General features: G+C 69.2%; 51 protein-coding genes. 18 read left to right on the top strand and 33 right to left on the bottom strand.

The window, feature by feature from the left end:
* Positions 1–35 precede the first annotated feature (35 nt).
* The 3 genes from FBZ83_RS17015 to FBZ83_RS17005 form a co-directional block, all read right to left on the bottom strand.
* Positions 36–1,382, bottom strand: a complete 1,347-nt coding sequence (locus tag FBZ83_RS17015; RefSeq protein WP_145685799.1) for a multidrug effflux MFS transporter — start codon at positions 1,380–1,382, stop codon at positions 36–38.
* Complete coding sequence (locus tag FBZ83_RS17010) at positions 1,379–1,846, bottom strand: MarR family winged helix-turn-helix transcriptional regulator (protein ID WP_247888335.1); 468 nt, start codon at positions 1,844–1,846, stop codon at positions 1,379–1,381. Before FBZ83_RS17010 ends, FBZ83_RS17015 begins: the two co-directional genes overlap by 4 nt.
* 359 nt (positions 1,847–2,205) lie before the next feature.
* A complete protein-coding gene (locus FBZ83_RS17005) occupies positions 2,206–2,571 on the bottom strand; it encodes a hypothetical protein (RefSeq protein WP_145685772.1) in 366 nt (121 codons plus the stop codon).
* A gap of 233 nt (positions 2,572–2,804) precedes the next feature.
* Here FBZ83_RS17005 and FBZ83_RS17000 point away from each other — a divergent pair, with 233 nt between their 5' ends.
* Positions 2,805–4,604 (top strand): PHA/PHB synthase family protein, encoded by a 1,800-nt coding sequence (locus tag FBZ83_RS17000; RefSeq protein ID WP_145685758.1) that lies wholly within the window; start codon positions 2,805–2,807, stop codon positions 4,602–4,604.
* A 196-nt stretch (positions 4,605–4,800) separates the two neighbouring features.
* Here the strand turns inward: FBZ83_RS17000 and FBZ83_RS16995 are convergent, their stop codons facing one another.
* The 6 genes from FBZ83_RS16995 to FBZ83_RS16970 form a co-directional block, all read right to left on the bottom strand.
* Entirely contained in the window at positions 4,801–5,388 is a 588-nt protein-coding gene (locus FBZ83_RS16995) for an OmpA family protein (protein WP_145685738.1), read from the bottom strand.
* A gap of 213 nt (positions 5,389–5,601) precedes the next feature.
* Complete coding sequence (locus tag FBZ83_RS16990) at positions 5,602–6,120, bottom strand: gamma carbonic anhydrase family protein (RefSeq protein WP_094306453.1); 519 nt, start codon at positions 6,118–6,120, stop codon at positions 5,602–5,604.
* A gap of 35 nt (positions 6,121–6,155) precedes the next feature.
* On the bottom strand, positions 6,156–7,208 hold the full coding sequence (gene argC, locus FBZ83_RS16985; RefSeq protein ID WP_145685723.1) for an N-acetyl-gamma-glutamyl-phosphate reductase: 1,053 nt from the start codon (positions 7,206–7,208) through the stop codon (positions 6,156–6,158).
* A 134-nt stretch (positions 7,209–7,342) separates the two neighbouring features.
* Complete coding sequence (rpsI, locus tag FBZ83_RS16980; protein WP_014240248.1) at positions 7,343–7,825, bottom strand: 30S ribosomal protein S9; 483 nt, start codon at positions 7,823–7,825, stop codon at positions 7,343–7,345.
* Between the two features lie 4 nt (positions 7,826–7,829).
* Positions 7,830–8,294, bottom strand: a complete 465-nt coding sequence (gene rplM, locus FBZ83_RS16975) for a 50S ribosomal protein L13 (protein WP_014240247.1) — start codon at positions 8,292–8,294, stop codon at positions 7,830–7,832.
* A 196-nt stretch (positions 8,295–8,490) separates the two neighbouring features.
* A complete protein-coding gene (locus FBZ83_RS16970; protein WP_035673266.1) occupies positions 8,491–8,961 on the bottom strand; it encodes a PaaI family thioesterase in 471 nt (156 codons plus the stop codon).
* Between the two features lie 259 nt (positions 8,962–9,220).
* Here FBZ83_RS16970 and FBZ83_RS16965 point away from each other — a divergent pair, with 259 nt between their 5' ends.
* The 4 genes from FBZ83_RS16965 to FBZ83_RS16955 all read left to right on the top strand — a co-directional run bounded on the left by FBZ83_RS16965 (position 9,221) and on the right by FBZ83_RS16955 (position 12,730).
* Positions 9,221–10,039 (top strand): enoyl-CoA hydratase, encoded by an 819-nt coding sequence (locus tag FBZ83_RS16965; RefSeq protein ID WP_145685707.1) that lies wholly within the window; start codon positions 9,221–9,223, stop codon positions 10,037–10,039.
* On the top strand, positions 10,036–10,554 hold the full coding sequence (locus FBZ83_RS31980; protein ID WP_247888334.1) for a CoA-binding protein: 519 nt from the start codon (positions 10,036–10,038) through the stop codon (positions 10,552–10,554). The genes FBZ83_RS16965 and FBZ83_RS31980 overlap by 4 nt, the downstream gene beginning before the upstream one ends.
* Positions 10,555–10,572: 18 nt before the next feature.
* Positions 10,573–11,862 carry an O-acetylhomoserine aminocarboxypropyltransferase gene (locus FBZ83_RS16960; protein ID WP_247888333.1) on the top strand — a complete coding sequence of 430 codons (1,290 nt, stop codon included), beginning with the start codon at positions 10,573–10,575 and terminating at the stop codon, positions 11,860–11,862.
* Between the two features lie 190 nt (positions 11,863–12,052).
* The gene (locus FBZ83_RS16955) at positions 12,053–12,730 is read left to right on the top strand and encodes an SPOR domain-containing protein (RefSeq protein WP_145685694.1); all 678 of its coding nucleotides are present in this window, start codon (positions 12,053–12,055) and stop codon (positions 12,728–12,730) included.
* A gap of 4 nt (positions 12,731–12,734) precedes the next feature.
* Here the strand turns inward: FBZ83_RS16955 and FBZ83_RS16950 are convergent, their stop codons facing one another.
* The gene (locus tag FBZ83_RS16950) at positions 12,735–13,949 is read right to left on the bottom strand and encodes an MFS transporter (protein WP_145685681.1); all 1,215 of its coding nucleotides are present in this window, start codon (positions 13,947–13,949) and stop codon (positions 12,735–12,737) included.
* A 121-nt stretch (positions 13,950–14,070) separates the two neighbouring features.
* The gene (gene cutA / locus FBZ83_RS16945) at positions 14,071–14,385 is read right to left on the bottom strand and encodes a divalent-cation tolerance protein CutA (RefSeq protein ID WP_145685667.1); all 315 of its coding nucleotides are present in this window, start codon (positions 14,383–14,385) and stop codon (positions 14,071–14,073) included.
* 78 nt (positions 14,386–14,463) lie between these two features.
* Here cutA and FBZ83_RS16940 point away from each other — a divergent pair, with 78 nt between their 5' ends.
* Positions 14,464–14,748 carry a hypothetical protein gene (locus FBZ83_RS16940; protein WP_145685655.1) on the top strand — a complete coding sequence of 95 codons (285 nt, stop codon included), beginning with the start codon at positions 14,464–14,466 and terminating at the stop codon, positions 14,746–14,748.
* Between the two features lie 119 nt (positions 14,749–14,867).
* Positions 14,868–15,395, top strand: coding sequence for an isopentenyl transferase family protein (locus FBZ83_RS16935; RefSeq protein WP_145685642.1), 528 nt, complete (start codon positions 14,868–14,870; stop codon positions 15,393–15,395).
* Between the two features lie 16 nt (positions 15,396–15,411).
* On the opposite strand, the gene FBZ83_RS16930 is transcribed toward FBZ83_RS16935, so the two are convergent.
* On the bottom strand, positions 15,412–18,774 hold the full coding sequence (locus tag FBZ83_RS16930; RefSeq protein WP_186466112.1) for a PAS domain-containing protein: 3,363 nt from the start codon (positions 18,772–18,774) through the stop codon (positions 15,412–15,414).
* 58 nt (positions 18,775–18,832) lie between these two features.
* On the bottom strand, positions 18,833–19,120 hold the full coding sequence (locus FBZ83_RS16925) for a hypothetical protein (protein ID WP_145685614.1): 288 nt from the start codon (positions 19,118–19,120) through the stop codon (positions 18,833–18,835).
* Between the two features lie 219 nt (positions 19,121–19,339).
* Here FBZ83_RS16925 and FBZ83_RS16920 point away from each other — a divergent pair, with 219 nt between their 5' ends.
* Positions 19,340–20,806, top strand: a complete 1,467-nt coding sequence (locus FBZ83_RS16920; protein WP_145685601.1) for an FAD/NAD(P)-binding protein — start codon at positions 19,340–19,342, stop codon at positions 20,804–20,806.
* A gap of 19 nt (positions 20,807–20,825) precedes the next feature.
* Here the strand turns inward: FBZ83_RS16920 and FBZ83_RS16915 are convergent, their stop codons facing one another.
* Positions 20,826–21,329 carry a cupin domain-containing protein gene (locus FBZ83_RS16915; protein WP_211101673.1) on the bottom strand — a complete coding sequence of 168 codons (504 nt, stop codon included), beginning with the start codon at positions 21,327–21,329 and terminating at the stop codon, positions 20,826–20,828.
* A gap of 155 nt (positions 21,330–21,484) precedes the next feature.
* Here FBZ83_RS16915 and FBZ83_RS16910 point away from each other — a divergent pair, with 155 nt between their 5' ends.
* Positions 21,485–22,129 carry a dienelactone hydrolase family protein gene (locus tag FBZ83_RS16910; RefSeq protein ID WP_145685586.1) on the top strand — a complete coding sequence of 215 codons (645 nt, stop codon included), beginning with the start codon at positions 21,485–21,487 and terminating at the stop codon, positions 22,127–22,129.
* A 76-nt stretch (positions 22,130–22,205) separates the two neighbouring features.
* On the top strand, positions 22,206–23,084 hold the full coding sequence (locus FBZ83_RS16905; RefSeq protein WP_145685573.1) for an alpha/beta hydrolase: 879 nt from the start codon (positions 22,206–22,208) through the stop codon (positions 23,082–23,084).
* Between the two features lie 19 nt (positions 23,085–23,103).
* Here the strand turns inward: FBZ83_RS16905 and FBZ83_RS16900 are convergent, their stop codons facing one another.
* The 10 genes from FBZ83_RS16900 to FBZ83_RS16855 form a co-directional block, all read right to left on the bottom strand.
* Entirely contained in the window at positions 23,104–24,789 is a 1,686-nt protein-coding gene (locus tag FBZ83_RS16900; protein ID WP_145685559.1) for a methyl-accepting chemotaxis protein, read from the bottom strand.
* Positions 24,790–25,021: 232 nt separating this feature from the next.
* Positions 25,022–26,911 carry a response regulator gene (locus FBZ83_RS16895; protein ID WP_145685545.1) on the bottom strand — a complete coding sequence of 630 codons (1,890 nt, stop codon included), beginning with the start codon at positions 26,909–26,911 and terminating at the stop codon, positions 25,022–25,024.
* A gap of 14 nt (positions 26,912–26,925) precedes the next feature.
* Entirely contained in the window at positions 26,926–29,550 is a 2,625-nt protein-coding gene (locus FBZ83_RS16890) for a hybrid sensor histidine kinase/response regulator (RefSeq protein WP_247888332.1), read from the bottom strand.
* 145 nt (positions 29,551–29,695) lie between these two features.
* Positions 29,696–31,648 (bottom strand): response regulator, encoded by a 1,953-nt coding sequence (locus tag FBZ83_RS16885; protein ID WP_145685529.1) that lies wholly within the window; start codon positions 31,646–31,648, stop codon positions 29,696–29,698.
* A gap of 13 nt (positions 31,649–31,661) precedes the next feature.
* Positions 31,662–33,749, bottom strand: a complete 2,088-nt coding sequence (locus FBZ83_RS16880; protein WP_211101672.1) for a hybrid sensor histidine kinase/response regulator — start codon at positions 33,747–33,749, stop codon at positions 31,662–31,664.
* Between the two features lie 51 nt (positions 33,750–33,800).
* Positions 33,801–34,232, bottom strand: coding sequence for an ArsC/Spx/MgsR family protein (locus FBZ83_RS16875; RefSeq protein WP_145685483.1), 432 nt, complete (start codon positions 34,230–34,232; stop codon positions 33,801–33,803).
* 121 nt (positions 34,233–34,353) lie between these two features.
* Positions 34,354–35,373, bottom strand: coding sequence for an ABC transporter substrate-binding protein (locus FBZ83_RS16870; RefSeq protein ID WP_145685468.1), 1,020 nt, complete (start codon positions 35,371–35,373; stop codon positions 34,354–34,356).
* A 35-nt stretch (positions 35,374–35,408) separates the two neighbouring features.
* A complete protein-coding gene (locus FBZ83_RS16865) occupies positions 35,409–36,218 on the bottom strand; it encodes an ABC transporter permease (RefSeq protein WP_145685457.1) in 810 nt (269 codons plus the stop codon).
* 24 nt (positions 36,219–36,242) lie between these two features.
* The gene (locus FBZ83_RS16860; RefSeq protein ID WP_014240224.1) at positions 36,243–37,097 is read right to left on the bottom strand and encodes an ABC transporter ATP-binding protein; all 855 of its coding nucleotides are present in this window, start codon (positions 37,095–37,097) and stop codon (positions 36,243–36,245) included.
* 102 nt (positions 37,098–37,199) lie between these two features.
* Positions 37,200–37,937 carry an alpha/beta hydrolase family esterase gene (locus tag FBZ83_RS16855; protein WP_186466111.1) on the bottom strand — a complete coding sequence of 246 codons (738 nt, stop codon included), beginning with the start codon at positions 37,935–37,937 and terminating at the stop codon, positions 37,200–37,202.
* A 269-nt stretch (positions 37,938–38,206) separates the two neighbouring features.
* On the opposite strand from FBZ83_RS16855, the gene FBZ83_RS16850 reads away from it, so the two are divergent.
* Positions 38,207–38,872: an ATP-dependent Clp protease proteolytic subunit gene (locus FBZ83_RS16850; protein ID WP_145678168.1), complete on the top strand. Its 666-nt coding sequence runs from the start codon at positions 38,207–38,209 to the stop codon at positions 38,870–38,872.
* 6 nt (positions 38,873–38,878) lie between these two features.
* On the opposite strand, the gene FBZ83_RS16845 is transcribed toward FBZ83_RS16850, so the two are convergent.
* Both FBZ83_RS16845 and FBZ83_RS16840 read right to left on the bottom strand, forming a co-directional pair.
* A complete protein-coding gene (locus FBZ83_RS16845) occupies positions 38,879–40,060 on the bottom strand; it encodes an aminotransferase (protein WP_145685436.1) in 1,182 nt (393 codons plus the stop codon).
* A gap of 102 nt (positions 40,061–40,162) precedes the next feature.
* On the bottom strand, positions 40,163–41,395 hold the full coding sequence (locus FBZ83_RS16840) for a diaminopropionate ammonia-lyase (protein WP_145685423.1): 1,233 nt from the start codon (positions 41,393–41,395) through the stop codon (positions 40,163–40,165).
* 186 nt (positions 41,396–41,581) lie between these two features.
* On the opposite strand from FBZ83_RS16840, the gene FBZ83_RS16835 reads away from it, so the two are divergent.
* On the top strand, positions 41,582–41,863 hold the full coding sequence (locus tag FBZ83_RS16835) for a DUF2312 domain-containing protein (protein ID WP_014240219.1): 282 nt from the start codon (positions 41,582–41,584) through the stop codon (positions 41,861–41,863).
* A gap of 107 nt (positions 41,864–41,970) precedes the next feature.
* Here the strand turns inward: FBZ83_RS16835 and fliN are convergent, their stop codons facing one another.
* A complete protein-coding gene (gene fliN / locus FBZ83_RS16830; RefSeq protein ID WP_014240218.1) occupies positions 41,971–42,273 on the bottom strand; it encodes a flagellar motor switch protein FliN in 303 nt (100 codons plus the stop codon).
* 197 nt (positions 42,274–42,470) lie between these two features.
* Between fliN and FBZ83_RS16825 the strand changes: the two genes are divergently transcribed.
* On the top strand, positions 42,471–43,313 hold the full coding sequence (locus tag FBZ83_RS16825) for a sulfurtransferase (RefSeq protein WP_145685410.1): 843 nt from the start codon (positions 42,471–42,473) through the stop codon (positions 43,311–43,313).
* Between the two features lie 3 nt (positions 43,314–43,316).
* Here the strand turns inward: FBZ83_RS16825 and murJ are convergent, their stop codons facing one another.
* The gene (gene murJ / locus FBZ83_RS16820; protein WP_145685396.1) at positions 43,317–44,867 is read right to left on the bottom strand and encodes a murein biosynthesis integral membrane protein MurJ; all 1,551 of its coding nucleotides are present in this window, start codon (positions 44,865–44,867) and stop codon (positions 43,317–43,319) included.
* Positions 44,868–45,037: 170 nt separating this feature from the next.
* Between murJ and FBZ83_RS16815 the strand changes: the two genes are divergently transcribed.
* Positions 45,038–45,817 (top strand): alpha/beta fold hydrolase, encoded by a 780-nt coding sequence (locus tag FBZ83_RS16815; protein WP_145685385.1) that lies wholly within the window; start codon positions 45,038–45,040, stop codon positions 45,815–45,817.
* Positions 45,818–45,890: 73 nt separating this feature from the next.
* Here FBZ83_RS16815 and FBZ83_RS16810 read toward each other — a convergent pair whose 3' ends face one another.
* Positions 45,891–47,288, bottom strand: a complete 1,398-nt coding sequence (locus tag FBZ83_RS16810; protein WP_247888331.1) for a hypothetical protein — start codon at positions 47,286–47,288, stop codon at positions 45,891–45,893.
* 276 nt (positions 47,289–47,564) lie between these two features.
* Between FBZ83_RS16810 and FBZ83_RS16805 the strand changes: the two genes are divergently transcribed.
* The gene (locus FBZ83_RS16805) at positions 47,565–48,302 is read left to right on the top strand and encodes a hypothetical protein (RefSeq protein ID WP_145685358.1); all 738 of its coding nucleotides are present in this window, start codon (positions 47,565–47,567) and stop codon (positions 48,300–48,302) included.
* A 316-nt stretch (positions 48,303–48,618) separates the two neighbouring features.
* The gene (locus tag FBZ83_RS16800) at positions 48,619–48,978 is read left to right on the top strand and encodes a response regulator (RefSeq protein ID WP_247888330.1); all 360 of its coding nucleotides are present in this window, start codon (positions 48,619–48,621) and stop codon (positions 48,976–48,978) included.
* Positions 48,979–49,078: 100 nt separating this feature from the next.
* On the opposite strand, the gene FBZ83_RS16795 is transcribed toward FBZ83_RS16800, so the two are convergent.
* Together FBZ83_RS16795 and FBZ83_RS16790 are read right to left on the bottom strand one after the other, a co-directional pair.
* Positions 49,079–50,440 (bottom strand): HlyD family type I secretion periplasmic adaptor subunit, encoded by a 1,362-nt coding sequence (locus FBZ83_RS16795; RefSeq protein WP_145685331.1) that lies wholly within the window; start codon positions 50,438–50,440, stop codon positions 49,079–49,081.
* Between the two features lie 57 nt (positions 50,441–50,497).
* Positions 50,498–52,195 (bottom strand): type I secretion system permease/ATPase, encoded by a 1,698-nt coding sequence (locus FBZ83_RS16790; protein WP_145685318.1) that lies wholly within the window; start codon positions 52,193–52,195, stop codon positions 50,498–50,500.
* A gap of 264 nt (positions 52,196–52,459) precedes the next feature.
* On the opposite strand from FBZ83_RS16790, the gene hutH reads away from it, so the two are divergent.
* Together hutH and FBZ83_RS16780 are read left to right on the top strand one after the other, a co-directional pair.
* Positions 52,460–53,986, top strand: coding sequence for a histidine ammonia-lyase (gene hutH, locus FBZ83_RS16785; protein WP_145685306.1), 1,527 nt, complete (start codon positions 52,460–52,462; stop codon positions 53,984–53,986).
* Positions 53,987–54,096: 110 nt separating this feature from the next.
* Complete coding sequence (locus FBZ83_RS16780; protein ID WP_145685292.1) at positions 54,097–54,627, top strand: peroxiredoxin; 531 nt, start codon at positions 54,097–54,099, stop codon at positions 54,625–54,627.
* A 155-nt stretch (positions 54,628–54,782) separates the two neighbouring features.
* Here FBZ83_RS16780 and FBZ83_RS16775 read toward each other — a convergent pair whose 3' ends face one another.
* Positions 54,783–55,007, bottom strand: coding sequence for a DUF2061 domain-containing protein (locus FBZ83_RS16775; RefSeq protein WP_145685289.1), 225 nt, complete (start codon positions 55,005–55,007; stop codon positions 54,783–54,785).
* A 104-nt stretch (positions 55,008–55,111) separates the two neighbouring features.
* Positions 55,112–55,906: a rhomboid family intramembrane serine protease gene (locus tag FBZ83_RS16770; RefSeq protein WP_247888328.1), complete on the bottom strand. Its 795-nt coding sequence runs from the start codon at positions 55,904–55,906 to the stop codon at positions 55,112–55,114.
* Positions 55,907–56,084: the final 178 nt, after the last annotated feature.

Raw genomic sequence — 56,084 nt, 5'->3', positions numbered from 1 at the left:
GCTGCCCATGGCATCCCGGACGCCGAAGCCCGTCTTCAGCCTCCCTTGCGGCCGGAGGCCCGGCGCTGGTGCAGCGCCTCCTCGATCTCCTCACCACCGGCGCCGACCAGGGCGGCGGGGTCCACGGCGACCTCCAGATCCTCCGGCCGGGGGGGCTTGGCGTGGTGGACGCGACGGGACGCCGGCACGCGCAGCAGCGCGTAGGAGAGCAGCGACAGCGCGGCGAGGCCCGGCATGATGGCCGTGGTCGCCGTGTAGGGATCAGCGAACAGGGCGGCCACCGCCGTGCCGGCCAGCCCGCCGCCGATCTGCATGAAACCGATCAGCGCCGACGCCGCCCCGGCCATGCGGGGGAAGCCGGCCAGGGCGTCGCTGGTCGCTCCGGGCATGACCAGGGCGATGCCGAAGGCCCAGACGGCGGTCGGCCCCATCACGCTCGCCACGGTCGGCTCGCCGGTCAGGGGCGCCAGGGCGAAGCCGAGTCCGCCCACGGCCACGCAGGCCAGCCCGTAGGGGATCAGCCGCATCGCGTCCACCCGGCGCAGCAGCCGCCCGGCCAGCGTCGCCCCCAGCGTGTAGGAGCCGGTCTGCAGCAGCATGGCGAAGCCGAAGACGGTCGGGCTCAGCCCCACCCGCTCGATCATCACGAAGGGCAGCAGCGCCGCCATGGTGTAGAGGCCGCCCAGCGTCGTGCCGAGCACCAGCCCCGCCCGCATGAAGCGGCGGTCGGTCAACAGGGTCCGGTAGTTGCGGATCACCGGGCCGGGCCGCGCCGCCGAGCGGTCGCGCGTCCGGTTGGTCTCCGCCGTGCCCAGCGCGAAGACCGTCAGCACGGCGAGGCCGTAGAGCGTCATCACCACGAAGATGGCGTGCCAACCCACCGTGCCCAGGATCACCCCGCCCAGCGTCGGCGCCACCGCCGGCACGATGGCCAGCATCAGCCCGATCAGGTTCAGGATGCGCGCCGACCGCTGCCCGGTGAACTGGTCGCGCACGATCGCGCGGGAAATGGCGATGCCCGCCGCCGCCCCGATGCCCTGCAGGGCCCGCCCGACCAGCAGCCATTCGATGCTGCCCGACAGGGCCGCCACGACGCTGCCCAGGACGTAGGTGACGAAGAAGCCCAGAGCGACCGGCCGCCGCCCGTAGGCGTCGGACAGCGGCCCGCAGGCGAGCTGGGAAAAGGCGAAGCCGAAGAAATAGACGGAGAGCGTCAGCTTCAGCGCCGCCGGTGTGGTCTGGAAGGCCTCCACCAGCATCGGCAGGGCCGGCGTGTAGAGCGCGAGGCTGAGCGGTCCCAGCGTGACGATCAGCGTGCCGATGACGGCCGTCCGCGTCTCCGTCATGGCGGGCGCGTCGGTCTGCACGGGAGGATGGCTCATTGGCCGGCCCCGCCGCGGTCGTTGGCGATCATGTCGTCGGCGATCATGCGGTTGCGCAGGCGGCCCAGCATGTCCTTGAGCAGGACGATCTCCTCCGCCGAGAGGTCGGCCATGGCCGACTCGCGCTCGGTGCGGAAGGCCTCCAGGACCTGGAGCGCCAGCGGCTCGGCCTGCGGGGTCGGCCGGACGATCTTGGCGCGGCGGTCCGCCGGGTCCGGCTCGCGGACCACCAGCCCGCGCGCTTCCAGCCGGTCGAGGAAGCCGACCAGGGTCATCGGCTCCACCCACATGTGGGTCGCCAGCACCGACTGGCGCGAGCCGGGGTGGCGGCAGACGTAAACCAGGGCTCGCGCCTCCCCCGCCGTGAGGCCGAGCCGGGCGTCGTCCAGTGCGCGGTCGAACCGCGCGCGCAGGAGCCGCGCGCAGTCGATCAGGATCATTCCGAAGGGGGATTCATCAAGCATCCCTTATTGTAAGGGCGCCTTATAATTTGGGGCAATCGCGGGGCGCGCAGGGCGGTCATGCCGCCGCGCCATGGCCGAGCGGCGCCAATTCACGCGATGTGAAGCGAAGCTGGCGCGCCAAATAGTCGCAGTTTGAAAATCTGTTGCGGAGCCGCCGCCGCAAGACGTAGTTTTTCCGCCTTGGCAGCAGCAATGGGTGCTCCGTGGTCCGCGCCACCGCCTTCGTAACTGCGCATCGACCGGACGAAGACCGGCGCATCCCTTTCCTTCAAAGGGATGCCATCAAAAGCCGAAGGACGCTCCGCATAGGTATACTTACGGATTACTGGCGGCGCCCGCCTTTTGCTAGACCCCTGCCCTCACCCGGGCTTTCCAGGCGTGATGTCCGGCGGCGGGGGAACGTCCATGGGAGACGGCAGCATCTTCCTGGCGGCGGCGCGATCCTGGGCCAGACGGTCCAGATCCTGCTGGCGCTGCGCCTCCGTCCGCAGATCGGTGGGACGCGGCGGAACGGTGCCGAGGTTGGGATACTCCCGGCTCTCGCCCGACATGCCGCGCACCGGCGATTCCTGGCTGGGCACGTCGCGGCCGGTCACGGCGCCGAGCAGGCCGGTGTCGAGCACGTGGTTGCTGCAGGCCGGCAGGGCGAAAACAACCAGGACGGACAGGGCCGGCCCCAGCCGGCCCGCCTTCGCAACCACGCCGCGTCGGATACCCGTTTCCATTCTGCGAACCTCACATCCGAACCCATCCAGCCGCTTGAACGGTGGTGGGCGAAATGAAATCTTCATACGAGAGGTGTATGACGGACCCCGGCTCGAACGGACATGGCATAAGCTGTCCAGGATGCCAGGACCGGACCGCACTCCGACCGAACAGACTTCCGGCAGGCACTGTATAAACCGCACAACGTCCCTCCTGAAGCCTAAAACTCGCCTAAAGAAGAAGGACCGCACCAATGGCCGAAAACCAGGCCCCTGACGTCAAGCTTCCCGACCCGGTGGAGATGTCGCGGGCGATGACCCGCATCGCCGAGCAGAGCCAGCGGCTGGTCACCGAATTCCTGTCCCGTCAGGCCTCGGACGGCGTCGGCGCGAAGAACCCCGACCCGATGGGCGTCGGCCATGCGTTCCTGGAGATGACCACGCGCATGATGGCCGACCCGGCCAAGCTGATGAAGGCGCAGATGACGCTGTGGCAGGACTACCTGACCCTGTGGCAGCGCACCACCCAGCGCTTCTTCGGCCAGGAGGCCCAGCCGGTCATCGCCCCGGCGAAGGACGACCGCCGCTTCAAGGATTCGGCCTGGGACGAGAACACCCTGTTCGACTTCATCAAGCAGTCCTACCTGCTGTCGGCCCGGTGGATGCAGTCCACGGTCAACGAGGTCGATGGGCTGGACGACCACACGGCCAAGAAGGTCGACTTCTACACCCGCCAGTTCGTCGACGCGATGGCGCCCTCCAACTTCGTCATGACGAACCCGGAGGTGCTGCGCACGACCATCGAGACGGGCGGCGAGAATCTCGTCAAGGGGCTTGAGCACCTGCTGAAGGACCTGGAGCGCGGCAAGGGCGAGCTGCGCATCTCCATGACCGACTACGACGCCTTCCAGGTCGGCAAGAACATCGCCGTCACCCCGGGCAAGGTCGTCTTCCAGACCGATCTGATGCAGCTCATCCAGTACACCCCGACCACGCCGGAGGTGAACAAGCGGCCGCTGATGATCGTGCCGCCCTGGATCAACAAGTACTACATCCTCGATCTGCGCGAGAAGAACAGCTTCATCAAGTGGGCGGTCGACCAGGGCCACAGCGTCTTCGTTCTGTCCTGGGTGAACCCGGATGAGAAGCTGGCCCAGAAGGGCTTCGAAGACTACATGTTCGAAGGCGTGCTGGCCGCGCTGGACGCCATCGAGAAGGTGACCGGCGAGAAGGACGTGAACGCCATCGGCTACTGCCTGGGCGGCACGCTGCTGGCCTCCACGCTGTCCTACATGGCGGCCAAGAAGGACGACCGCATCAAGTCGGCCACCTTCTTCACCACCATGCTGGACTTCACAGAAGCCGGCGAGCTGTCGGTCTTCATCGACGAGGAGCAGCTCACCATGATCGAGAGCCAGATGGCCCAGCAGGGCTACCTGGACGGCTCGAAGATGGCGACCACCTTCAACATGCTGCGCGCCAACGACCTGATCTGGTCGTTCGTGGTGAACAACTACCTGCTCGGCAAGGACCCGTTCCCGTTCGACCTGCTCTACTGGAACAGCGATTCGACCCGCATGCCGGCGGCCATGCACAGCTTCTACCTGCGCAACATGTACCAGAAGAACCTGCTGGCGAAGCCGGGCGCGGTGTCGCTGGGCGGCGTTCCGATCGACCTGCGCAACGTCAAGACCCCGTCCTTCTTCCTGTCGGCCCGCGAGGACCACATCGCGCCGTGGAAGTCCACCTACATGGGCGCCCACCTGTTCTCCGGCCCGGTGAAGTTCGTGCTGGCGGCCTCCGGCCACATCGCCGGCGTGGTGAACCCGCCGGCCGCCGGCAAGTACTGCTACTGGACCAACGCCAAGCTGCCGAAGGCCTCGGACGACTGGCTGGCGTCGTCGGAGCAGACGCCCGGCTCCTGGTGGCCGGAATGGAACAAGTGGGTCTCCACCTTCTCCGACGGCAAGGTCCCGGCGCGCGATCCGGCGAAGGGCGGCCTGCCCGTCCTGGAGGACGCCCCCGGCTCCTACGCCAAGGTGCGCATCGTCTGATCTCCCCGCTCCGGAGGGCGGTCCGCCGCCCTTCGGACGTCCGGAGCCATCGACGCGACGAACCACCAGAGACGGCCCATAAGAAAAGGCCCCGGACGATTGTCCGGGGCCTTTTCCTTGATCCGGCGGCTTCCGCCATCAGGCAAAAGCCCCGGACCGAGGTCCGGGGCTCGTGTCCCGAAAGGGAACCTGCGCCTTACGACGACGGGGCGTTCGCACCGCGCGGCAGGATCTGCGCACGACGGTTGGACGGCTCGCGGACGTTCGGGCCGGTCTGCACCAGGAGCTGGCTCTCGCCCTTGCCCTCGGTGGTGATGGCGCCGGCGGCGATGCCCTTGGAGACGAGGGCCTGCTTCACCGCCTCGGCGCGACGCACCGACAGACGCTGGTTGTAGGCCGGCGAACCCGAGGTGTCGGTGTGGCCGACGACATGGACGCGGGCGTTGGCGCCCTTGCCGATGGCGGCGGCCGCATCGCCGATCACGCGATCGGCGGCCGGGGTGACGTTGGCCTTATCCCAGTCGAAGAACACGAGGTATTCGGTCTGGGCGCGGGCGGCCGGGGCCGGAGCCACCACCGGAGCGGCGGCCGGCGGGCACTTGAAGCTGCCCTGGTGGGTGGCGTAGCCGCCATCCGCCGTGCGGACCGGGGTGTCGTTCCAGCCGATGACCGGGTTGCACCACTCGGCGGTGTCGGCGCTCTGGGCCTGAGCCCCGGCGGTCAGGCCGAAAGCGACGACGGCGGCCGGCACGACGGCCATGGTAGCGCGGAAGAAGCTGTTCATTTCTCCACTCCCTTAGAGACACACTCCCTACCGCTTGGTTCGCGGAGGACGAATCGCACAAACGATAGGACTTATCGCGTGCATGTAACGTGACAAAACGCGAAACATGTGGGGTTTGTCCACGTACAAACATACCCTCCGGAAGTCCTACACGTTTCGTGCCGGTGTCACTGTTGCTAGTATGCCACAGTGCTGCGACGCACTAAAGAGGTATTAGCCCTCTCTGTAGATTTGAGCAAGCCGCACGTAGTTCCGGACGTTTACCGGGAAGAAAGATGTGTCCTTTTCCGTAAGTGCACGCACGGGTCTTGCGGGACTTCCGGCCCAAAGTTGCCCGGCGGCAACACGCTTCCCGGGGGTCACCAGGGCTCCGGCGGCCACCATGGCACCCGACTCGACGTAGGCACCGTCCATGACGCAGGCCTGCATGCCGATGAAGCAACCGCTCTCCAGCGTGCAGGCGTGCAACAGGGCCATGTGGCCGATCGACACGTCGTCGCCGATGTAGGTCCCCTGCCCCGCCGAGGCGACGTGAATCACGGTACCGTCCTGGATGTTGGTGCGCGCACCGATTCGGATCTCGTTCACGTCGCCGCGGATCGTGCAGCCGAACCAGACGCTGCTGCCCGGCCCGATCTCCACATCGCCGATGACCGAGGCCGTCGGCGCCACATAGACGCTCGGATCGATCTTCGGATGCGTGCCCTGGAAGGGCAATATCAGGCCGGACATCGCAGGCAACTTTTCCTCGGGCTGTTTCTCTTCGGTCACGGGAACAGCGGGGCCTGCTCCAGGCCGGTCGTCTCGCCCAGGCCGAACATGACGTTCATGTTCTGGATGGCCTGGCCGGAGGCGCCCTTCACCAGATTGTCGATGACCGAGACGATGATGGCGCCACGCGGGGTGCGGTCGGGGAAGACGCCGATCAGCGCCTGGTTGGAGGCGCGGACGTGGCGGGTCGCCGGGGCGATGCCCGCCGCCGTGACGTTCACGAAGGGCTCCGATTCGTAGCGCGCGGTCAGGGTGGCGCGCAGGTCGTCGGCGGTGACCCCGTCGGCCATGCGGACGTAGATCGTCGCCATCATGCCGCGGTTCATCGGGACGAGGTGCGGCGTAAAGCTGACCGTCACCGGACGCCCGGCGGCCAGCCGCAGCTCCTGCTCGATCTCCGGCATGTGGCGGTGATGCCCGACGCCGTAGGCGTTGAAGCCCTCCGACACCTCGGTGAAGAGGTTCTGCTGCTTGGCGTCGCGCCCGGCGCCCGAGACGCCCGACTTGGCGTCGATCACGATGCCGCCCGGCTCGATCATCTCGTCCATCAGCAGCGGCAGCAGGGGGAGCAGCGAGCAGGTGGGGTAGCAGCCGGGGTTGGCGACCACGCGCGCCTTGCGCACGCCCTGCCGGTTGAACTCGGTCAGACCGTAGGCGACCTCCTTCTGGAGGTCCACGGCGCGGTGCTCATGCCCGTACCAGGTGGCGTACTCGGCGGGGTCGGACAGGCGGAAGTCGGCGGACAGGTCCACCACCTTGATGTGGCGCGGCAGGCCGGCAATGACCTCCTGCGTGGTGCCGTGCGGCAGGGCGCAGAAGACGGCGTCCAGCTTGTCCCAGGCGACCTCTTCGATCTTCACGAGGCCGGGCAGGTTGAACTGGCCCAGATGCGGGAACACCTCCGCCATGGGCTTCCCCGCCTGTCGCTCGGCCGTCAGCGCGCAGATCTCCACGCCGGGATGGCGGAGAAGCATGCGCACCAGCTCGGCGCCGGTGTAACCGGACGCACCGAGAATGCCGACGCGGATGGGGGAAGTGCTGTTGGCCATGGACGCTGTTCCTTTTGACGCACGGGGATGGGCACGAACCGTGAAGACGAGTGAAACAGAACTGAAACAAGAAAGGGGCGCCCCGTCGGGACGCCCCTCGCTTGTACAGCAGTAACGCGGGTCCGCGGTAGGCTTTAGCGCTTCGAGAACTGGAAGCTGCGGCGGGCCTTGGCCTTACCGTACTTCTTACGCTCGACGACGCGGGCGTCGCGGGTCAGGAAGCCGGCGGCCTTCAGCGGCGGACGGAGCGCCGGCTCGAAGTAGGTCAGCGCCTTGGAGATGCCGTGACGGACCGCACCGGCCTGACCGGACAGACCACCGCCGGCCACCGTGACCATCACGTCGAACTGATCGGCGCGGTCGGTGATGCCGAACGGCTGGGCGATCATCATGCGCAGCACAGGGCGGGCGAAGTAGACTTCCTGGTCGCGGCCGTTGATGACGATCTTGCCGGAGCCCGGCTTGATCCACACGCGGGCGACGGCGTCCTTGCGCTTGCCGGTGGCGTAGGCACGGCCCTGGGCGTCCAGCTTCGGGGCGACCACTTCGGCGGAGGCGGCGGCCGGAGCGGCAGCGATGTCCTTCAGGCCGGAAAGGGTGGTGGTAACCTGAGCCATTGGATTACGCGCTCCGCTTATTCTTCGGGTTCATGGCCGCAACGTCGAGAGCGACCGGCTGCTGCGCCTCGTGCGGGTGGGCGGCGCCCTTGTAGACCTTCAGGTGGGTCATCACCTTGCGGCCGAGCGGACCGCGCGGAACCATGCGCTCCACGGCCTTCTCGATCACGCGCTCCGGGTACTTGCCGTCCAGGATCTGGCCCTTGGAACGGCCCTTGATGCCGCCCGGATAACCGGTGTGCCAGTAGAAGATGTCGTCCTGGCGCTTGTTGCCGGTCAGCTTGACCTTCTCCGCGTTGATCACGACGACGTGGTCGCCGCAATCCATGTGCGGGGTGAAGGTCGGCTTGTTCTTGCCGCGCAGGATGTTCGCCAGGATGCTGGCAAGCCGGCCGAGAACGAGGCCGTCGGCATCGACGACGTACCACTTCTTCTCGATGTCGGTCGGCTTCAGATTGAAGGTCTTCATCGCCACACTCGTTGACTAAACGTGGATCGGCGGGCCACCGAAACTGGACGTTCAATCCCCGGGGCGCCGAAGCGGCCGGTTTTGTACGCAGTGCATGGGGTCTCTGTCAACGGAAAAATATCCGTTTTATATCAACGCTCTACGCTCACGGTATTATTTTACCGCGAAAGCAAAGCTGTTGATATCATTGGCTTTTTCAGGACATTTCCGGATCATGGTATCCTGATACCGCGAGCGTCACCGGGTCGTGCGGCGGAATCGAATAGGTGCCGGTGGCGTGGGCGACGGGCTCCGGATCGCCCTCGGAGAACAGCAGGACTTCGCCATAGGCCAGCCGCTTGCCCATCTTGAGGATCCGGCAATCGGCGGTGATGGCGACCGGCGCCGGGCGGCGCAGGAAGTTGATGGTCATGCTGGTGGTCACGGCCAGTTCCACCCGCCCGATCAGGCTGAGCACGGCGGCGTAAAGCGCCACGTCGGCCAGCCCGAACATCGCCGGCCCGGTCACCGTGCCGCCGGGGCGGACGAAGCTGTCGTTGTAAGGCAGCTTCATGCGCACGGTCCCGGCGCCGAGCTGCTCGATGGTGATCCCGTAATTGCCGACCAGCGGCACGCCCTCGCGAATCAGGGCTTCCAATTCCTCGGCGGACACGACCGGCGCGCTCATTCCCTCACCCATGGCTTTTCTTATGGAGACCCGATCATGGCGAACATCGCCCGCCCCGCCAAGCGCATCGCGTCGAAACCAATTTCACACCTCCGCCCGCTCTCATCTGTCAATAAATCTACAAATTCAATCAACAAATAGGTTGAGTTGTCCGCCACGGCATCGTTAGATGATCGGACCACACGCCCGGTTCCGTGGCGGGGACGGTCGGGGTACTGTTCCCGCCAACGATCAAAACATCCGGGAGGAATGGACAGCGATGAACGACACCCCACCCGCCGACGGGCCCCTCATCGGTGACGACGCGCCGCTGGTTCTCCGCGAGGACCGCGACGGAGTCGCGACCCTGACGCTGAACCGCCCGCAGGCGCGCAACGCCCTCTCCGTCGGGCTGATGGGCGCGCTGCAGGCGGAGCTGGACGCCATCCACCAGGACGCCTCGGTCCGCGCCGTGGTGCTGGCCGGAGCCGGACCGGCCTTCTGCGCCGGGCACGACCTGAAGGAGATGCGCGCCAACCCGGACCGCGCGGCCTATGAGTCGCTGTTCGTCCAGTGCTCCAAACTGATGCTGACGGTCAGCCGACTCCGCCAGCCGGTGATCGCCAAGGTGCACGGCATCGCCACCGCGGCGGGCTGCCAGCTCGTCGCCACCTGCGACCTCGCCTATTGCGCGGACACCGCGCGATTCGCCACGCCGGGCGTGAACATCGGCCTGTTCTGCTCCACCCCCATGGTGGCGCTGAGCCGCGCCGTGGGGCGCAAGGCAGCCATGGAGATGCTTCTGCTCGGCGACCTGATCGGCGCCAACGAGGCGGAGCGCATCGGGCTCGTCAACCGCGCGGTGCCGGCCGACCGGCTCGACGCCGTGGTGGCGGAGGCCGCCGGCAAGATCGCCGCGAAGTCGCCGCTGACCCTCGCCATCGGCAAGGAGGCCTTCTACCGCCAGATCGAGCTGGGCGTGGAGGAGGCCTACGCCTACGCCGCCCGCGTCATGACCGAGAACATGCTGGCCCGCGACGCCGAGGAGGGCATCGACGCCTTCCTGCAGAAGCGCCCCCCGGTGTGGTGCGGCCAATGAGCGGCCCCGCCCCCTCGCACGACGGCTACAGCGACGCGTTCATCCGCCAAGTCCTGGACCGGGTGAAGACCATCGCCCTGGTCGGCGCGTCGAACGACCCGGTGAAGGCCAGCTTCATCGTGCTGAAATACCTGCGCGACAAGGGCTACCGCGTCATCCCCATCAACCCGAAGCTGACCGGCCAGACCATCCTCGGCGAGCGGGTCTACGCCAGCCTGTCGGACCTGCCGGAGCCGCCGGACATGGTGGACGTCTTCCGCAACGCCGCCGCCGCCGGAGGCGTGACGGACGAGGCCATCGCCGTCGGCGCCAAGGTGGTGTGGATGCAGCTCGGCGTGCGCAACGACGAGGCGGCGGCGCGGGCCGAGGCGGCGGGGCTGACCGTGGTCATGAACCGCTGTCCCAAGATCGAGCTTCAGCGCCTGTTCCACGAGATCGGGCGCATCGGCGTCAACTCCAACATCCTGACGTCCAAGAAGGCCGCACCGGCCAAATCCTTCAAAAAACTGATGTAAAAAGCAGAGGAAGCCATCATGAGCGAGCAGAAGTCCTTCGGTTTCGAGACCCGCGCCATCCACGCCGGCGCCGCTCCCGACCCCGCCACCGGGGCGCGCCAGACGCCGATCTACCAGACCACCAGCTTCGTCTTCGACGACGTGGACGACGCGGCCTCGCTGTTCAACCTTCAGAAGGTCGGCTTCATCTACTCCCGCCTGACCAACCCGACCGTGTCGGTGCTGGAGGAGCGGCTCGCCAGCCTGGAAGGCGGCGCCGGGGCCACGGCCACCTCCTCCGGCCACGCCGCGCAGCTGCTCGCCCTGTTCCCGCTGATGGAGCCGGGTGACGAGATCGTTGCCTCGCGCAAGCTCTATGGCGGCACGCTCAACCAGCTCGGCACCAGCTTCCCGCGCGCCTTCGGCTGGAAGTCCGTCTTCGTGGACACCGACCAGCCGGAGAACGTCCGCGCCGCCATCACCGCGAAGACCAAGGCCATCTTCGTGGAAAGCCTCGCCAACCCGGGCGGTGTGGTCACCGATCTGGAGGCCATCGCCAAGATCGCCGACGAGGCCGGCATTCCGCTGATCGTCGACAACACGCTGGCGACGCCGTACCTGATCAACCCGATCCAGTGGGGCGCCACGCTGGTCGTGCATTCGACCACGAAGTTCCTGTCGGGCAACGGCACCTCGGTCGGCGGCGTGGTCATCGACAGCGGCACCTTCGACTGGGGCAAGTCGGGCAAGTTCCCGGCCCTGTCGGAGCCGGACGCCGGCTACCACGGGCTGAAGTTCCAGGAGACCTTCGGTCATCTGGCCTTCACCATCCACGGCCACGCCGTCGGCCTGCGCGACCTCGGGCCGAGCCAGGCGCCGCTGAACGCCTTCCTGACGTTGAACGGCATCGAGACGCTGCCGCTGCGCATGCAGCGCCACAGCGACAGCGCCCTGAAGGTCGCGCAGTTCCTGGAGAGCCACCCGGCGGTGGGCTGGGTCAGCTACGCCGGGCTGGAATCGTCCAAGTACAACGCGCTCGCCAAGAAGTACCTGCCCAAGGGGGCCGGCGCCGTGCTGACCTTCGGCGTCAAGGGCGGCTTCGACACCGGCGTAAAGGTGGTGGAGAACGTCCAGCTCCTCAGCCATCTCGCCAACATCGGCGACAGCCGGTCGCTGATCATCCACCCCTCCTCGACCACGCACCGCCAGCTGTCGCCGGAAGGCCAAGCCCAGGCGGGCGCCGGTCCGGACGTGCTGCGCCTGTCGATCGGGCTGGAGAGCGTGGAGGACATCATCGCCGACCTCGACCGCGCCCTATCGGCCGCCTGATTGGCCGCCGCCTGAGGCCGGCTCCCCTCCGCCCGCCGCAGCGTCCGGCCCGGCGGGCGGAGGGATACCCCACAAGAGGTAGATGCGACGCGAAGGGCTGAGCGCTGGCCGTTCCATTGACCTCCGCAGGTCATAGCACCGACCCTGGCACACAAAGGGTGGGGGCACGAACAAGGCGGGGAAGCGGGGCATGAGCGGACGGCTCAGGCGTGGAGTGGCGGCGGTCGCGCTGGTGGGGCTGGGCGGCTGCGCGGGCGCGCCGGTGGCGATGACCGCCGCGTCCTTCGCGGTGGACGGGATGCTGTATGTCGGCACCAGCAAGAGCAGCACCGACCACATGCTGTCGGCGATGCTGCAGCAGGATTGCGCGACCTTCCGCGTCCTGAGCCTAGGCTATGTCTGCAAGCCGGTGATCGTGCCGGTGACCCGCACCGCCGAAAGCGTGCCGGTCCCCCTTCCGGAAACCGAACCGTCGCCGGTCCCCGCCCCGCCACCGCCCGCGCCGCTCCCCGTGACGGCGGAGGTGGAGATCGCCGCGTTTCCAGCCACCGTGTTGCCGCCGATGCCGCGCCCCGCCGAACGGCGCTATCTCGTGGTGGCGGGCAGCTTTTCCAAGCGTGGGCAGGCCGAAGCCCAGCGCGCGCGGCTGGGCCATCCGGAGGCCGACATCGTGGCGGCCGACGTGCAGGGCCGGCGCATCCACCGGCTCATCCTGCCGCCGGAGGACCGTCCGACCGCCCTGCGCCGTCTGGCCGAGATGCGCGCCGCCGGGGTCGGCGACGCGTGGCTCCTGACCTGGAGGGGGCGGACGGTGGTCGCCGATCTGCCCGGCGACGCGCCCGACCCCAGCCTGCCGGACCAGATGTAAGCCCTTACTCCGCCGGCGCCATCGGGACGGCGGCCGGCTTGGCCGGAGCGTCGCGGTCGCGCGGCAGCAGCAGCGCCGCCGCGAAGGCGACCAGCGCCAGCACCGACAGCGTGGCGTAGAGCATGACGAACTCCCCCGTCCGCTCGTAGACCAGGGCGACGAGTTGCACGGCCAGCGGGCCGGCGCCGAAGGACAGGATGAACTTGGCGCCGTAGGCCAGCCCGCGGTGCTTCTCCGGGGTGTAGCGGGCGAGCAGCAGGTTCTCCGCCGGAATCTGCACCTGCGAGGCGACGACGACCAGCGCCGCAGCACCAACCAGCGGCAGGTCGGCGAGGACCGCCACGGCCGCCATCATCGGCACCTGGACCAGCAGGCACAGGGTGTAGATGCGCTTCAGCGGGTACTTGTCGGCCAGATGCCCGCCGATCAGCTGCGGCAGGGCGGCGAACAGATAGACCGCCGTCACCACGCCGCCGACGCCCAGCGTGCTGCCGCCCAGCAGGTCGCTCAGCCGCGCCTCGAACAGCTTGGGCAGCACCACCTGCATGGCGTTGAACATCAGCCCGGCGCAGACCATCGTCACCGACAGCACGACGAAGGCGCGGATCACGTCGCCGCGCGACGCCTTGGGGATCGGCTTCACGTCGCCCTGGCGATCCTCGACCTTGCCCATGGCGATCAGCAGGGCCAGCACGACCCCCAGCCCCAGGCAGACCGCGCCCGGAATCAGGAAGGCGGAGCGCCAGCCCAGCCATTCGGTCAGGCCGCCGGCCACCACCGCCGCCGAGGCGATGCCGATGGTGCCGAAAATGCCCTGGTAGCCCAGAGCCTTGCCGCGGTTGGTGGCGTTCTTGACCATCCAGGCCATGCCCACCGGGTGGTAGATGGAGGCGCCGAGCCCGAGCACCGCCAGCGCCCACAGCAGCGCCTCCGGACCGTCGGTCAGGCCGCAGGCGATGGTCCCCGCCCCGGTCAGCAGGAAGAAGACCGCCATCATCCGGCATTCGCTCCAGCGGTCGCCCAGCCAGCCGGCCAGCGGTGCGCCGACGCCGATCATCAGGGCACCCAGTGTCCACAGCCGGATCAACTCGTCGTAGGGCAGCTTCCATTCCCGCTCCAGCGCCAGGACGACGGTCAGGAACAGGGCCGACACGATGTGCATCAGCGCATGGCCGATCCAGGAAAAGCCGATCGACAGCCGCGCTGATGTGTCGGTCATGGAAATTCTCCGCATCCGGATGATTTGCGCTTGAAAGCAACCCTTGCGAAACTGGCACGCGGGTCCGGGGCGGTCCAATGCGCCGCCGTCATGGCCGACATGCGGCGGCCGGCATGAGGGATCAGGCGGTCGCGTCGCGCAGCCAGTCCAGATAGGCCGGATTGCCGCGCCCAACCCTCAGCTCGACCACGCAGGGCACCTCGTAGCTGTGCAGTTCCCGCACCCGCGCGGCCAGCCGGTCGAACAGCTCCGCCCGCGTCTTGGCGATCAGCACCGTCTCATTGGCTTCCTCGATGGCGTCCTGCCAGCGGTAGATGGAGGTCATGCCGTCGAAGATGTTGGCGCAGGCGGCCAGCCGCTCCTCGACCAGCGCGCGGCCGATGCGACGGGCCTCGTCCCGCGAGCCGGCGGTGATGTAGGCGAAGACGAATTCCATGACCGAAGCCTTTCGATGTAGAGTGTTCGAATCTTGCCACAGGCCGCCAGGCCGCAACATCTTTCGAGGCGACGAACCATGGCCGCACCCCGACGCACCACGTCCCGACGCCGCCCCACCGAGGCGCAGGCGGCGTGGCTGCGCAACGGTCTGGAGCAGCCCGGCGGCAAGCTGCCCCTGTTCGACGCCGACGGCCAGCGCGTCAAGCGTCAGACCATCGAAAGCTGCCTGAAGTCCGGCTGGGCGGAGCGCTGGTTCCACAACCCGCTGAAGCCCGACTGGCTGGTCTGCCGCCTGACCGACACCGGCCGCGCCGCCCTCTCCCCCCGCCCCGCCGAGAAGGAACTCGCCCAGGCGGAATGACCGCCGGACGACACCGACGGCGTACCGCATGGGTGGGGTGTCGCACCACGCCGACGCCCGTTAGGATCGCCGCGCTTTTCGCGGCCTGACCGGGCTTTGCTTCGTAACGGTATCGATCCATGCAGCTTTCCGACCTCGGCCCACGCATTTGCATCCTCGGGCCGTCCAACAGCGGGAAATCAACGCTTGCCGAAGCGATCGCGCGGCGGAACGGCTTTCCCGTCGTCCATCTCGACCGGCTGTACCATGCTCCCGACACGGATTGGCAGCCACGCCCGACCGACGAGTTCATCGCCCTGCACGACGCGGCCATCGCCGGCGAGCGCTGGGTCATGGAGGGCAACTACTCGCGCTGCATCCCGCAGCGTTTCCAGCGGGCGACGGGCCTGATCCAACTGGACGTGCCCATGCCGCTCAGCCTGCTGCGCTATTTCCGCCGGACCCTGTTCGAGCGGGAGCGGCGCGGCGCGCTGGAGGGGCGCCGGGACCGCATCAAGTGGGAGATGATCCGCCACATCGCCGTCACCACCCCGCGAAATCGGGCGCGGAACCTGCGCACCTTCGATCAGGCCGACCTGCCGAAGATCCGGATCAACTCCGCACGGGACCTGAACGCGTGGTACCGGCGCTGGGACCTCACGCGCTGATGGCCGGACGCCGGCTTCACGCCGGCACAGCCTTCAACTGCTGGTCCACCGCGGCCGCCAACTCGCGGGGGGTGACCGGCTTGTGGATCACCGTCAGCCCGTGGGCGGTGGCGTCCAGCAGGCAGTCCGGCCCGGTCTCCCCGGTCAGGATCACCCCCGGAACCCCGGCGCCGTAGCGCTCGCGCACGCGCAGGATCACCTCGGTCCCGACCCGCCCCTCGCGCAGCCGGTAGTCGGCGATCACGATGTCGGGGACGCGCGTCTGGGCGGACAGCCGCTCCATGGCCTGGTCGGCGCTGCCCGCCGCCAGCACGGCGTAGCCCCATTCCGTCAGGATCAGTTGAAGCCCCATCAGCACGATGGCGTCGTCGTCCACCAGAACGGCGAGGCGGCCCTGCCCCATCCCCGGCGACTCACCCCCCGCCCCCGCGACGGCGGGCACCACCGTTTCGCCCAGTGGCACCAGCACCCGGAAGGCCGAGCCCTTGCCCACCGCGGAGCGCACCTCCACCGGATGGTCGAGCAGCCGCGACAGCCGCCGCACGATGGCGAGGCCGAGGCCGAGGCCCTGGTTGCGGTCCCGCTCCGGGTTGCCGACCTGATGGAACTCCTCGAAGATGCGCTCCAGGTGGTCGTCCGGGATGCCCCTGCCTGTGTCCTGGATGACGATGGAGAGGAACCGCCCATCCGGCCGGCACTGCACCCGCACCAGCCCGCTGTCGGTGTAGCGGATGGCGTTCTCCACCAGATTGCGCAGCAGCCGGCCCAGCAGCGTGCGGTCGCTGCGCACCCGCCCGGCGGCGACCTCGACCTGCCAGCCGATGCCCTTGCCGGCGGCGACCGGCGCGTAGGCGGCGCGGATCGGGTCCAGCACCTCCGCCACGTCGAAATCCTCGAACACCGGTGTCACCACTCCAGCGTCGAGGCGCGACACGTCGAGCAGGCTGTCCAGCAGACCCTTCAGCGCCTCCAGCCCCTGCTCCAGATGGCCCAGGACCTTGGCGCCCGCGGGCGACCCGACATGGGCCGACAGGGCGGCCGCGAAGAAGAACAGCGATTGGAGCGGCTGGCGCAGATCGTGGCTGGCCGCGGCCAGGAATTTCGACTTGGCAAGGTTGGCGCGCTCCGCCTCATCGCGGGCGGAGCGCAGCGCGGCCTCCATCGCCTTGCGCTCGGTGATGTCCTCGGCAACCGTGATTCGGTAGGCCGGCTCCGTGCCGGTGATCCGGGCGAGCGACGAGGTCACCCGCACCCACACCGCCCCACCGTCCTTGCGGCGGTAGCGCTTCTCAATGGCGTAGCTGGACAGTTCGCCGGACAGCAGCCGCTCGATCAACCGCTCCTCGGCCGGAAGATCGGCCGGGTCGGTGATGTCGCGGTAGGTCCGCCGCAGCAACTCCTCGCGCGGGTAGCCGACGATGTCGCAGATCTTGGCGTTGACGTCGAGGATGCGTCCGTCCAGCCCCACCCGCTCGATGCCCACCGCCGCCAGTTCGAAGACCGAGCGGAAGCGTTCATCGCTCTGACGGCGCGCCGTCTCGGCCCGGCGCAGGTCGGTGACCTCCATCACGACGGCGCCGACCGCCGCGACCTCCATCCCTTCATGCACGGGAAACAGGGCGATCAGCCAGTGGCGCGTCACGCCGGGCTCTCTGGGCGTCTCGCCCATCACCTCCCGGTAGGGGATCGGCTCGCCGGTGTCGAACACCCGATCGATCAGCGGCTCGACGCTGGCGCCCACGACGGGAAGCAGGTCCGCCAGAGTGCGGCCCATGTGGGCCTCCGCCAGGATGCCGTTGCAATCGGCCAACTGCTCGTTGATGCGGATGTAGCGGCGCTCGCGGTCGAAGAAGGCGAAGCCGACCGGCGCGTTCTGCAGCAGGCTGTTCAACTGGGCGAGCAGCGCGTTCTTTTCCCGGTTGGCCGAAACCAGCGCCGCCTCGCCCCACTTGCGGGCGGTGGTGTCCTGGAAGAAGACGGCCAGCCCATCCGGCGACGGGAAGGCGCGCACGGCGAACCAGGATTCGAAGGCCGTGCAATACTCCTCGAACTCGACCGGCGTCTGATCCTGCATGGCGCGGCGGTAGTTTTCTCCGAACGCGCTGGCGGACACCTCGGGAAAGACGTCCCACAGGTCCTGGCCGATCAGATCGTGCCCGCCGGCGATCAGCGCCCGGGCGCGCTCGTTCATGAAGGTGATGCGCCAGTGGCGGTCCACCTCGAAAACGCCGTCGGTGATGCTGCCCAGAACGGCGGCCGTCTTGTGGGCCAGCGCGTTGGCCTGCTCCCGCACCTGCTGCTGGCGTGCCAGTTCCTCGGCCATGCTGTCGAAGGCGCGGGCCAGCGTGCCGAGTTCGGACGACTGATCGGCGACGCCGCTACGCGCCGTCAGATCACCGCCCTTCCAGCGCTCCGCCGTCGCGACCAGCGCCGCCACCGGCCGCCGCAGGAACCGGCTGGCGCCCCACCAGACGGTGAGCAGCGTCAGAAGCAGGACCATCGCGATGCCGGCCATCGCCTGGACCATCGCGCCGCGGATCGGCCCCAACGCCTCGCCCTTGTCCAGGCAGACCACGACCCCGATGCCGTCCATGCTCTGGCCGATCGGCTGATAGGCGACGATGCGCGGCCGGCCGTCCGGCCCGGTCACCTCGGCGATGCCGGGCGCGTCGCGGGAGAGCAGCGCGAGGACGGACGGGGACAGCACGCCGCCATCCGTCCGGCTCGGCGCCGTCTGATTTGGCCCCGGCTCCGATGGAAGGGGCGGCACCTGGGCGACCACCCGGTCGCGGCGGTCCACCAGCGTGATCCGCGCGTTGTCGGGCAATGGCCGCTTGGACAGGAAATCGGCGATCCAGGAGATGTCGGTCAACGCCGTCACGACGCCGGCCGCCCGGCCCTCCGCGTCCTGGTAGGCCAGCGCGACCGGCATGGCGGAGCGTCCGTCGGTCCGCCGGGAAACAGGCTCCCCCAGCGTCATCCGGCCGCTGGCCAGCGCGTCGCGGAAATAGTCGCGGTCGGCGATGGAAATCCCCAGCGCGGCGCGATCGGTCGCGCAGCGCACCACCCCGTCCAGCCCGGCGATCACGATGCCGAGATGGCCCGGATAGGACGCGCGCAGGCTGTCCATCAGCGCTTGGCAGGCCGGCGAGCCGGGGGCGCGCGCCGGATCGGCCTTGACCAGCGTGTTCAGCACCTGCCGCAACCCGTCGATCATGCGGTGCTGCTTCGCCTCGAACAGCGCGGCGAGGTGCAGGGCGTCCCGCCCCACCTCGGCCTCCCGCGCGGCGCGCAGAGCCAGCTCGTTCTTCACCTCGATGACGGCCGCCGGAATCATCGCCACGAGGACAAGAAGCAGCAGACGGTGAAGAAGACTCATGAAGGGCGGCTTTCGGAAAAGGATTCCGTGTGACCGTGCGCGATGCGCGACCGTCCCGTCAACGGATACGCGTGGCCTTCCAAGTACCCGAGCGTTCGGCGCCGGCGGCGATGCGGCGGTCGGCAATCTCCGACTCATCCACTTCGGCAATCCCCGCGTGCTTCAGGGCGCGCAGAAGGACGCTGCGCACGGTCGTCCCCTCCTCCTCGGCGCGGCGGCGGACGGCGCGCTTGACGCTCTGCGGCACCATGGCGGCCAGCTGCACGTCGGGTTCACGGCGGTCCGACGGTGCCGGATTGGTGTTGGACGGAATGGTGGCTGCGGGGCGGAAGGGGTGGTCTCGCATCGGTCCTGCCGTACATGGTTCGAAGGTGCGAAACCATCCCCGGTTATAGTTAATTTCTTGTTAACCATAAACCTTCCAGCGGTGCCAGGGGTTTGTCCTACGCCGGAATAGCGGTTGACCTGTCCAACCCTGCACCGAAGAGTGGCCGACCGGGCCTTTCGGTACCACGGCACCGGATCACCGCCCCCTTCGCACGGCCAGAGCAGAGGAGCGACGACGTTGTCAGCACGCCCTTCGAAACGCCGCATCGCCATCATCGGGGCCGGCTTCACCGGCAGCGTCCTTGCCGCGCATCTGTTGCGCTCCGCCGATGAGCCGACCAGCCTGCACCTGATCGAACGCACGCCCAGCGTCGGCGCCGGGCTCGCCTACTCCACCCCCAACGCCGCGCATCTCCTGAACGTGCGCGCCTACAACATGAGCGCCTATCCGGACGATCCGCGGCATTTCCTGCGCTGGCTGTGGGCCCAGGACGGCGAGGCACACGACAGCGGCAATGGCGCGGTTCCGCCCAGCGGCCACGCCTTCGTTTCCCGTGCCCGCTACGGCGCCTACATCCAGGACGTCCTGCGCGAAGCCGTGGCGGCCGCCCCGCCCCACGTCTCGCTCACCGTGTCGCAGGCGGAGGCGGTGGACGTCGCGTCGGACGCCCGGGGCACCCGGCTGCGGCTGGGCAACGGCACCAGCCTGTCGGTGGACACGGCGGTCCTCTGCGTCGGCAACTTCCCCCCCTCGCCGCCGCCGGTCCCGGCGCCGGAGGTCTATGCCTCCAGCCGCTACGTGGGCTCGCCCTGGGACTGGCCGGCGCTGGCCACGATCGCCCCCGACGCACCCGTGCTGATCCTCGGCACCGGGCTGACCATGGTGGACACCGTCCTGTCGCTGGAGGACCAGGGGCACCGCGGCCCGATCCTCGCTTTGTCGCGCCGCGGCCTGCTGCCCCAGACGCACGAGGAGACGCGGCCCTTCAAGAGCTTCATCCACCCGCAGGTGATGCCGCGCACCGTCCTGGACGTGATGATCGCCCTGAAAGCCGACATCCGCCGCGCGCGGGAGACGGGATTCGACTGGCGGTCGGCCTTCGACGCGCTGCGCCCCTACCACCACCTGATCTGGAGCCATCTGCCGATCGAGGAGCGGCGGCGCTTCCTGCGCCATGTCCGCCCCTATTGGGAGGTCCATCGCCACCGCATCGCGCCGGAGGTGGCCGCCCGCATCGCCGCGCTCTGCGCGAACGGCCGGCTGGCCATCCGCGCCGGCCGCCTGCAGACATTGGCTCTGGTGCCGAACGGGGTGGAGGCAACCGTGCGCGCCCGCGGGGCGGAGGGCACCGTCTGGACCCGGACGGTGGGAGCCATCGTCAACGCCACCGGCACCGAGTGCGATTTCGGCCGGATCGGCCATCCGCTGGTCAAGGCGCTGCTGACGCGCGGTCTGGCGCGGCCCGACCCGCTGCGGCTGGGGCTGGACGTCACGGCGGACGGTGCCCTGATCGGCGAGGACGGGCGGGCGTCGGACCGGCTGTTCGCGCTCGGCCCGGTCAGCCGGCCGCCCTTCTGGGAGATGACCGCGGTGCCCGAACTGCGCAGCCAATGCGCCCGGGCCGCAGGACACATCGCCCGGCTGCGGCGATCCGCCTATCCACTGGCGGAGCCGGCGTTTCTCGGCGCGCGGGCGGTGCCCTGACCGGATGGGAGCCGCCCGCTCACCAGGGGGTGCCGTCGCGGTGCGTGAAGAGGTCCGTCGCGCTGTCGTAGCGCAGATCCTCGTCCGGGTAATGCGCCTCGTCCCCCGCGCTGCGGTCGCCGACCTCCAGATAGGTGGCCGGCTCGTCGGAGCGGTTGACGAGCTGGTGTCCGTCGGGCTTGCCGGCCGGGAAGCCGGCGCACATGCCGGGACGCAGAACCGTCTCGCCGGCGTCGGTGACCAGGGTCAGCTCGCCGTCCAGCACATAGACGAACTCGTCCTGGCGGGTGTGCCAGTGCCGCAGGGCCGAAGCGGCGCCCGGCTCCAGCCGGGTCAGGTTCACGCCGAAGTTGGTGATCCCCAGCGGGTTGCCCAGCCGCTTGCGCAGGCGGCCGGCGACCGCCGCGCGGAACGGCTCCGGGTAGCCGGTGGCGCCGAGCTTCGCCCCGACGGCGGCGGGGTCGAGGACAGGTGCAGCGGGTGGGACGATGGGCGGGACAGTGGCGGGGGGCTTGTCTGACAAAGGTGGGTCTCCCTTCACCGGGGACCGATACCGATCTCTGGATTCGGTCCGGGATCGTCACTGTAGGCCATCGGGCACGGACCGACCATCCGGCCTGTTGAGCCACCGGCCAGGCACCTCATCGGGGCAAGGCCCAACGAAAGGGGGAAAGGCGCATGGAGACGACGCTCTACATTCCACCGCTCGGTCTTGCGGGGCAATTCGGGGCACCGGCCGGTTTCGCGGCGGTGGTGATCTTCGCCCACGGCACATCCAGCGGGCGGACGAGCCCGCGCAACGTCCGCGTCGCCGCCCGCCTGCGCGAGGCCGGATTCGCCACGCTGCTGATGGACCTGCTGACCGAGGGGGAAAAGGCCGACCCGGCCAACCAGTTCGACGTCCACCGCCAATCCGAACGGCTGCTGCTGGCCGTCCGCCACCTGCGCGCCGCCACCGCGGTCGAGCGCAAGCCCATCGGCTTCTTCGGTGCCGGGTCGGGGGCGGCGTCGGCGCTGATCGCGGCGGGGCGCGCCGCGGAGCATGACGGGATCGGCGCCGTGGTCTGCCGCGGCGGGCGTCCCGATCTGGCGGAGGAATGGCTGAACGCCGTCGCCGCCCCCACCCTGCTGGTGGTCGGCGGCAAGGACGCCCCGGCGCTGGACCTCAACAACGACGCCTTCGCCCGGCTGCACTGCACCAAGGCGCTGGAGGTGGTGCCGGGGGCCGGTCGCCTGTTCGAGGAGACCGGCAAGCTGGATCAAGTGGCCGATTCTGCGCGCTCCTGGTTCACCACCCATCTCCTCAAGGCTGCCAACGGCTGAGCGTGGGTCGACAGCGGAACCGGGAGAGGCTACCTCTGGTTTTCTCCCGCACCGCAGCATCCGGACCGGACCGCCCATGCCCAAGCTTGAAATCCTCAGCCGCCGCCCTGCCGGACCGGCCAAGCCCGTGCCCCTGCTGTTCGTCCATGGCGCCTTCTGCGCCGGCTGGATCTGGGACGAGCATTTCCTGCCCTGGTTCGCCGAGCAGGGGTGGGAGGCCCACGCCGTGTCCCTGCGCGGCCATGGCGCCAGCGCGGGGCGGGAGCGGCTGAACAGCTTCGGCATCGCCGACTATGTGGATGATGTTCTGAGCGCGGTGGAGTCCTGTTCGACGCCGCCGGTGCTGATCGGCCATTCCATGGGCGGCATGGTGGTCCAGCGGGCCCTGGCCCGCCGGCGCTTCCCGGGGGCGGTCCTGATGGCCTCCGCCCCGCCGCACGGCCTGCTGGAATCCTCGTTGCGGCTGGCCTGGAGCGATCCCTACGTGTTCCAGCAGATGGGCAGGCTGATGACCTTCGCCAACGGCATCGAGGCGGAGGCGGTGCGCCGCGCCATGTTCTCCGACCGGGTACCGCTGGAGCTGGCCAAGCGCTACGAGCCGCTGATGCAGGAGGAATCGCAGCGCGTGCTTCTCGACATCGGCGGCTGGATTCCCTTCCCGCTGCTGCCGGCCCGCGGCGCCCGCGTGGCCGTTCTGGGCGCGGAGGAGGACCGGCTGATCCCCAAGGACCAAGTCGAGGCCACCGCCCGCGCCTTCCGGACGGAGCCGGTGTTCTTCCCGGAGATGGGGCACAGCATGATGCTCGAACCCGGCTGGGAAGCGGTCGCCCGCCACGTCGCGGGCTGGGTGGAGACGACCGTCCTGGGAAAGCCGGCGCAGGAGAAGACGGCTCCGAAGCCGGCAACTCCAAAGACAGCGGCTCCGGATTCGGGCATCCGCGCCGCCGCCGACTGAAAACCCGGCGCCCCGCCGGTCACTGGGTGCGCAGGGTACCCAGGAAGCCGCCGATCTCGCCGTTCAGGGACTCGGACTGCTGGGCCAGTTGCCGGGACGCCTCCAGCACGGCGTAGGCCATCTTCCCGCACTGCCCGGCGGCGGCCGTCACGCCCGAGATGTCCCGCGCCACGTCGCGCGTGACCTCGGCGGCCTGCTGCACGTTGCGGCTGATGGCCTGGGTCGCCGCCCCCTGCTCCTCCACCGCCGACGCGATGATCGTGGCGATCCCGTTCACCTGTTCGATCACCCGCGCCACGCCGCCGATCTCCTCCACCGCCTCGCCGGTGGCGGACTGGACGCCGGCGACCTGGGCAGCGATCTCCTCGGTCGCCTTGGCGGTCTGGCTGGCGAGGCTCTTCACCTCGCCGGCGACCACCGCGAAGCCCTTGCCGGCCTCGCCGGCCCGTGCCGCCTCGATGGTCGCGTTGAGCGCCAGCAGGTTGGTCTGCGCCGCGATGTCGTTGATCAGGCTGACCACGGTGCCGATCCGCCCGACCGCCTCGGCCAGCCCGGTCACCTTGCCGGTGGCGCGCTCCGACGCGCTGACGGCCTCGCGCGCGATCCGCGACGCGTCGGCGACCCGCCGGCTGATCTCCCCCACCGAGCCCGACAGCTGTTCCGTCGCCACCGCGACCGTCTGCACGTTGGCCGAGGTCTGCTCCGTCGCCGACGCCACGGCGCCGGCCAGCCGGTCGGTCTGCCCGGCGGCGCGGGTCATCTCCTGGGCCTCGCGCTCCATCGCCTCGGTTTCGTGCGACACCGACTTCATCACCTCGCCGACGCTCCGCTCGAAGCGCTCGGCAAGGCCGGCGAGAGTGCGGCGCTTGTCCTCCTCGGAGCGATGCAGCGCGGCGGCCTGATCGGCCTCCAGGCGCTTCTTCTCCGCGGCGTTGCCCAGGAACACGCGGGCGGCGCCCGCCATGGCGCCGATCTCGTCGCGGCGGTTCGCCTCGGGAAAGGCGACCGAAAGATCGCCGTCCGCCAGGGCGTGCATACGGACGCTGAGGCTGCGGATCGTGGCGCTGAGCCGCACCCCGACCAGCGCGATCAGGCCGACCGCCGGCACGGCCAGAAGACCGGCCACCGCCAGAACGGTCCACAGCGTGCTCAGGAAGGCGCTGCGGATGTCGTCGATGAAGACGCCCGTCCCGATGTAGATGCCCCAGGGCTGGAAGGTCTTGATGTAGGACAGCTTCGCCGCCGTCTCGTCGCTGTTCGGGGCGACGTTCCAGAAATATCCGTAGGTGCCCTCGCCCGAGGCCTTGGCGATGCGCGCCATGTCCATCAGGATCGGCGCCCCCTTGGTGTCCTTCACGCCGGAGACGTCCTGCCCCATCAGCTTCGGGCTGGGATGGGCGAAGCCGAAGCCGTCCAGCGTGATCGCGAACAGATACTCCTGCCCGCCGTAGCGCATGGCGAGGAGCGACCGCTTGAAGCGGGTCTGCGCCTCTTCCCGGGTGATCTGCCCGGCGGCGGCCTCCGCCTCGTAGGCGGCGGCCATGCTGTGCGCCGCCTCCACCATGAAGCGCAGGGACTGGACGCGGTCCGCGTGCATGCGCTGGTAATTCAGCCAGAGGCCGGCGCCGACGATGGCCGCCGAAGCGACGCTCGCCAGCGCCACCAACCCCCACAGCTTCGAGCGGATGGACACATTATCGAACATGACAACCCTTCCGACAAATCCGCGCCAACGGGCGGTGGCGCGCGGGCCGTTCCTTTGCCGGAATGCTATCGAAGCAATCGTGACTCATTTGTTAATAGTTTTACTCAATTCTCCTCAAAGAAATTCAAACAACTTCAGAACAACCATCGAGATTGTTTTGACGCTCGCGCCTGGAAATTGATAACCCACAGGAGACATAAAAGAATGCCGCAACCAGCTTTGGTTGCTCCGCTCACGCGCCGGGGGCCGATTTTTGGGTCAGGACGAGAAAGACCTTTTCCTCGAGCTGCTCCGGGGTGAAGGGCTTGGCGATGTAGGCGCTGACGTTGTGGGCCAGAGCCCGCTCCACCGCCTTCAGCGTGGCGAGCGCCGTCACCATCAGGAAGGGCAGATCGCGCCGCACCTCGCGCACCCGGCGCAGCACGTCGAGGCCGCTGGCCTTGGGCATCATCCAGTCGCAGACGATCAGGTCGTACGCCCCGTCCCCGGCCAGCCGGAGCAGCGCCTCCTGCCCGTCCGCCGCCGTGTCGATGTGGCCGATGCCGAGGTCGCGCAGCACCGATTCGACGAAATGGCGCGGCCCGTCCTCGTCATCGACGACCAGGACGCGGATGGCGCCGAGGTCGATGAAGGGCACGCCGACCACCCCGAGCGCCCCACGCATCCAGGAGGCGCGCGCCGAACGCTCCTTGCCGCCCGTGGCACCCAACAGGAAGGAGCGCACGAAGCGTGGCCGGTGCACCTGCCGGTACAGCGCCTTGGCGACCGCCGCCCGGCTCTTGCCGCGGCAGAAGGCGCCGTCGCCGGCCAGCCGGACCATTTCCAGAACGGTGTCGGGGTTCGGCTCGTCCTTGCCCTGGAGGGGGCTCAGCAGCCGCTGGGTGCGGATGAAGGCGTTCTGGATCTCGTCGATCTGCCCGGCCATATGCTCGCGGACGTCCTCCGCGAAGGCGCTGTCGAGCACGAGCTTCTGGACCTCGGCCAGCCCCTTCAGCTTCTCGGTCTTCTCCTTCCAGCAGTCGAGCAGGCGCCCGGCGAAGTCCCGCCCGTCGAAGAACTGCGTCAGATAGCCGTTCACCGCCCGCTCGGCGCTCGGCGACAGCGGCATCCTCTGCAGGACGAACAGGATGCGGAGCTTCTGCATCAGCGTCCGCCCCTTGGTGATCTCGGGCAGCGTGTCCTCGTTGACGAGCAGCGCGCTGCGCCGCTGGAGCGCCGCCTCCGTCCGGGCGCCGCCGAAATAGCCCTCCCCCGTGCGCAGGCGCTGCGACACCTGGCTCAGCGCCATGATCTCCCGCTGCACCGCCTCCACCCCGAACAGGTCACCGGCGCTGGTGATGGTGAAGCGGTCGGGCTTCGACAATTCGCGGCGCAGCGCGACGATCAGGCTGTCGCTCAGCACCGGCATGGCCGTGCGGCGGACCAGTGTCTCGAGACTCCGGAAGACCGGCGGCGCCTCTTCGGACAGCGGCTTGTCCCCGGCGATCAGCGTCACGATCATGTCCACCCGGTCCACGAACGGCGCGTCCAGGGAGCAGGAGGCGGTGCCGGTGTCGCTGCGCAGGATCTCGCCGAGCAGCCGGTCGAGCGGCGCCAGCGCGTCGGCGTCCTCCAGGCCGTCCGCCAGTTCCAGCAGGAGCCGCGCCTTCTCGGCGAAGCTGCGGCCCTGGTACAGATGCGTGGTCAGCGCCGCATCGACCATGAAGCGCCCGGTGAAGGCGTCGCGGGCGGCGATCAGCCGCTCCGCCGTGGCGGCGTAGGTGGCCGGAGTCAGGTCCGGCGGCTGGGCGTCCTTCAGCCGCTCGCGGGTCACCCGGGCGACCTCGTTGACCAGGGCGGTCAGCGCGCCCTTGCGGTCCATGGCCCGTTCCGCCTGCTGCAGGATGGCGACGAAGGTCGGGATGTTGGACAGGCTCTGCTGGTGGCGGGGGGAGTGCAGAAGCTCGGTCGGCGTCAGCGCGTTCTCGTCGAAGTAGCGCTGGCAATGCCGGCCGATGCTGTCGCGGCCTTGCGGGGCGTAGAAGTCCTCCGGGGTCCGGCAGACGGCGGTGTCGCTCCCGCCATCCGTGTCCAGGTCACGACCGCTATCCCGGCCGTCCGCGATGCTCTGGTCCGATGCCATGCCCTAACCCCGTCTCATTCGGCCAGCAGCCCGCGCACCGCCTCGATCAGGCGGTCCGGGGCCACTGGCTTCATGACGATCCGGCGGCCGGGCTGTGCCGTCATGTCCGCCGCCGTTTCATGGGACGCGTAGCCCGTCAGGAAGAGGATGCGCAGGTCGGGGTTGCGCTCCGCCAGGGCGCGGCTCAGCTCCAGCCCGTTCATCCGCGGCATCGACATGTCGGACACCACGGCGTCGAACAGCCCGCCGCATTCGTCCCAGCGCTCCAGCGCGTCCAGCCCATCCACCGCCTCGGTCACCGTACAACCGGCCTCCTCCAGCGCCAGCCGGACGTAGGTGCGGACGGCCTCCTCGTCGTCCACCAGCAGGATGGCGGCCCCCTCGTCCTCGCCCAGCCCCAGCCCGTCCGCCAGCGAGCCGGCCGGAGCGGGAGCGGGAACCGCGGGCAGATGGATGGAGAAGACGCTGCCGCGCCCGTCCGGCCCGGCCTCCATCTCCACGGCCCCGCCGGCCTGCTGGGCGGTGCCGTAGACCATCCACAGGCCGAGCCCGGTGCCCTTGCCCGGCTCCTTGGTGGTGAAGAAGGGTTCCCAGATGCGGTCGCGCACCGCCTCCGGCACGCCGCAACCCTCGTCGACGACCCGGATCACCGCGTAGCGCCCGTGCGCCAGCGCACCGTGCCGCCCGAAGAAGCCGGCGTCCGGCAGGGCGCTGTCCAGCGCGATGGTCAGCCGCCCGCCGTCCGGCATGGCGTCGCGCGCGTTGAGGGCGAGGTTCAGGATCGCCTGGTTCAGCATCACCGGGTTGGCGACGGCGTGGGCGTCCCCGTCGCCGATGCGGATGTCCAGGTCGATGCCGGCGCTCATCAGCGGCTTCAGGAAGACCTTCAGGTCACGCACCAGCGGCGCCAGCGCCACCACCTCCGTCTCGTCGGACGGGCGACGGCGCGAGAAGTCGAGAAGCTGAGCGGTCAGCGCGGCGGCCCGGTCGGAGGCTTTGGCGATCTCCCGCACGCAGGTGGTGACGCGCGCCGGGTCATCCGGCGCCCGCTCGGCCAGCCGGGCAAATCCGCCGATGGCGGTCAGCATGTTGTTGAACTCGTGGGCGATGCCGCCGGCCATGCGGCCCACCGCCTCCATCTTCTGCGATTTCTGCAGCTCCGCTTCGGCGCGGCGGCGCTCGGTCACGTCGTTCAGCACCAGGAGAACCGCCGCCTCCCGCTGATAGACCGCTGGGAAGGCGCCGATCTCCACATGGCGCTGCTCGCCGGACGGGCGGGCGATCGCGCATTCCACGCGCTGGTGGTCGCCCTCCGCTCCCAGCCCGAGCCGCGTCGTCACGGTCTCCGCCTCGACGATGAAGCGGTTGAGGTCCACCCCCTCCAGCCCGCCGCTGCCGCCCACCCCCAGGATGGACGCCGCGGCGGCGTTGCCGAAGCGGATGGCCCGGCGGTCCCAGATGACGATGCCGTAAGGCGCCAGCTCGACCAGCTGGCGGTAGCGCTTCTCGCTCTCGCTGAGCGCGCTGACGGTGGCCTCCAGCCGCTCGGTCTGGCCGGCGAGCTGCTCCTCGCGCCGCTTCAACTCGGTGATGTCCATCAGGATTTTCACGATGCCGCCGGAGCCGGTGGCGTGCTCGCTGATGCGGTACCAGCGCCCGTCGGACAGGCGGCCGTCGACCGGATCGGTGTGCAGCAGGTGGCGCTTCATCCGCTCGGCGATCCAGTCGGCCATCTCGCGGTCGTCGCCCTCGTACCCGCCGCGCTCGGCGGCGGCGCGCAGGATGTCCTTGAAGGCGGTGCCGGGCACCAGCACGTCGGCCAGATTCGGGTAGGCGCTGCGGTAACGCTCGTTGCAGAAGATCAGGCGGTCGTCCGGGCTGAACAGCACGAAGCCCTCGGAGATGCTGGACAGCGCGTCGTGCACCACCGACTGCATGAAGCGCGCCTCGACCAGGGCCAGGGTCTCCGCGGTCGTCTCGATGCCGGTGCCGCGGTAACCGGCGAACCGCCCGTCCGCGTCGGTGAAGGGCTGGGCGCTGATGCGGAAGACGCGGGTGTCGCCCGCCCCGTCGCGCAGCGTGACCTCCAGGTCGCGGAAGGTCCGCCCGGCCTCGATGTCGGCCAGATGGTCCAGCCAGGTGTCGGTGTCCTCGACCAGCGCGCCGAGGTCGAGCAGCGAATCGCCAAACACCGGCGCCGGGTCGCCGCCGAGAATTTCCGGCAGCCGTTCGGACACGTAGGTGTAGCGGTGGTCGGCGGCGCTTTCCCAAAACCAGTCGGACGCGGCCTCGGCGAAATCGCGGAAGCGCTGTCGGCTGGCCGCCAGTTCCTCGTTGGCGGCGCGCAGCAGGCGGGCGGAACGGTCCAGCGCCGCCGCCGCCGCGCGGGCGCGGCGCACCGACAGCACGGCCAGCGCCGCCATCGCCAGCGTCATCACGCCGAGCGGCAGCATCAGCCGGTCGCGCCCCTCCTCCGGCATCATCACGGCCAGCAGGCCGGCGGCGCCGAGCATGAGGAACAGCAGGTCGGTCAGCCCGGCCGGCCCGCGGCGCGGCGCGGCGTCCCCGGCCGGCCGGGCGGCACGGACGTCGCGGTCGGTGTCGGTGGGGGGCAGCGGGCCCCGGCCGGAAAGATCCACGGAGCCCCGCTCCATCGTCATGGGTGTACCATCGCGCAAGGCGCGACGCGCATAGACCCGTAATAGGTGGGGAGCCGTTAACAGCCGGTTTCGCTGTTCGCCTTCGTACGAACGGATTCTACCGTGAGCATACGATTTCCACCGCTCAGCGCCGGTTCACCAGAACCAGGATCTTCTCCTCGAGCTGTTCGGGAGAGAAAGGCTTGGCGATGTAGGCGGTGACGTCGTGGGCCATGGCCTCCTCCACGGCGATGATGGTGGCGAGCGCGGTGACCATCAGGAAGGGCATGTCCGGACGCACGGCGCGGACCAGCTTCAGGAACTCCAGCCCGGAAAGGCGCGGCATCTTCCAGTCGCAGACGATGAGGTCGAAGGCGCCCTGCCGCTCCTCGAAGCGGGTCAGCGCCTCGCGCCCGTCCTGGGCGATGGTCAGCTCGGTGATGCCGAGGTCGCGCAGGATCATCTCGACATAGGCGCGCGCCGCCGGCTCGTCGTCGGCCAGCAGGACCCGCAGCGTGTTCATGGCGCGCATCGGCAGGCCGGCATCGGCCAGCGTGGCGAAGAACTGGGCGAAGCGCTCGGCCCGCTGTTCCGTCGCGTCCTTGCAGCGGGCGAGGTAGCCGCGCAGGAAGGCGGTGGAGCGGACATGGTGCCCGACCAGCTCGCGCGCCGCCGCCACGCATTTCCCCTCGGTGAAGGCGCCCTCGGCGAGCAGGCTGGCGAACTCCATGACCTCGTCGACGTTGGGCGGGCGGTCCTTGGCGATGCGGGCGAAGACCTTGTTGGTGCGCAGGAAGGTGTTCTGGATCTCGTCGAGCATGCGGACGTAGCGCTCGCGCAGTCCGTCCGGCAGGGTGGAACGCGCCACGCGCCGTTGCAGGTCGGCCAGCGCCTTGATGCGGGCGCGCGGCGTGCGGGCGGTCTCGAACAGGCGCTGGGTGAAGTCGCGGGCCTCGAGGTGGCGGCGCAGATGGGCGACGATCATGCGCCGGCTGCGCTCCCCCGAAACCGCCCCCTCGAAGGCCAGCAGGTCGACGATGCGGGCGTAGTGGCTCTTGGCGTGCAGCACCGCCTCAAGCCGCGCGCCGGACAGCAGCAGCGCCACCCGCCGGTCGATCAGCCGGGTCGTGCGCTCGCCGCCGATTACCCCGCCCATCACCGCCAAGCGGGAGGACAGCAGGCTGATCGCCGACAGCTCGTCCAGCACCGCCGCGACGCTGTTTGGCTCCGCCTTGGTGCCGGACAGCGGCGCGTCGCCGAGCAGGGCGTGGTGAACCCCGGCCTCGAGCCCCAGCCGGGCGGCGCGCGCCTGATGGCGGGCGACGAAGGCGGACAGGCGGTGCAGAACCGCCGGGGCGTCGGGGTGGGACGGCGCCTCGCCCCGCCAGACCATCGCCATGGCGTCGAGCACGCCGCGCAGCCCGTCCGCCCAGCCGAACAGCGCCTCGACCACCAGCCCGTTGGCCAGCATCTCCCCGACGATCTGGTCGAGGATGGCGATGCCCTCGCCGGACAGCCCGTCCCCGTCGAGCGAGAGGATGCGCACCAGCCGAAGCTCGTGGTTGCGCCCCTCCCCCAGCCAGGCGGACAGCCAGCAGTCGATGGTGTGGCGACCGGCGAAGCCCGGCGTCCGCGCCATGGTCTGGGCCACGGTGGCGGCGAACTGCTTGGCGTCGATGGACAGGGCGGTGCCGCTGTGGGCGCGCCGGGCGGTGACGGCCAGAACCTCCTGCTCCAGCCGCTTCAGCTCCTCCAGCCGCATGGCGGGGGAGCGGCGGCCGGGGCGCGCCTGCCGCTGGGCCACCCGCTCCAGCACCTGGGCGCGCCGCGGCCAGTCGAGGAAGGAACGCTGCGGCTCGACCTTGTGCAGGAACTCGGTGGGCGTGATGCCGCGCGCCTCCAGGAACTCCGCCAGCTCCTCCGCGATCAGGAATCGCGCGGCGGGGGCGAAGATCTCCTCGACGCGGACGCAGACGGCGGCCTCCGGCGACTCCGTCGGCGCGTCGCCGCTCAGTTCGCCGAGAAGCGCGTCGACGTCGTAGACGCCGATGGGAATGCCGTCGGTCGAGAGGGTGGAGGACGGCGGAACGGCGCTCATCGATGCCCCGCCATCAGATCAGCAGCGCGTGGATCGTGTCGGCCAGCTCGTCCGGGTTGATCGGCTTGCGCAGGAAGACGGTGCGGCACCGGTCGATCAGAGGGTCCGCCAGCGGATCAGCCAGCAGGTCGTCCAGGCTTTCCGTCTCCGGCGGGTAGCCGGACATCAGGACGGTGGGCAGGTCCGGATTCTCCCGGCGCAGCGCGCGCGCCACAGACGCCCCGCCGAGCTGCGGCATCACGAGGTCGGTCACCAGCAGGTCGAAGGCCCCGCCATGGTCGGCGTAGGCGCGGAGAGCCTCGGTGCCGTCGGCGGCGCAGACCACCCGCATGCCCATGTCCTCCAGCGTCAAGCGGATGAAGTCGCGCACCTGCGTCTCGTCCTCGACGAGCAGGACGGTGGCGGCCATCGACAGCCCCTCCATCTCGTCGTCCGCCGCGTCGAGGAGGAACGCGTCGTCCAGGCCAGGGGCGTCCGCGTCCTGCGGTTCTGCGACGTCCTCCGTCGGCAAGCGGAGCGTGAAGACGGTGCCGCGCCCCAGCTCCGTGTCCACCTCGACGTCGCCGCCGGCCCGCGCGACCGTGGAATAGACGAGCGCCAGCCCCAGCCCGGTCCCGGCCCCCGGTTCCTTGGTGGTGAAGAAGGGTTCGAAGATGCGGTCGATCACCGCCGGGTCGATGCCACAACCGGTGTCGGCAACGGTGATGGTGACTCCGAGATCGTCCGTCCGCTCCACCACGATGGTGATCGGCCCACCCTCCGGCATGGCGTCGCGGGCGTTGAGCACGAGGTTGAGCAGCGATTGGTGCAGCAGAGCCGGATCGATGGTCACCAGCGTCCCACCGCCCGCGCCGCCGACCCGCAACGGGTGGCGCTCGCCGAGTGTCGGGCCGAGGAAGCGGCGCAAGTCGTCGATCACCGCACCGACGCGCACGGGACGCGCAGCGTCGGTCTGGCCGGGCCGCCCGAAGCTGAGAAGCTGGGCGGTCAAGCCGGAGGCCCGGTCGGTCGCCTTGACGATCTCGGTCAGGCACTGCTCGACCCGCGGGCGGTCCTGCGGGGCGCGGCGGGCCATCTGGGCGAATCCGCCAATGGCCGTCAGCATGTTGTTGAACTCGTGGGCGATGCCTCCGGCCAGCTGGCCGATGGCCTGCATCTTCTGCGCCTGCTGGATGGCGCGTTCCGCCTGCTTGCGCCCGGTGATGTCGATGAGGACGAGGAACCACGCCGCCTCTCCCTCGACCGCGAAGGGGTGGATGCCGACCTCCAGCTCGCGCAAGGCCCCCTGCGCGGTGACGAAGCGGGCCTCGACCGGCGGCGGGGCTTCCAGACCGCTGCCGGGCGGGGGCAGCCAGTCGAACAGGCGCTGCACCCCGTCGAACTCCGTCGCCTCGACCAGCGGGATGCGCAGCATGGCGTCGGGATCGCCGCTGCCCAGGATCAGCGCGGCGGAGCGGTTGGTGAAGCGCAGCCGCAGCCCGTCCCAGATCAGGATGCCGTAGGGCGCCATTTCGACCAGCCGGCGGTAGCGCGCCTCGCTGTCGGCCAGCGCCTCCTCGTGGCGCTTCAGCGCGGTGATGTCGGTGAGGATCTTGACCACGCCGCCGAATCGCGTGGCGTGCTCGCTGATGCGGTACCAGCGCCCGTCACCGAGCTGGTGGTCGCTCGGCGGCCCGCTGCGGGTGTGGCGGTTCAGCCGCTCGGCGATCCAGTCGGACGGGTCGCCGAGATCGTCGCCGGCCGCCCCCCGCTCCACCGCGACCCGCAGCAGGTCGGCGAAGCGGACGCCGGGAACCAGATGGTCGGACAGCAGCGGGTAGGCGGCGCGGTAGCGGTCGTTGCACAGCACCAGCCGCCCGTCGGCGCCGAACAGCACGAAGCCTTCGGACACGCAACCGATGGCGTCGGACAGCAGCGCACGGAAATGGGCCTCGCCCTCGCCCGGATGATGGCTCGCCGGGCTCTCCACGACGGCGTCGAGCCGGTCGCGCAGCGCCCGCAACGGCTCCCGCAGATGCGTCAGCGAACCGGGCGGCACGGCGGAGAGCCGCGCGCCCAGGGTGTCGAGGAGTTCCGCAAGCTCTTGGTCGGGCCGGTCCATAGCCCGGCATTCAACCATTCCCCCCGGTCCCCCCGCCAGTTGATTCCGCGCTCAGCCCTGCTTCGGGAAATGGTGGTGTCCGTGGTCGCAGACGCCGCGCGAATGCTTGTCGTCGCAGCTTTCGCCGGACGCGGTCAGGCCGATCCAGGCGTGCAGCGTGTTGGGGTCGAATCCGGCCTTGCGCTCCGCCCCGACCTGGAGAAGCGGGCGGCGGATCAGGTCGCGGTCGGCCAGCAGGGCGGCCAGCGCCGACTCCTCGTCGAGCTCGTCGGGCTTCATGGCGCCGGTCTTCACGGCGGCGGCGCGGCGGTTGAACCAGTCCTCGACCGGACGGTCCTCGAAGAAGGGGCGCAGGGTTTCGGCGGTGAGGGGCTCGGCGGCCAGATCGCGCTCCACCAGCGTGTGGCCGGCGGCCTGGAGTTGAAGCTTCTGCTTGGCGTTCGCCGTGCAGCCGGACAGACCGTAAAAGATCACTTCCGTCATGGGGTTGGTGCTCCGCATCGAAACAGGACGAATTAAGTCCAGTCTAGCGGCGCGGGGACCGGGGGTGCCGGTGACGGAATGTCGCACCCCCGGATTGTCGAGCGGCTTGGCTGTTCGCCAATCACTTGATGCGCTTCAGTGAGTCCTCGACGTAGGCGTTCGTGTAGGTCTTGGACAGGTCGATGTCCGTTGCCACCACCGCCTTGTCGAAGGCCTTCAGCACCTTGTAGGCGGCCTCCGCCCCCTCCTGGGAGAAGCGGCCGTCGGGCGAGTAGGTCGGCTTCGAATGCTCGAAGGCTTGGGCGTAGAGCGTCTGGTTGCCGAGGAAGTATTCCGGCGGCAGAACCTTCAGGACGTCCTCGGTCTTCGCCTGATCCAGCCACTTCAGCGTCCGCACGAAGACGTCGACCAGCGCCTGGGTGGTCTTCGGGTTCTCCTTGATGAAGGCCGGCGTGGTGTAGAGCACCGCCGCCGGGTACGGCCCGCCGTAGGTGTCCAGCGTGCCCTTCTCCGTCCGGGTGTCGGCGATGGTGGTGACGTCGCCGTCAGCTTCGAGCTGGCTGATCACCGGGTCGAGGTTGGCGATGGCGTCGATCTCGCCGCGTTTCACCGCGGCCACCGCGCTGGGGCCGCCGCCGACGCCGATGAAGGACACATCCTCCGGCGTCATGCCGTGCTGGGTCAGCAGGTAGTTGACCATGAAGTTGGTCGAGGAGCCGGGGGCGGTCACGCCGATCTTCTTGCCCTTCAGCTCCTTGATCGACTTGATCGTGCCGGCCTTGTTGACCGCGGCCAGAACGATGCCCGGATAACGGCCCAGCAGGGCGACGGCGGTGATCGGCTGGCCCTTGGCCTGCATTTGCACCGTGTGGTCGAAGGCGCCCGTCACGATGTCCGCCGAGCCGCCGACCAGCGCCTGGAGGCTCTTGGCGCCGCCGCCGAAGTCGTTGATCTCGACGTTCAGCCCGGCCTCCTTGAAGTAGCCGAGCCGCTCGGCCACCGTCAGCGGCAGGTAATAGAGCAGCGGCTTGCCGCCGACCGCCAGCTTCAGGTCCTTCTTCTCGACCTGCTGGGCGTTCGCCCCGCCGATGCCGAAGGCCAGGACCACCGCCGCGGCGGCGATCACGCTTTTCATACGCATGGCTTCCCTCCCAAGTTTCTTTCTATATGGCGCAGTCATCCCTGCGCGTTGGTCGTCTGCGCCTCCTGCGGGCGCCAGTGCAGAAGGCGTTTCTCGATGATGGTCACCACGGCGTCGATCACCACGACGAAGATCGTCAGCACCAGCATGCCGGAGAAGACGCCGACCGTGTCGAACACCCCCTCCGCCTGATGGATGCGGTAGCCGAGGCCGGCGGCGGAGCCGAGATACTCGCCCACCACCGCGCCGACCATGGCGAAGCCGACCGCGGTGTGCAGGCTGGAAAAGACCCAGGACAGGGCGGACGGCAGATAGACGTGCCGGAACAGGTGCCGGTTGCTCGCCCCCAGCATCTTCGCGTTGGCCAGCACGACCGGGCTGACCTCCTTCACGCCCTGGTAGACGTTGAAGAAGACGATGAAGAAGACCAGCGTCACCCCCAGCGCCACCTTCGACCAGATGCCGAGGCCCAGCCACAGCGCGAAGATCGGCGCCAGCACCACGCGGGGCAGCGCGTTGACCGCCTTGATGTAGGGGTCGAAGACGATGGAGACCAAGGGCGCACGGGCGAACCAGAATCCGAAGGCGATGCCCGCCACCGTCCCGATGACGAAGGCCAGAGCGGTCTCCAGAAGCGTGATGCCCAGGTGGTACCAGATCACCCCGGACGCGAAATCGCTCCAGGTGCGCTCCAGCACCGCCAGCGGCGTGCCGAAGAAGAAGGGGCTCAGGATCTTCGTCGCGGTCAGGACGTGCCAGATCAGGAAGAATCCGATCAGCACGGCGACCTGCAGCAGCAGGATCACCGGGCGGCTCGGCAGGCGTTTCACACGGGCCACGGCCATGGGGTCCTCACGTCGGCTTGGACGTCATTTCAGTTTGGTTTGGGCGTAGCCCTTCAGCACTTCCTCGCGCAGCTGCCCCCAGATTTCCCGGTGCAGGTCGAGGAAGCGCGGCGTCATGCGAATCTCCGCCACGTCGCGCGGGCGCTCAAGATCCACCCGGTACTCGCCGATCAGCCGGGCGCCGGGGCCGGCGGACAGCACCAGAACCCGGTCGGACATGGAGATGGCCTCCTCCAGGTCGTGGGTGATGAAGACGACCGACTTGCGGTCCGCCGACCACAGGTCCAGCAGTTCGTTCTCCATCAGCTGCCGCGTCTGGATGTCGAGCGCCGAGAAGGGCTCGTCCATCAGCACGATCTTGGGATCGACGATCAGCGTCTGGGCCAGCGCCACCCGCTTGCGCATGCCGCCGGAGAGCTGGTGCGGGTAGCGGTCGCCGAAGCGGTCCAGCCCGACGCGGGCCAGCCAGGGGCGCGCCCGCTCCTCCGCCTCGCGCCGCGGCACGCCACGGAACTCCAGCCCGGCGGCGACATTCTCCAGCGCCGACTTCCAGGGCATCAGCGCGTCCGCCTGGAACATGTAGCCGGCGTGCGGATTGATGCCGTCGACCGGCTCCCCGAAGGTCAGGGCGCGTCCGGCGCTGGGGGCGAGAAGCCCCGCCGCGACGTTCAGGATGGTGGATTTGCCGCTGCCGGTCGGCCCGACGATGGACACGAACTCCCCCGCGGCGACCGACAGGGTCACGCCCTGGACCGCCGTGTAGGTCTGCCCGCGTCCGTCGGGCGATGGAAAGGTGCAGGTCACGCCGTCCAGGCGGAGCGCGGCCTTGTCCGCCCCCTCCGTCCGCAGGGCGGCCGCCACGGCGGCGCTGTCTGACATCAATGCGTTCCGTCCCTGATGGTCGTTTTCACGGCATCTTGGCGGAATGAGGCGGCCTCGGCAATGGCCACAGCCAACAATTGTCGCCGCGGACGACGCAACTCAGTCCAGCCGCGCGAAGAAGGCCATGATCGCCGCCCCCACCCCTTGCGGCCATTGATGCGGGTAGAAGCGCCCGTTGCGCGTGCGGTCGTCGGCCAGCGGACACCACAGAACCGGGTTCTCCTCGCCTTCGGCACCATAGCGCCTGCAGTTGAAACGGTGCGGCTCGTCCGGCTCGCTGCCCGTCGGCAGGCCGTCCTGGGCCAGCAGCGCACGACGCAGGCGCAGGGCTTCGGAGACCGGCACCTGCTCGTCGCGCGGGTTGTGCAGGACCATGGCGGCGACCGGCCCACCACAGTTCTTGGGCCGCGCGGACCCGCCGCCGAGGCTGGCCAGCCCGCGGATCACCCCGCCCCGCGCGCAGGCGAGGCTGTTGGCGAAGGACCCGCCCAGCGAATGGCCGACGACGAACACCCGGCCCATGTCGATGCAATAGCTCGCCGCCATGCTCTCCAGAACGGCGTCGAACAGTCGGAAATCGCGCAGCCGGTCCGGCGGGTCACCGGGGTCGGACCAGACGTTCAAGCCACGGGAGTCCTTCAGGCTGGCCGGATAAACGACGATCGCCGGCTCCCCCTCCTGCCCTTCCAAGCCGAAGTAGCGCCGCACCTCGGCGTTGCTGTTGGTCCGCCCGTGGAAGGCGACGACGAGGCTGAACGGACGGTCGGGACGGTAGCCCTCCGGCACGGCCACGATCACGCCGCGCGCCGCCCCGTCCAGGGTCACATGGTCGGGCACCGTTGCCGGAGCCGGCGCTCCGCAGCCGCGCGATAATTGTTGCGGCGCCATATTATTAACCAATTCCGCCGATAAGCCCTGAAAGGCCCACAGAATCAGCATGGTCGCAGCGCAAAATGCGCAAATTTGTTTCACCAGTCACAGCCCAGACGATCGCCTTCCTCCATAAACAGTCTGCGGCGAGGGACGTTGCACCTTTGGGCAGGCTTGGCGTTAACCATCACGCAAGCATTTCCCGGCACCCTCCTTCCCAGAGCAAGGAGGTTTCGATGCCGGTTCGCGCGACTGCACGCATGATGGTTCTGGGGCTGCTGCTGGCCGTCGGCTCGTCTGGGGCCGCGACCGCCGACAGCCTGTCGGTGAACCGTCCGAACCCGGCGCCGGCGCCCGCCGCCTCCGACTTCCCCGACGCCACGCTGGTCCGCGTCGATCAAATGGACTCCACGACGCTGCGACTGGACGGCATCATCACCCCGGCCGTGGAGCAGCGCTTCTCCGACGCGCTGCGCAGCGTTCCGGCCGGCCAGCCTGTGGTGGTCGAACTGTCCAGCCCCGGCGGCTTCACGACCGCTGGCTACCGCATGATCGACCTGATGCTGGCGGAACGGCAGGCGGGGCGTGCCGTCGCCACCCGCGTGGCCGGCGGGCAGTCCTGCGAGAGCATGTGCGTCGGCCTTTATCTGGCCGGCTACCCGCGCTACGCCGCCCCGACGGCCGAGTTCATGGTGCACGCCCCGCGTCTGGCGGAGAACGGCCGCATGACGCTGCGCTCGACCGACCAGATGGTGAAGCGTCTGGTCGCGCTGGGCGCCGCCCCCGCCTGGATCGAGCGGGTGCGGGCCGCCGGCGGTTTCTCCGGCAGCCTCGACTACCGCGACAACGCCGATCATCTGGCGGCGGTGGGCGCCAACATCGTCACCCACCTGATCCGCTGACGTTCGTTACGCTTCACTTTCCACAAGGCGCCGGGCGATCTCCGGCATGACCGCCGCGTCGACGTTGGCGAAGGCGAAGCGCAGGTAATCGTCCTGGCCCGGACCGAACATGGAGCCGGGCAGGCACAGGATGTTGTGATCGCGGGCCAGCCCCTCGGCGACCTCGTGGGCGCGCTTGCCGGCGAAGGGATGCCGGACATAGGCGAAATAGGCCCCGATGCTGGCGATGCGGTACCCGGTGCCGCTGGCCTCCATCGCTGATTGGAAGGCATGGACGCGGGCCAGGATGTCGCCCCGCTTCTCCGCCACCCAGCCGTCAAGATTCTCCAGCCCGAACAGCGCCGCCTTCTGCCCGACATGCGGCGCGCAGATGGCGAGGCAATCCATCACCTTGCGCGCCTGGGACAGCAGGCCGGCGTCGGCGATCACCGCGCCGACCCGATAGCCGGCAAGGCTGTAGACCTTGGAGAAGCTGTAGAGCTGGACCAGAGTCCGCCGCCAGCCGGACCGCTGGAACAGCCCATGCGGCGCCCGCCCCTCCCAATCCGGAAAGTCGCGGTAGGTTTCGTCGAGCAGCAGCTTCACGCCGCGCCGCTCGCACAGTTCGTAGAGCGCCGCGATGGCGTCGGGCGAGGCGATGGCGCCGGTCGGGTTGTTGGGGGAGATCAGCACCAGCGCGCGGGTGCCGGCGTCGATCAGCCGCTCGGCTTCCGCCGGGTCGGGGATCAGCCCGTTCTCCTCGCGCAACGCCAGCGGCCGGGCCTCGATCCCCAGCATGTCCAGCGTCATCTTGTGATTGAAGTACCAGGGGGCGGGCAGGATCACGTTGTCGCCGGCCCGCGCCAGCCCCATCACCGCCACCGCGAAGGCTTGGTTGCAGCCGGCGGTGATGAGCACCTCGTTCGCCGCGACCTCGCCGCCATAGAGCGATCCGGTGCGCCGGGCCAGCGCGGCGGTCAGCGGCGGAATGCCATCGATGGCGGTGTAGCGCGCTGTGTCCGGCGCCCGCACCTGCTCCGCCAGATGGGCGGTCAACGCGTCGGCGGGCGGATAGCCGGGCACCGCCTGACAGAGGTCGATCAGCGGCTTGTCCACCGGAAAGTTGCGGCCCTCGACCCAGCGCCACGCCTCGGCGATGGGCGGGGCCTCGGTGGCGGCGACGAGCGGGTTGACGTCTCTGCGGTCCATTCCCTGATGTCCAGTCTGCGGGGTCCGATTTTTATGGGGTGCCATGGTGGACGCCCCGCCGGGCTCACGCAAGGGACCAGAACGGGGGGACGCGCAGGACGGTCAGGCGCCGCCCAGCACCGCGTCCGGCTTGAGGCCCACCAGGGACTCATAGACCTCGGGGTCGGTCGCCCCTTCCGATCCGAAGACCAGCACGCGGGCGTCCGGGGCGAGGCCCAGGCTGGCGCGGGTCGCCGGGTCCGCTGCGGCGCAGAGCAGGCCGGCCAGACCGGCCACACCGGACTCCCCGCCCACGATGGACCGTCCGCCGTGCCGCCCCTCGGCCAGCAGGCGCATGGTCGCCACCGCCGCGTCGTCGGGGATGGTCAGGAAATCGTCGGCCCCGCGCTCCAGGATCGCCCAGGCGAGCAGGGACACTTCCCCACAAGCGAGTCCGGCCATCAGCGTCTCCAGATCGCCCTTGGACGGTGTCGGGCGGCCGTTGACGGCGCTCTGGTACAGGCAGTCGGCGGCGTGCGGTTCCACCACCACGAAGCGCGGGCGCTGGCGGCCCCAGCTTTCCCACAGATGGCCGCAGACCGCGGCGGGCAAGGCCCCCACCCCGCCCTGCACAAAGACGTGGGTCGGGCGCTCGCTGGCCGGAAGCTGGCCGATCGCCTCCTCCACCATCACGGTGTAGCCCTGCATCACGTCGCGCGGGATGTCCATGTAGCCGGTGTAGGAGGTGTCGGAAACGACGTGCCGGCCATGCTCCCGCGCGTCCGCCGCCGCCTGCCGCACCGCGTCGTCGTAGTTGCCGGTCACGCGGACGACGCGGGCGTCGAAGGACTCGATCGCCTGCTGCCGCCCCTGCGAGCAGTTGCCGGGAATGTAGATGACGCAGCCGCAGCCGAACACCTGGGCGCCCCAGGCGACGGAGCGGCCGTGGTTGCCGTCGGTCGCCGTGGTCACCGTGATGTCGCGGGTCACCTTGGCGTAGCGCCCGACCACCAGATCCAGCGCGGTCACCGGCACGCCGGGCACGCGGGCCTGCACCTCCCGCACCAACAGGCGCAGCACGGCGTAGGCGCCGCCCAGCGCCTTGAAGCTGTGCAGGTTGAAGCGGCTGCTTTCGTCCTTGTACCAGATGCGGTCGATGCCGGCGGCGCGGGCCAGCCCGCTCAGCGAGCGCAGCGGGGTCGGGGCGTAGCCCGGCCAGGCGCCGATCTCGCTCATCGCGTCCTGGAAGGCGGAGCGGCTCAGGATCGCCCGCTCGGCGGAGCCGTAGGGCTGGTCCGTGTCGGCGCGCGGATTCGAGAAGAGACGCGGGGCGCCAAGCGGCGGCAGGTCGGACATCGTGTTCGCTCTCCAGACCGCAGGGACGGCCGCAGCCACGAAAGCATTGCCGGCCACGCCGCGTCAAGCCACGCGCGTTGTCCCCGGACAAAGCGCCGCGAGCTGTGCTAACAGCGCCTCCCCCCGCGGCCCGGCCATGGCGCCGGAGGCCGCGGGGTCCCCGTTCCTGAAGGAGATGGTACCGTCGTGACGACCGGTTTCAACACCACCGCCGCCGACCAGCTGAAGCAGTTCGCCGACCGCATGGAGCGGTTGATGGACGAGATCGACGGCCTGAAGGCCGACCTGAAGGACCTGCGCAGCGAGGTCAAATCCGCCGGCTTCAACATCAAGGCGCTCGACAAGCTGGTCGCCATCCGCCGCAAGGACGCCGGCGAGCAGGAGGCCGAGTTGCTGAACGACCTGATGCTCTATGCCCACGCCACCGGCACGCCGCTGGACATCGTGGTCCCCGAACCGGCCGAGTGACGCCGTAAGGATCGTTGCGAAGCCGCAACATGAATGTTCCGGGAGCGCAACATGACGTTTCGCTCCCGGAACATGTCATTGCGCAAGCGCATCAAAGCGCCAAAACCTTAGCGCTTCCACTCGCGGCTGGATTTCACGAAGTCGGTCAGGGTGACGCCGATCTTGTCGTCCACGATGACGACCTCGCCGCGGGCGACGAGCACACCCTCCACATAGACGTCGGTCGGGTCCTTCAGGTGCCGGTCCAGTTCCACAACGGCGCCGCGGCCCAGCTTCAGAAGGTCGCGGACGCGCAGCATGGCGGTGCCGATGACCACCTTGATCTCGACCGGCGCGTCGCCGATGGCGAAGGCGTCGCTGCTCATGTCGTCGGACGAGCCGGCGCCCAGCAGATCGTCGATGTTGGCCATGCCGCACTCCTTACACCCCGGGTCATCGGACCCTTCCAACCGACTAGAGTTACCGCACCGGGCGCGCCGGGGCAACGGCGACCGTCGCAACGCCCTGCGACAAGGATGGGAAACAACAGCGCAGATTTGGTTTTCCTGCGCCGCCTTGTGTTGATACCCTGCCTGCCCGACCTGAAACCAGCCGCGAAGGCAGAGCCATGACGACCGAATTCCAACGCCCGCTGGTCGACAGCGCCTGGCTGAAGGGCGCCCTCAACCGCCCGGACCTCGTGATCCTCGACGTGCGCACGCCGCCGTCGGGCGGCTTCATCCCCGGCTCGATCCATTCCGACTACGCGAAGGCCGGCTGGCGGGCGACGGTGGACGGCGTTCCGGGCCTGCTGCCCGAAACGGCCGTTCTGGAAGGGCTGATCGGCGGGATGGGGATCGGCAACGGTGACCACGTCGTGCTGGTCGCCAGCGGCCTGAGCGCCGCCGACATGGGGAACGCGACGCGCGTCTATTGGACCTTCAAGACGCTCGGCCATGACCGCGTGTCGGTGCTGGACGGCGGCTTCGCCGCCTGGAGCGACGCCGGACATCCCGTCGTCACGGCCGCCGCCACCCGCCCCGCCGCAACCTTCACCGCGGCCCCCCGCGAGGACCTGCGCGCGCCCCTGCCCGTGGTCGCGGCGGCGGTGGCCGGCGGCTCCGTCCCGCTTCTGGATTCCCGCTCCGCCGAGCAGTTCGAGGGCAAGGCCAAGAGCCCACAGGCCCGCGTTCCGGGCACGCTGCCGGGGGCGGTGCTGATCGAGAATGGCGCCTTCTACTCCGCCGCCGAGAAGCGCTTCCTCCCCGCCGACGCGGTGAAGGCGCTGGCGGATCGGGCCGGGACGGGCAATGCCACGATCACCTTCTGCAACACCGGCCACCTCGCCTCGGTGTCCTGGTTCGCGCTGAGCGAGGTGGCGGGGATCGACGGGGTCCGGCTCTATGACGGGTCGATGTCGGAATGGACCGCCGACCCGGCCCGCCCTGTCAAGAACGGGCCGGCGGCGTAACCATCAAGCGCTCTTGCGGCGCCGGCGGAACCGCCCGAGATCCGACCGGCGCAGCAGGCCCAGCGCGACCGCCAGCAGCGCGTAGACCAGCAGACCGGCAAGGCCCAGCAGCACCAGCCCGCCCAGGCGCTCGAACAGCCCATGGGCGGTCAGCCAGGGCGACAGCTGGGTCTGCACCAGCCACAGCGTGCCACCCATGGCGAGCGCCGCGATGGCCATGCGCGGCAGGTTACGCAGCAGCCGGGCATCGGCCTTGAACAGCCCGCGCCGGGTCAGCAGCCACGCCAGCAGCCCGGCGTTGACCCAGGCGGCGACGGAGGTCGCCACCGCCAGCCCCACCTGCGCCAGCGGCCCCATCAGGGCCAGCTTCAGCGCCACGTTGACCGCCGTCGCGGCCAGCGCCACCCGCACCGGGGTCGCCGTGTCGTGCCGGGCGTAGAAGCCGTTGACGAGGCTGCGGATCACCACGAAGGCCGGCAGGCCCAGCGCGTAGGCCTGCAAGGTGGCGGCGGACTGCGCGGCGTCGGTCGGGCCGAAGGCGCCGTGTTGGAACAGCACCGACACGATGGGCAGGCCGGCGACCAGGAAGGCGGCGGCGGCCGGCAGGGTCAGCACCAGCGACAGCTCCACCGCCCGGTTCTGACTCTCCACCGCGCCCGGCTCGTCCCCGCCCTTGATGCGCCGGGCCATTTCCGGAAGCAAGACGGTGCCCACCGCGATCCCGATGACGCCCAGCGGCAGCTGGTTCAGCCGGTCCGCGTAATAGAGGTAGGACACCGCGCCGGTGGGCAGCAGCGAGGCGATCAGCGTGTCGACGAACAGATTGATCTGCGTAAGGCCGGACCCCAGCGCCGCCGGCCCCAGCACCGTCAGGAAACGCTTCACGTCGGGCGTGAAACGCGGCAGGGCCAGACGCAGCCCCATCCCGGCCCGGCTCGCCTCCCAATACAGGTAGAGGAACTGCGCCAGCCCGGCGGCGAAAACGCCCCAGGACAGGGCGTGACCGACCGTGGGCAGCAGCGGCGCGGCCAGCACCATCGCCGCGATCAGGCACAGGTTGAGCAGGATTGGCGCCGCCGCCGCCGCCCCGAACCGCCCCATGCTGTTCAGCACGCCGGCCAGCAGCGATTCCAGCGAGATGAACAGCAGGTACGGAAAGGTGATGCTGGTGAACAGCACGGCCAGCCGGAACTTCTCCGGCTCGTCGGAGAAGCCCGGCGCAAAGACCGTCATGAACTGCGGCATGATCGCCAGGATGCCGGCCAGGAACAGAAGCTGCACCGCGAGCAGCAGGCTCATCACCTCCTCGGCGAAGCGCTTGGCGGCGGCCTGCCCGTCCTGCACCAGCTTGGCGGAGAACAGCGGCACGAAGGCGGAGTTGAAGGCACCCTCCGCGAACAGGGCACGGAAATGGTTGGGCAGCCGGAACGCCACGAAGAAGGCGTCGGCCACCGGCCCGGCGCCGAGCAGCGCTGCGGTCAGGACGTCGCGCAGGAAGCCAAGGACGCGGCTGACCAGCGTCAGCCCGCCGACGGACAGGATGTTGCGGAGCACGGTGGTACGGTCCTCTGATGGGCGGCGCCATCCTAGCGTTTTCCCCGCCCGCGTCACGCCTTTCGGCATGCCGGCCCGTGTGGAATTTGAAGGCGGTGGGCGGAAACGGTCTGCTAGGATCGGCGCCCACCCATTGCCCCATCCTCCATCTTCAGACAAGCGGAACGTCCATGGCCCAGGGTCTTCCCCTCACCTATCTGGAAGCCGGCGAAGCGAACGGCGGCACCCCCCTGCTGGTCCTGCACGGCCTGTTCGGGTCGGCGCGCAACTGGCAGACCCTGGCGAAGCGCTTCGCGGAGCGGCACCGGGTCTATGCGCTGGACCTGCGCAACCACGGCGGCGCCCCATGGTCGGACGAGATGACCTACCCGGCGATGGCCGAGGACGTGCTGCGCTTCCTCGACGACCGCGGCTTCGCGCGGGCGTCGGTGGTCGGCCACTCCATGGGCGGCAAGGTGGCGATGACGCTGGCGCTGACCCATCCCGACCGGGTGGAGCGTCTGGCCGTCGCCGACATCGCGCCGGTCGCCTACACCCACACCCACGCTCCCTTCGTGGCGGCGATGAAGCAGGCCAAGCTGGAAGGCTGCACCCGCCGTTCGGAGGTCGAGGCGCAGCTGGTGGATGCGGTGCCGGAAGCCCCCCTGCGTTCCTTCCTGCTGCAGAATCTCGTTCTGGAGCAGGGGTCGTTTCACTGGCGGATCAACCTCGACGCCATTGGCGCCCGCATGAGCGACCTGATCGGCTTCCCGGATCTGGGCGACGCCCGGTACGACGGCCCCACCCTGTTCATCGGCGGCACCCGCTCCGACTACATCGTGCCGGAGACCCACGCCGCCATCCGCCGCCACTTCCCCAAGGCCGCCATTGAGATGATCGAGGGCGCCGGCCACTGGCTGCACGCCGAACGCCCCCAGGAGTTCGCCGCGCTGGTCGAGGCTTTCGCGTAAGCCCGTACGGTCAAAAAAAGAAACGGGGGCCGCGAAGGCCCCCGTTTCCGCATGCTGGCGATGCGATGTCGGCTCAGAGCGCGCCCTGACGGGCTCCGGTCTTGGCGGCCGGGCCGGCGGACTGGTTGAAGGCGTCGCGCAGGTAGGGCGATAGCGCCTGCCGCATCGTGCGCAGCCACTCGTGGATGATGATCAGCGAGCGGGAGGCGACCGGCGGGGTCATGCCCAGCTTCACCAGATCCTCGCGGGTCATCTGCGCCACCTCGTCGATGCGGTGGCCGGTCAGGCGAGCCCAGGCCGGGGCCGTGCAGGGCGCCATGGAGATGACCTCCACGCCCTCGCGCTCGACCATCTCCGCCTTGCGGCGGGCGTACTGGCTGTCGTCGAGCTGCGAGAAGGGACCGGAGAATCCGTTCTCGACGAGGACGCGCTTGGCCTTCGGGGCGATGGTGGCGATGCGCTCCAGCGTGTTCATGCCGGTGGACAGCGAGGCCAGATCGACGGTGACCGGAACCATGAAGGTCAGCCGCTCGCCCTCGCCGACATAGTAGTCGAAGCCCGACACCTCGGCCCAGTTGAAGAACCACTGGGAGATGTTGCCGCCGAAGTCGAAGAGGCGGCCGCCGCGCTGCAGCTCCGGCCCGATCTGGTCCCAGAACTCGTAGAAGCCATCGCCCGACCCCATCATGTTCATGAAGTCCTGGGTGATGCGGCGGTGCTCGACCACCTCCGGACCGAACAGGCGGTTCAGGCGCTCGTTGACCTCATATTCGACGACCTTGAGCTGAAGGCCTTCGAGCATGGCGGTCGCCATCAGGTGATGGGACAGCAGCGTCTTGCCGACGCCACCGCGGTCGTTGAGAACGAAGATGGTGCCCAGCATGCGATCGCCTTTCCAGGGTCTGTTCGATGTCGAATCTTGAGGTGTTGAAACGTTAAGGTCCGGAGCTTTGAGGATCGGAGCCTGTGTGCGAGAGACGTCCGGAACCGGGGCCGGAGTCGCTTCCTCCGGCACAGCGGCGGGCGCCGGCTCCGGAACGGGGATCGGCTCCGGTTCGGGACCGGGAGAAGAGTCCGGCACGCCGGCTTCCGGCGGACCGTCGGCCGCGCCGTCCGGTTCCGGTGTTTCGGGTTCCCGTTTTTTGGATTCCGGTGTGTCGGGTTCCGCCGCCTCGGGTGGTTCCGCCACATCCACAGCCGCATCCGGCTGGCCGGCGGCCAGGGCGGCGCGGTGCACCGCGTCCAGCGTTTCGCGCGGGGTCGCCCCGCCCGCTTCTTCCCCGTCCGCACCCCCGTCGCGCGCCTCGTTCCCCACGAGGAAGAAGGCGGAGCGCAGGGTGACGGGCGAAATCGGCTGGTTGTCGCGGGCGGTGACGCCCAGCTTCGCCAGCACATCGGAGATGTCCGCCCAGGACAGGCCGCGCTCGCGCATCAGGCCGATGTCGGCGTAGCTTTCGCGGACGGCCTGCATGGCCGAACGGTTTCCAGTCGGACGATCGGCAAGGAGCCGTTCCAGTTCCGCGCGATCAATCGACACCGTGAGTACCCGGCATGCGTGGTTCTGGGGAGGGGTGGGTAGGATTTGTGATACCGCAGGATTCCGTTCCCCCCGGTGCGGAAAAAATAGTACAAGCGATTGGGGTGCGCAAACGGTTTCCAACCATGTTCAACCGCATTAAACCTGTGACACGGCAACCTTCCTTGGTCTCCATCAGGATTGCAGGATAGGGCCCGGCGTTTGGCGAAGATGCCCTATGATTTTCGATCGCAGGATCAGCGGACCGCCGACTCCGGGCGGACGCCGGGGACTCCCATCGGCTTCCACGAGCTGCGCCAGGCCTGCGAGATTTCGGCCCTTCGGGAGGATCTGGAGCGCGTCCTCCAGGACACCGGCGCCCTGCGCGACAGCATCGAGGACGCGGTGGAGCAGGTGCGCCAGCGCTTCGCCGCCCTGACGGCGGAGGAACTGGCGAACTCCGAAACGATGGCGCCGCTGCTCCAGTTCGCCGTCTCCACCCTGCTGACCATCCGCGACGAGGCCCGGCGCATCAACACGCAGACCGGCCCGGTCGACGACGACGACCGCCCCACGCGGACCGTCGCCGATCCGCGCCCCCCGCCCTCCGCCGGGACCCCGGCAGCACCGCCGTCCGTCCCGCCGCCCCCCTCCCCCCAGACCGCGCCGCAGACCGCGCCGCAAACCTACGCGCCGCCGCCGTCCGACGAGCCGGCCCCGTCCTTCGCTTCGGAACCGGAACGCGAGGAGACATCCCCGCCGCCGACTCGGGCGCCCGTTCTGTCGCCGTTCGTGCCGCGCGCCCCGGCGCCGGCGCCGCAGCGTCCGGCGGCACCGGATCCCGCTCCCGAAGCGCCTCCGGCTCCCTCCTGGCTCTCGCCCCTGTCCGGGCGCAAGGGCGGTCCCGGAGTCAACGGCAGCGCTCCGCGCAACGGCAACGTGGACTGGCTGAGCCGTCCCAAACGCTGACCTCCTCCGTTGCCCCCTTTTCGTCCCGTTGTTGCGGGAAGGTCGCACCTCGTCCGAACGCACCCACGTCACACCGATTTTCCTTGAACTCCGAAATGGGTGCGGCTACCACTTTATTTGGTAAATGAATCTTTACCAATAACACCTGCGGTGACGCATGGGGGTGGTCATGGCACGGGATGATGTGGACACGCTGGCACGACCGTCGCCCCGCCTGGAATGGCGGCACCGCTGTGGCCCGGCCGCCCAGGCTGACCGCAGAGATTCCCCCCGGCACGACACTCCGGCAGCGATCCGGCCCCTGCGGTTGCTGATCGTGGAGGACGAATCCCTGGCCGCCGAGGCGGTGGGGATGGCCGCCATGGACCTTGGCCACATCGTCTGCGGTACCGCCCGCACCGAGGAGGAGGCGGTGGCCATCGCCGGACGCGAGCGGCCCGATGTGGCGCTGATGGACGTGCGGCTGGCCGGCGGCGACGGGATCGAGGCGGCGCGGCGCCTGCGCGCCAACTATGGCATCCGCTCGATTTTCCTGTCCGGCTACGCCAACCACGCCATCATGGCCCGCATCACCGAGACCTACCCGCTGGGCGTGGTCAACAAGCCCTATTCGCTGGCCCAGTTGAAGCTGGCGCTCGACCTCGCGGCGCGGCGCCTCCACGGCCCGCGCGGCTGATACCATTCCGCTCCGCCAAACAGGAAAGGGCGGCCTCCCCCGTGGGAAGCCGCCCTTTTCTTTCAACCGTCGTGGAGCGTGACGCTCCCTCCCCCTGCCCTCACTCCTGGATGAAGGCCTTCACGTAGGAGTGCGACAGCGGCTGCACCAGATAGTCGAGCGGGGTGCGGGCGGACAGCAGGATGCGCGCCTCCACCGGCATGCCCGGCTTGATCGTCAGGTTGTGGACCTGATGGGAGTCGCTGTCCTTCAGCTTGATCCGCGCGATGTAGGACTCCTGGCGGGTGATCGGGTCCATCACGCGGTCGGCCGAGACGTAGGTCACCGTGCCGTCCAGCGAGCCGACGACGCGGCTGTCATAGGCGGTCAGCTGAACCTTCACCGGCAGATCGACGGTCAGCGACTTGATGTCCTTCGGCTGGACCTTCACCTCGGCCAGCAGGGCACGGCCGTCCGGGATGATGTCCAGGATCGGCTCGTTCGCGGTGATCGTGCCGCCGGCCGCCCAATGGCTGTGCATCACGACGGTCCCGGCGTCCGGAGCCTTGATCGCGCGGGTCTCCAGCCGGTTGGCGGCGTCGCGCATCTGCTCGGCGAGGCGGATGACGTCGCCACGGGATTTCTCCAGATCGACCAGCACCTTTTCGCGGAAGTCGTTGCGGCGGCGCAGAAGGTCGCCCTCGGCATCCACGGCGGCCTGGTTGGCCTGGGCGATGCGGGCCTCAAGCTCGCGGTCGCGGCCCTTGAGCTGCGCCTCCTCCTTCTGCTGCTCGACCAGCTTGGTCCGGGTGGCGTTGCCGCGGGACAGCAGTCCCTGGGTGATGCGCAGATCGTCCTCGATCAGCTGGATCTCGCGGGCCAGGAACTTGCGCTGCTCCTGAAGGCTCTTGCCTTCCTCGCGCAGCGTGATGACGCGCTCCTTGGTCAGCTTGGCCTCGGTGTCGAGCTGGTTGCGGCGGACCTGGAACAGGGTCTCCTGGTTGCCCATCAGCTTTTCCACCGTGCGGTCGCTGCCGCGGCGGCGGATCAGCTCGTCCGGCCACTCGATGGCCGGCTGCTCGAACAGCTCGGCGGTCAGGCGCGCTTCCAGCGCCTGGGTCTCCAGCCAGGAGGTGCTGAGCACCTGGAGCCGGGTCGCCGCCTCGGTGCTGTCCAGCCGCATCAGGACCTGACCGGCCTTCACCGTGTCGCCTTCCTTGACGAGGATCTCCTCGATCTGGGCGGTCTCGGTGTGCTTCACGATCTTGCGGCCGGTCTCCGGGGCGAGCGCGCCGGAGGCCATGACGGCGCTGTGAAGCGGGGCGAGCGCGGCCCAGGCGGTCATCCCGCCGAAGCCCACCGCCAGCACCATGAAGCCGCCGGCCAGAAGCCCGCTGACCCGGGTGTCGGGAACCAGCGCGCGCAGCGCGCCGATCGACGTCATGGTCTTCGTCTTGTAGGTGTTCATGGTGGTGTCGGTCATCACAGAAGGTCCTTAATCGCCGGAAGTCGCACGGGTGCTGGTCTGGAGGTTCCGGCGTCAGCCGGCGGCGCTCTGCACCGGCGCCGGGCCGATGTTGCGCAGGCGGCTCCAGTTCGGACCCTGCTGCTCCTGCTGGCGTTGCGGCAGTTCGACCGCCATGCCGTTCTTCAGAACGAAGGTCTTGTCGGAAATATCAACGAAGGCCGGGGAATGGGTCAGCACGATGGTGGTGACGCCGCTGGTCTTGGCCTCGACGATGAACTCGCGCACCGCCTTATGGCCGATCTCGTCCATGCCGGCCGACGGCTCGTCGAGAACCATCAGCGACGGGCGGCCGTAGCCGGCGCGGGCCAGGGCGATCAGGCGTGCCGAGGCGCCGGTGATCGGGAACAGCGGGTCGGTCACCTCGGTCTCATAGCCGCCGGGCAGGCTCTCGACCCAGGAATGGATGCCGGCACGCTTGGCGGCGTCCTCGACCTTCTCCCGCGTCGTCTCGGTGAAGCGGGCGATGTTCTCGGCGATGGTGCCGGGCAGCAGGTCGGCGCCCTGCGCCATGTAGCCGATGCCCTGCTCCGGGGTTTCCGGGTTCAGCGAGGCGACGGCCAGACCGCCCAGCCGCACGGTGCCCGCCGACGGCATCGCCACGCCGGCCAGCAGACGGGCCAGGACCGACTTGCCAGAGCGGTTGGGGCCGGCGATGCACACCGTCTGGCCCGGCTCCACCGCCAGCGTGACGCTGCGCAGGATCGGCTTCTGGTCGCGGGGCGAGACGAACAGCAGGTTCTCGACGGTCAGGCGCTCGCGCTCGACCGGGATCATCGGACGCTCCGGCTCCAGCGACAGGCGCTTCAGCAGCGGGAACAGGCGGCGGAAGGCCTGGTAGGACTTCTGGATCTGGCCCCAGGCACCGGCGGTCTGCTCAACCGGGGCGAGGGCGCGGCCGACCAGCATGGAGGTGGCGATCATGCCGCCGAAGGACAGGTGCTGCTCGATCACCAGCAGGGCGCCGACGCCGGTCACCGCGATCTGGATGACCATGCGGACCCACTTGGTGAAGGCGCCGATGGCGGCGGCGCGCTCGGTCGAGCGGCCCTGCAGGGCGGAGGTGGTCATGGCGTCGCGGGCCACGGCGTCCAGCGCGCTCGGCCCCATACGCAGGCCGCGCACCGTCTCCGACCGCGACAGCAGGGAGTCGAACAGGCGCTGCGAACGGCTGGCCGGGGCCTTGCTGTCCTCGGCAAAGTGGCGGACCGCCCAGTTGCTCAGATAGCCGAGCGCCGTCATGATGACCATCGCGGCGACCAGGATCACGGCGAGCAGCGGGTGGATCAGGTAGATGCCGATGACGTACAGGGGCACCCAGGGCAGGTCCATCAGGGCCGGCAGCGACGGACGGCTCATCGCGCCCTTGACCTCCATGAGGTCGCTGACCGGGGCGGTGTCCGGACGGCCGCGGCCCGAGGCGTCCAGCACGTCGGCGGTCAGCCGGCGGCGCCAGGTGACCTCCAGCGCGTTGCCCGCGCGGGCCAGGATGCGCGCCCGCACCGTTTCCATGGCGGCGCTCAGCGTCAGGGCCAGGACGACGATGACCGTCAGCATGACCAGCGTATCGATGTTGCCGGATGGAATGGCCCGGCTGAAGACCTGAAGCGAATAAAGCGGCATCGCCAACATCAGAAGATTGATGGTGGCGCTAAAGACAAATGCACCAACAAGTACACGGGTGAAATAACGTCCACCGTGAGCCTTATCCATTTTAACATCTTTATTGGTCTTTTCAGACCCGCGAGAAAACAGGCGAGGCATTTACAGCCCTCCAATTGTCACCGTTTGCGGCAGTGCCCACTGGATGCAGGCGATGTCAGTTGGCGCGTTTTTGGTAAATGAAATCTGAAGATTGAGGGACATCACAGGAATGCCACTGAAAACCACCCCCTTTGCGCAAACGACAACGGCGCCTCATGTGAAGAGTCCTCCTGTTCGCCCCGTTTCACCCCGCCCCGCTCGAAGGAACGCCGCATGACCGACACGCTGATCCTCGACCCCGGCCATCTCGCCCTGCCCGATCTGCGGCGCATCCTGCGCGACCCACCCAACTTGGCCCTGGCGCCCGGCTGCCGCGCCGCCATCGACGCCTCGGCCCGCACGGTGGCGGACGCGGCGGGCGGGGAGCGCGCGGTCTACGGCGTCAACACCGGCTTCGGCCTGCTGGCGAAGAAGCGCATCCCCCCGGATCAGGTGCGCGAGCTGCAGCGGCGGCTGGTCCTGTCGCACAGCGCCGGCACCGGGCCGGACCTGCCGCCGGGCGTGGTGCGGCTGATCCTGGCGCTGAAGGTCAACGCGCTGGCGCGCGGCCATTCGGGCGTGCGCATGGCGGTGATCGAGGCGCTGCTGGCGCTCTACAACCGCGGCGTCCTGCCGGTGGTGCCGGCCAAGGGGTCGGTGGGGGCGTCCGGGGATCTGGCACCGCTGGCCCATCTGACCGGCGTGCTGATCGGCGAGGGCGAGGCCGACGTGGACGGCGAGCGGCTGCCCGCCGCCGAGGCGCTGGCCCGCGCCGGGTTGGCGCCGCTGGCGCTGGAGGCCAAGGAGGGCTTGGCCCTGCTGAACGGCACGCAGGTGTCCACCGCCCTGGGTCTGGCGGGGCTGGTCGCGGCGGAGGACGGCTTCGCCGCCGCCCTGGTCGCCGGCGCGCTCAGCGTCGATGCGGCTCTCGGCAGCGACGGCCCCTTCGACGCGCGCATCCATGAGCTGCGCGGCCAGCCGGGCCAGCGCGACGTGGCCGCCGTCTACCGCTCCCTCCTCCAGGGCAGCGGCATCCGCGATTCCCACCGGGAGGGGCACGAGACGGTGCAGGACCCCTACAGCCTGCGCTGCCAGCCGCAGGTGATGGGCGCGGTGCTCGACCATCTGCGCTTCGCCGCCGGCGTGCTGGAGCGCGAGGCCAACGCGGTGTCCGACAACCCGCTGGTCTTCCCGGACAGCGGCGACATCCTGTCGGGCGGCAACTTCCACGCCGAGCCGGTGGCGATGGCCGCCGACGTGCTGGCCCTGTCGATCGCCGAGACGGGAGCCCTGTCGGAGCGGCGGATCGCGCTGCTGATGGACACCCACCTGTCGGGGCTGCCGCCCTTCCTGGTGGCGGACGGCGGGTTGAACAGCGGCTTCATGATCGCCCAGGTCACCGCGGCGGCGCTGGCCAGCGAGAACAAGCAGATGGCCCACCCGGCCAGCGTGGACAGCCTGCCCACCTCCGCCAACCAGGAGGACCATGTCAGCATGGCGACCCACGCCGCCCGCCGCCTGACGGACATGGCCGACAATCTGGCGGGCATCGTCGCGGTGGAACTGCTGGCCGCGGCCCAGGGCATCGACCTGCGGGCGCCACTGGCCTCCTCCCCCGCGCTGGAGCGCGCGCGCGGGCTGCTGCGCGCCCGCGTGGCGGTGTGGACGGAAGACCGGGCGATGGCCCCGGACATCGCGGCGGCGAAGCGGTTGGTGACCGAGGGGGCCTTCCGCCCCTTCGCGGAGACGCTCCTGCCCTGATGCTGAGACAAGACCGCGCAGGCGGCTCCCGCCGGTTTTCGTCAATCCGTTGAAGGGCTAAGGTTCGAATCATCCCACCTCAACCGCTTCACTTCGATCCGGAGACCATCATGGAAGGACGCAAAGTCCCCTCGGTCGTGTTCAAGACCCGCGTGCGCGACGAGAGCGTCGGCGGCCCCAACCCGTTCCGTTGGCAGGACGTCAGCAGCGACGATCTGTTCGCCGGCAAGCGCGTCGTCGTCTTTTCCCTGCCTGGCGCCTTCACCCCGACCTGCTCCAACCAGCAGGTGCCGACCTACGACGCGCTCTATCCGGAGTTCCGCGACCTGGGCGTCGACGAGGTCTATTGCCTCAGCGTCAACGACGCCTTCGTGATGTTCCAGTGGGGCAAGCATCTCGGTGTGAAGAACGTCAAGCTGATCCCCGACGGCTCAGGCCAGTTCACCCGCCGCATGGGCATGCTGATCAACAAGGATCATGTCGGCTTCGGCATGCGGAGCTGGCGCTACGCCATGGTGGTGACCGACGGCGTGGTCGAAAAGCTGTTCGAGGAGCCGGGCATCAACGACGCCGGCGAGGGCGGCGATCCCTACGGCGAATCCGCTCCGGAAGCGGTGCTTGCCTACCTGCGGTCGCGCTGAGCCGGTAGTCCGTTTCTATAGCCCTCTCCCCTCCGGGGAGAGGGTGGCCCGTAGGGCCGGTGAGGGGGTTGCGCGCAGCGGTACGTCCGGCACAAGCGCATCCCCCTCACCCTGCCCCTCTCCCCGGAGGGGAGAGGGGATGACCACCGTTCTTTTCAAGCCGGAACGGCGGTCCCCTCCGCCGGCTCCGCCTCGGCCACCTGCGCCTTGCGGCGTTCATGGGCCGCCCAGGCACGCTCGTGCAGGTGATAGGCCACCGTGTTGCACAGCGGTTCCACCAGCGCCAGCGCACCGCCCACCGCGATGCTGCCGGTCATCAGATAGCCGACCGTGAAGGCCACCGTGAAGTGGATGCAGGCGAAGCTGAAGGTCTTGGTCATCGCGGAACTCCCGAACGCCGCCGTTTCTGTTCAGCCTCAGCATGCGCGCCGGGCGTCGACCGGTCCAATCGAACGATCTGAAAAGATTGATAGGGATTCCCTATTCACCAGCGGAAGGAACGGCGGCGGTCGCCCGCCTCCGGCACGCTGCCGCGGCGCAGCCGGGTGCCGGGCGGAACGACGGCAAAGGCACGGCTGTGCGCCGGCTCCAGCAAACGCACCTCCGGCCGCTTGAAGAAGGGGATCAGTGCCGCCCCCATGACGAATCCGCCGACATGCGCCCAGAAGGCCACTCCGCCGCTGTCGTCGGAGGTCGGGGTGGTGACTCCGCTCAGGATTTGCCCGAGGAACCAGAAGCCCAGCACCAGCACCGCCGGAACGCTGATGACGCGCACGATGATGATGAACCAGAAGAAGACGCCGACATTCGCCCGCGGGTGCAGCACCAGATAGGCGCCAAGCACCCCGCCGATGGCTCCGCTCGCCCCCACCATCGGCACCTGGGAGGTCGGGGCGGCGAAGCTCTGGGCAAGCGCCGCCGCCGTTCCGCACAGCAGATAGAAGACCACGAAGCGGCCCCGCCCCATGCTGTCCTCGACGTTGTTGCCGAAGATCCAGAGGTACAGCATGTTGCCGGCGAGGTGCAGGAAGCCGCCATGCATGAACATGGAGGTGACGACGGACATCCAGGGCGGAACGACCCGCAACGGCTCCGGCAGGTCCGCATAGCCGAACAGCACCGCCGGGACGAGGCCGAAGGAATAGACGGCGAGGTTTCCGGCCCGCGCACCCAGCGAGAGCTGCCACAGGAACACCATCACGCACAGCGCGATCAGCGCCATGGTCACCACCGGCGTCCGCCGCGTCGGGTTGTCGTCGTAGATGGGCAGGAACAGCATCGGTGGCGCTTTCGGTTGGGGTGGCCCTGTTCAACACGATGGTCCCGCCGATCGGTTCCGCCAAGACGTACGGGACACACGTACAGGCGGAGGGCACCAGGACAATGGTCGGCAAAGAAAAACCGGCGCCCCTTGCGGAGCGCCGGTTTCGCTGACGTAAGCTGAGATGCGGATCAGA

The sequence above is a fragment of the Azospirillum brasilense genome (assembly GCF_007827815.1).
GTDB classification, from domain to species: domain Bacteria; phylum Pseudomonadota; class Alphaproteobacteria; order Azospirillales; family Azospirillaceae; genus Azospirillum; species Azospirillum brasilense_C.
This window is presented reverse-complemented; position numbering and strand designations above follow the sequence as displayed.

Bases quoted from the DNA above. Each gene is read 5' to 3' on its own strand.
- FBZ83_RS17015 (WP_145685799.1), bottom strand. From the start codon at position 1,382: ATGAGCCATCCTCCCGTGCAGACCGACGCGCCCGCCATGACGGAGACG.
- FBZ83_RS17010 (WP_247888335.1), bottom strand. From the start codon at position 1,846: ATGCTTGATGAATCCCCCTTCGGAATGATCCTGATCGACTGCGCGCGG.
- FBZ83_RS17005 (WP_145685772.1), bottom strand. From the start codon at position 2,571: ATGGAAACGGGTATCCGACGCGGCGTGGTTGCGAAGGCGGGCCGGCTG.
- FBZ83_RS17000 (WP_145685758.1), top strand. From the start codon at position 2,805: ATGGCCGAAAACCAGGCCCCTGACGTCAAGCTTCCCGACCCGGTGGAG.
- FBZ83_RS16995 (WP_145685738.1), bottom strand. From the start codon at position 5,388: ATGAACAGCTTCTTCCGCGCTACCATGGCCGTCGTGCCGGCCGCCGTC.
- FBZ83_RS16990 (WP_094306453.1), bottom strand. From the start codon at position 6,120: ATGTCCGGCCTGATATTGCCCTTCCAGGGCACGCATCCGAAGATCGAT.
- argC (WP_145685723.1), bottom strand. From the start codon at position 7,208: ATGGCCAACAGCACTTCCCCCATCCGCGTCGGCATTCTCGGTGCGTCC.
- rpsI (WP_014240248.1), bottom strand. From the start codon at position 7,825: ATGGCTCAGGTTACCACCACCCTTTCCGGCCTGAAGGACATCGCTGCC.
- rplM (WP_014240247.1), bottom strand. From the start codon at position 8,294: ATGAAGACCTTCAATCTGAAGCCGACCGACATCGAGAAGAAGTGGTAC.
- FBZ83_RS16970 (WP_035673266.1), bottom strand. From the start codon at position 8,961: ATGAGCGCGCCGGTCGTGTCCGCCGAGGAATTGGAAGCCCTGATTCGC.
- FBZ83_RS16965 (WP_145685707.1), top strand. From the start codon at position 9,221: ATGAACGACACCCCACCCGCCGACGGGCCCCTCATCGGTGACGACGCG.
- FBZ83_RS31980 (WP_247888334.1), top strand. From the start codon at position 10,036: ATGAGCGGCCCCGCCCCCTCGCACGACGGCTACAGCGACGCGTTCATC.
- FBZ83_RS16960 (WP_247888333.1), top strand. From the start codon at position 10,573: ATGAGCGAGCAGAAGTCCTTCGGTTTCGAGACCCGCGCCATCCACGCC.
- FBZ83_RS16955 (WP_145685694.1), top strand. From the start codon at position 12,053: ATGAGCGGACGGCTCAGGCGTGGAGTGGCGGCGGTCGCGCTGGTGGGG.
- FBZ83_RS16950 (WP_145685681.1), bottom strand. From the start codon at position 13,949: ATGACCGACACATCAGCGCGGCTGTCGATCGGCTTTTCCTGGATCGGC.
- cutA (WP_145685667.1), bottom strand. From the start codon at position 14,385: ATGGAATTCGTCTTCGCCTACATCACCGCCGGCTCGCGGGACGAGGCC.
- FBZ83_RS16940 (WP_145685655.1), top strand. From the start codon at position 14,464: ATGGCCGCACCCCGACGCACCACGTCCCGACGCCGCCCCACCGAGGCG.
- FBZ83_RS16935 (WP_145685642.1), top strand. From the start codon at position 14,868: ATGCAGCTTTCCGACCTCGGCCCACGCATTTGCATCCTCGGGCCGTCC.
- FBZ83_RS16930 (WP_186466112.1), bottom strand. From the start codon at position 18,774: ATGAGTCTTCTTCACCGTCTGCTGCTTCTTGTCCTCGTGGCGATGATT.
- FBZ83_RS16925 (WP_145685614.1), bottom strand. From the start codon at position 19,120: ATGCGAGACCACCCCTTCCGCCCCGCAGCCACCATTCCGTCCAACACC.
- FBZ83_RS16910 (WP_145685586.1), top strand. From the start codon at position 21,485: ATGGAGACGACGCTCTACATTCCACCGCTCGGTCTTGCGGGGCAATTC.
- FBZ83_RS16905 (WP_145685573.1), top strand. From the start codon at position 22,206: ATGCCCAAGCTTGAAATCCTCAGCCGCCGCCCTGCCGGACCGGCCAAG.
- FBZ83_RS16900 (WP_145685559.1), bottom strand. From the start codon at position 24,789: ATGTTCGATAATGTGTCCATCCGCTCGAAGCTGTGGGGGTTGGTGGCG.
- FBZ83_RS16895 (WP_145685545.1), bottom strand. From the start codon at position 26,911: ATGGCATCGGACCAGAGCATCGCGGACGGCCGGGATAGCGGTCGTGAC.
- FBZ83_RS16885 (WP_145685529.1), bottom strand. From the start codon at position 31,648: ATGAGCGCCGTTCCGCCGTCCTCCACCCTCTCGACCGACGGCATTCCC.
- FBZ83_RS16880 (WP_211101672.1), bottom strand. From the start codon at position 33,749: ATGGACCGGCCCGACCAAGAGCTTGCGGAACTCCTCGACACCCTGGGC.
- FBZ83_RS16875 (WP_145685483.1), bottom strand. From the start codon at position 34,232: ATGACGGAAGTGATCTTTTACGGTCTGTCCGGCTGCACGGCGAACGCC.
- FBZ83_RS16870 (WP_145685468.1), bottom strand. From the start codon at position 35,373: ATGCGTATGAAAAGCGTGATCGCCGCCGCGGCGGTGGTCCTGGCCTTC.
- FBZ83_RS16865 (WP_145685457.1), bottom strand. From the start codon at position 36,218: ATGGCCGTGGCCCGTGTGAAACGCCTGCCGAGCCGCCCGGTGATCCTG.
- FBZ83_RS16860 (WP_014240224.1), bottom strand. From the start codon at position 37,097: ATGTCAGACAGCGCCGCCGTGGCGGCCGCCCTGCGGACGGAGGGGGCG.
- FBZ83_RS16850 (WP_145678168.1), top strand. From the start codon at position 38,207: ATGCCGGTTCGCGCGACTGCACGCATGATGGTTCTGGGGCTGCTGCTG.
- FBZ83_RS16845 (WP_145685436.1), bottom strand. From the start codon at position 40,060: ATGGACCGCAGAGACGTCAACCCGCTCGTCGCCGCCACCGAGGCCCCG.
- FBZ83_RS16840 (WP_145685423.1), bottom strand. From the start codon at position 41,395: ATGTCCGACCTGCCGCCGCTTGGCGCCCCGCGTCTCTTCTCGAATCCG.
- fliN (WP_014240218.1), bottom strand. From the start codon at position 42,273: ATGGCCAACATCGACGATCTGCTGGGCGCCGGCTCGTCCGACGACATG.
- FBZ83_RS16825 (WP_145685410.1), top strand. From the start codon at position 42,471: ATGACGACCGAATTCCAACGCCCGCTGGTCGACAGCGCCTGGCTGAAG.
- FBZ83_RS16815 (WP_145685385.1), top strand. From the start codon at position 45,038: ATGGCCCAGGGTCTTCCCCTCACCTATCTGGAAGCCGGCGAAGCGAAC.
- FBZ83_RS16810 (WP_247888331.1), bottom strand. From the start codon at position 47,288: ATGCAGGCCGTCCGCGAAAGCTACGCCGACATCGGCCTGATGCGCGAG.
- FBZ83_RS16805 (WP_145685358.1), top strand. From the start codon at position 47,565: ATGCCCTATGATTTTCGATCGCAGGATCAGCGGACCGCCGACTCCGGG.
- FBZ83_RS16795 (WP_145685331.1), bottom strand. From the start codon at position 50,440: ATGACCGACACCACCATGAACACCTACAAGACGAAGACCATGACGTCG.
- FBZ83_RS16790 (WP_145685318.1), bottom strand. From the start codon at position 52,195: ATGGATAAGGCTCACGGTGGACGTTATTTCACCCGTGTACTTGTTGGT.
- hutH (WP_145685306.1), top strand. From the start codon at position 52,460: ATGACCGACACGCTGATCCTCGACCCCGGCCATCTCGCCCTGCCCGAT.
- FBZ83_RS16780 (WP_145685292.1), top strand. From the start codon at position 54,097: ATGGAAGGACGCAAAGTCCCCTCGGTCGTGTTCAAGACCCGCGTGCGC.
- FBZ83_RS16775 (WP_145685289.1), bottom strand. From the start codon at position 55,007: ATGACCAAGACCTTCAGCTTCGCCTGCATCCACTTCACGGTGGCCTTC.
- FBZ83_RS16770 (WP_247888328.1), bottom strand. From the start codon at position 55,906: ATGCTGTTCCTGCCCATCTACGACGACAACCCGACGCGGCGGACGCCG.